General features: G+C 56.9%; 50 protein-coding genes and 2 pseudogenes (2 of these 52 only partly in view). 28 read left to right on the top strand and 24 right to left on the bottom strand.

The features are described from left to right. A pseudogene (locus ACY8FN_RS03510) lies at window positions 1–141 on the top strand (IS5-like element ISAs4 family transposase); its annotated part reaches 591 nt to the left of the window's first position; the annotation flags it as partial. A 30-nt stretch (window positions 142–171) separates the two neighbouring features. Here the strand turns inward: ACY8FN_RS03510 and ACY8FN_RS03505 are convergent. Together ACY8FN_RS03505 and ACY8FN_RS03500 are read right to left on the bottom strand one after the other, a co-directional pair. Then, window positions 172–3204: a Tn3 family transposase gene (locus ACY8FN_RS03505; protein WP_463099240.1), complete on the bottom strand. Its 3033-nt coding sequence runs from the start codon at window positions 3202–3204 to the stop codon at window positions 172–174. A gap of 3 nt (window positions 3205–3207) precedes the next feature. After that, window positions 3208–3768 carry a recombinase family protein gene (locus ACY8FN_RS03500; protein WP_463099239.1) on the bottom strand — a complete coding sequence of 187 codons (561 nt, stop codon included), beginning with the start codon at window positions 3766–3768 and terminating at the stop codon, window positions 3208–3210. A gap of 281 nt (window positions 3769–4049) precedes the next feature. Here ACY8FN_RS03500 and ACY8FN_RS03495 point away from each other — a divergent pair, with 281 nt between their 5' ends. Then, window positions 4050–6707 (top strand): M66 family metalloprotease, encoded by a 2658-nt coding sequence (locus tag ACY8FN_RS03495; protein ID WP_463099238.1) that lies wholly within the window; start codon window positions 4050–4052, stop codon window positions 6705–6707. 364 nt (window positions 6708–7071) lie between these two features. Further along, a pseudogene (locus ACY8FN_RS03490) lies at window positions 7072–7263 on the top strand (IS5/IS1182 family transposase); the annotation flags it as partial. On the opposite strand, the gene ACY8FN_RS03485 reads toward ACY8FN_RS03490, so the two are convergent. The 12 genes from ACY8FN_RS03485 to ACY8FN_RS03430 all read right to left on the bottom strand — a co-directional run bounded on the left by ACY8FN_RS03485 (window position 7179) and on the right by ACY8FN_RS03430 (window position 20096). After that, a complete protein-coding gene (locus ACY8FN_RS03485; protein ID WP_463099237.1) occupies window positions 7179–7418 on the bottom strand; it encodes a hypothetical protein in 240 nt (79 codons plus the stop codon). The pseudogene ACY8FN_RS03490 and the gene ACY8FN_RS03485 sit on opposite strands and share 85 nt — an antisense overlap. Before the next feature lie 85 nt (window positions 7419–7503). Beyond that, window positions 7504–9258 (bottom strand): restriction endonuclease subunit S, encoded by a 1755-nt coding sequence (locus tag ACY8FN_RS03480; RefSeq protein ID WP_463099236.1) that lies wholly within the window; start codon window positions 9256–9258, stop codon window positions 7504–7506. Further along, window positions 9258–10760 (bottom strand): N-6 DNA methylase, encoded by a 1503-nt coding sequence (locus ACY8FN_RS03475; RefSeq protein ID WP_463099235.1) that lies wholly within the window; start codon window positions 10758–10760, stop codon window positions 9258–9260. Before ACY8FN_RS03475 ends, ACY8FN_RS03480 begins: the two co-directional genes overlap by 1 nt. A gap of 120 nt (window positions 10761–10880) precedes the next feature. Further along, entirely contained in the window at window positions 10881–13373 is a 2493-nt protein-coding gene (gene hsdR, locus ACY8FN_RS03470; RefSeq protein ID WP_463099234.1) for an EcoAI/FtnUII family type I restriction enzme subunit R, read from the bottom strand. Window positions 13374–14159: 786 nt separating this feature from the next. Continuing rightward, window positions 14160–14909, bottom strand: a complete 750-nt coding sequence (locus tag ACY8FN_RS03465) for a recombinase family protein (RefSeq protein WP_463101127.1) — start codon at window positions 14907–14909, stop codon at window positions 14160–14162. Window positions 14910–15021: 112 nt separating this feature from the next. Then, a complete protein-coding gene (locus tag ACY8FN_RS03460) occupies window positions 15022–15786 on the bottom strand; it encodes an IS6-like element IS6100 family transposase (RefSeq protein ID WP_001389365.1) in 765 nt (254 codons plus the stop codon). 506 nt (window positions 15787–16292) lie between these two features. Next, window positions 16293–16793 carry a GNAT family N-acetyltransferase gene (locus ACY8FN_RS03455; protein WP_000376623.1) on the bottom strand — a complete coding sequence of 167 codons (501 nt, stop codon included), beginning with the start codon at window positions 16791–16793 and terminating at the stop codon, window positions 16293–16295. A gap of 127 nt (window positions 16794–16920) precedes the next feature. Then, window positions 16921–17760, bottom strand: coding sequence for a sulfonamide-resistant dihydropteroate synthase Sul1 (gene sul1 / locus ACY8FN_RS03450; RefSeq protein WP_000259018.1), 840 nt, complete (start codon window positions 17758–17760; stop codon window positions 16921–16923). Then, the gene (locus tag ACY8FN_RS03445; RefSeq protein ID WP_000679427.1) at window positions 17754–18101 is read right to left on the bottom strand and encodes a quaternary ammonium compound efflux SMR transporter QacE delta 1; all 348 of its coding nucleotides are present in this window, start codon (window positions 18099–18101) and stop codon (window positions 17754–17756) included. Before ACY8FN_RS03445 ends, sul1 begins: the two co-directional genes overlap by 7 nt. A gap of 168 nt (window positions 18102–18269) precedes the next feature. Continuing rightward, window positions 18270–18902 carry a type B-2 chloramphenicol O-acetyltransferase CatB2 gene (locus tag ACY8FN_RS03440; RefSeq protein ID WP_012477387.1) on the bottom strand — a complete coding sequence of 211 codons (633 nt, stop codon included), beginning with the start codon at window positions 18900–18902 and terminating at the stop codon, window positions 18270–18272. A 52-nt stretch (window positions 18903–18954) separates the two neighbouring features. Next, complete coding sequence (gene aadA1, locus ACY8FN_RS03435) at window positions 18955–19746, bottom strand: ANT(3'')-Ia family aminoglycoside nucleotidyltransferase AadA1 (RefSeq protein WP_001206317.1); 792 nt, start codon at window positions 19744–19746, stop codon at window positions 18955–18957. 113 nt (window positions 19747–19859) lie between these two features. Further along, entirely contained in the window at window positions 19860–20096 is a 237-nt protein-coding gene (locus ACY8FN_RS03430; protein WP_000442373.1) for a trimethoprim-resistant dihydrofolate reductase DfrB1, read from the bottom strand. A 206-nt stretch (window positions 20097–20302) separates the two neighbouring features. Here ACY8FN_RS03430 and intI1 point away from each other — a divergent pair, with 206 nt between their 5' ends. The 3 genes from intI1 to ACY8FN_RS03415 all read left to right on the top strand — a co-directional run bounded on the left by intI1 (window position 20303) and on the right by ACY8FN_RS03415 (window position 23971). Next, complete coding sequence (intI1, locus tag ACY8FN_RS03425; protein WP_062939554.1) at window positions 20303–21316, top strand: class 1 integron integrase IntI1; 1014 nt, start codon at window positions 20303–20305, stop codon at window positions 21314–21316. 1081 nt (window positions 21317–22397) lie between these two features. Then, window positions 22398–22652, top strand: coding sequence for a helix-turn-helix domain-containing protein (locus ACY8FN_RS03420; protein ID WP_274453100.1), 255 nt, complete (start codon window positions 22398–22400; stop codon window positions 22650–22652). Beyond that, window positions 22652–23971, top strand: a complete 1320-nt coding sequence (locus tag ACY8FN_RS03415) for a type II toxin-antitoxin system HipA family toxin (RefSeq protein ID WP_274453099.1) — start codon at window positions 22652–22654, stop codon at window positions 23969–23971. Before ACY8FN_RS03420 ends, ACY8FN_RS03415 begins: the two co-directional genes overlap by 1 nt. 419 nt (window positions 23972–24390) lie before the next feature. On the opposite strand, the gene fhuB is transcribed toward ACY8FN_RS03415, so the two are convergent. From fhuB to ACY8FN_RS03390, 5 genes are all read right to left on the bottom strand, one after another. Beyond that, the gene (gene fhuB, locus ACY8FN_RS03410; RefSeq protein WP_463099233.1) at window positions 24391–26373 is read right to left on the bottom strand and encodes a Fe(3+)-hydroxamate ABC transporter permease FhuB; all 1983 of its coding nucleotides are present in this window, start codon (window positions 26371–26373) and stop codon (window positions 24391–24393) included. Beyond that, window positions 26370–27254, bottom strand: a complete 885-nt coding sequence (locus tag ACY8FN_RS03405; protein ID WP_139728440.1) for an ABC transporter substrate-binding protein — start codon at window positions 27252–27254, stop codon at window positions 26370–26372. Before ACY8FN_RS03405 ends, fhuB begins: the two co-directional genes overlap by 4 nt. Window positions 27255–27287: 33 nt before the next feature. Continuing rightward, complete coding sequence (locus ACY8FN_RS03400) at window positions 27288–28052, bottom strand: ATP-binding cassette domain-containing protein (protein ID WP_463099232.1); 765 nt, start codon at window positions 28050–28052, stop codon at window positions 27288–27290. 46 nt (window positions 28053–28098) lie between these two features. After that, on the bottom strand, window positions 28099–29745 hold the full coding sequence (locus tag ACY8FN_RS03395) for a multidrug ABC transporter permease/ATP-binding protein (RefSeq protein WP_463099231.1): 1647 nt from the start codon (window positions 29743–29745) through the stop codon (window positions 28099–28101). 79 nt (window positions 29746–29824) lie between these two features. Beyond that, complete coding sequence (locus tag ACY8FN_RS03390; protein WP_463099230.1) at window positions 29825–31921, bottom strand: TonB-dependent siderophore receptor; 2097 nt, start codon at window positions 31919–31921, stop codon at window positions 29825–29827. 396 nt (window positions 31922–32317) lie between these two features. Here ACY8FN_RS03390 and mioC point away from each other — a divergent pair, with 396 nt between their 5' ends. From mioC to glmU, 15 genes are all read left to right on the top strand, one after another. Further along, complete coding sequence (gene mioC, locus ACY8FN_RS03385; protein WP_463099229.1) at window positions 32318–32767, top strand: FMN-binding protein MioC; 450 nt, start codon at window positions 32318–32320, stop codon at window positions 32765–32767. A gap of 508 nt (window positions 32768–33275) precedes the next feature. Continuing rightward, window positions 33276–35165: a tRNA uridine-5-carboxymethylaminomethyl(34) synthesis enzyme MnmG gene (gene mnmG, locus ACY8FN_RS03380; RefSeq protein ID WP_463099228.1), complete on the top strand. Its 1890-nt coding sequence runs from the start codon at window positions 33276–33278 to the stop codon at window positions 35163–35165. A 21-nt stretch (window positions 35166–35186) separates the two neighbouring features. Beyond that, window positions 35187–35813: a 16S rRNA (guanine(527)-N(7))-methyltransferase RsmG gene (rsmG, locus tag ACY8FN_RS03375; RefSeq protein WP_463099227.1), complete on the top strand. Its 627-nt coding sequence runs from the start codon at window positions 35187–35189 to the stop codon at window positions 35811–35813. Window positions 35814–35839: 26 nt separating this feature from the next. After that, the gene (locus tag ACY8FN_RS03370) at window positions 35840–36643 is read left to right on the top strand and encodes a ParA family protein (protein ID WP_042022953.1); all 804 of its coding nucleotides are present in this window, start codon (window positions 35840–35842) and stop codon (window positions 36641–36643) included. After that, a complete protein-coding gene (locus ACY8FN_RS03365) occupies window positions 36640–37548 on the top strand; it encodes a ParB/RepB/Spo0J family partition protein (protein ID WP_463099226.1) in 909 nt (302 codons plus the stop codon). Before ACY8FN_RS03370 ends, ACY8FN_RS03365 begins: the two co-directional genes overlap by 4 nt. 190 nt (window positions 37549–37738) lie before the next feature. Further along, window positions 37739–38149 (top strand): ATP synthase subunit I, encoded by a 411-nt coding sequence (locus ACY8FN_RS03360; protein WP_162515549.1) that lies wholly within the window; start codon window positions 37739–37741, stop codon window positions 38147–38149. Between the two features lie 8 nt (window positions 38150–38157). Then, window positions 38158–38940, top strand: coding sequence for a F0F1 ATP synthase subunit A (atpB, locus tag ACY8FN_RS03355; RefSeq protein WP_042022950.1), 783 nt, complete (start codon window positions 38158–38160; stop codon window positions 38938–38940). Between the two features lie 58 nt (window positions 38941–38998). Then, the gene (gene atpE, locus ACY8FN_RS03350) at window positions 38999–39241 is read left to right on the top strand and encodes a F0F1 ATP synthase subunit C (protein WP_005307205.1); all 243 of its coding nucleotides are present in this window, start codon (window positions 38999–39001) and stop codon (window positions 39239–39241) included. Window positions 39242–39296: 55 nt separating this feature from the next. After that, window positions 39297–39767, top strand: coding sequence for a F0F1 ATP synthase subunit B (atpF, locus tag ACY8FN_RS03345; protein WP_139691539.1), 471 nt, complete (start codon window positions 39297–39299; stop codon window positions 39765–39767). 13 nt (window positions 39768–39780) lie between these two features. Beyond that, entirely contained in the window at window positions 39781–40314 is a 534-nt protein-coding gene (atpH, locus tag ACY8FN_RS03340; protein ID WP_184157290.1) for a F0F1 ATP synthase subunit delta, read from the top strand. A gap of 15 nt (window positions 40315–40329) precedes the next feature. Then, window positions 40330–41871: a F0F1 ATP synthase subunit alpha gene (gene atpA / locus ACY8FN_RS03335; protein WP_139728429.1), complete on the top strand. Its 1542-nt coding sequence runs from the start codon at window positions 40330–40332 to the stop codon at window positions 41869–41871. Between the two features lie 43 nt (window positions 41872–41914). After that, on the top strand, window positions 41915–42781 hold the full coding sequence (gene atpG / locus ACY8FN_RS03330) for a F0F1 ATP synthase subunit gamma (protein WP_101345813.1): 867 nt from the start codon (window positions 41915–41917) through the stop codon (window positions 42779–42781). A 33-nt stretch (window positions 42782–42814) separates the two neighbouring features. Further along, window positions 42815–44203: a F0F1 ATP synthase subunit beta gene (gene atpD, locus ACY8FN_RS03325; protein ID WP_101323150.1), complete on the top strand. Its 1389-nt coding sequence runs from the start codon at window positions 42815–42817 to the stop codon at window positions 44201–44203. Between the two features lie 18 nt (window positions 44204–44221). After that, complete coding sequence (locus ACY8FN_RS03320) at window positions 44222–44650, top strand: F0F1 ATP synthase subunit epsilon (RefSeq protein ID WP_162515814.1); 429 nt, start codon at window positions 44222–44224, stop codon at window positions 44648–44650. Between the two features lie 95 nt (window positions 44651–44745). Next, on the top strand, window positions 44746–46107 hold the full coding sequence (gene glmU / locus ACY8FN_RS03315; RefSeq protein ID WP_463099225.1) for a bifunctional UDP-N-acetylglucosamine diphosphorylase/glucosamine-1-phosphate N-acetyltransferase GlmU: 1362 nt from the start codon (window positions 44746–44748) through the stop codon (window positions 46105–46107). A 59-nt stretch (window positions 46108–46166) separates the two neighbouring features. Here the strand turns inward: glmU and creD are convergent, their stop codons facing one another. The 4 genes from creD to blrA all read right to left on the bottom strand — a co-directional run bounded on the left by creD (window position 46167) and on the right by blrA (window position 50635). Continuing rightward, entirely contained in the window at window positions 46167–47543 is a 1377-nt protein-coding gene (creD, locus tag ACY8FN_RS03310) for a cell envelope integrity protein CreD (protein WP_463099224.1), read from the bottom strand. Window positions 47544–47664: 121 nt separating this feature from the next. After that, window positions 47665–48459, bottom strand: coding sequence for an OXA-12 family class D beta-lactamase (gene blaOXA, locus ACY8FN_RS03305; protein WP_463099223.1), 795 nt, complete (start codon window positions 48457–48459; stop codon window positions 47665–47667). 83 nt (window positions 48460–48542) lie between these two features. Beyond that, window positions 48543–49964 carry a beta-lactam sensor histidine kinase BlrB gene (blrB, locus tag ACY8FN_RS03300; RefSeq protein WP_463099222.1) on the bottom strand — a complete coding sequence of 474 codons (1422 nt, stop codon included), beginning with the start codon at window positions 49962–49964 and terminating at the stop codon, window positions 48543–48545. Next, window positions 49961–50635 (bottom strand): beta-lactam response regulator transcription factor BlrA, encoded by a 675-nt coding sequence (gene blrA / locus ACY8FN_RS03295; protein WP_463099221.1) that lies wholly within the window; start codon window positions 50633–50635, stop codon window positions 49961–49963. Before blrA ends, blrB begins: the two co-directional genes overlap by 4 nt. A gap of 122 nt (window positions 50636–50757) precedes the next feature. On the opposite strand from blrA, the gene ACY8FN_RS03290 reads away from it, so the two are divergent. Next, window positions 50758–51531 (top strand): DeoR/GlpR family DNA-binding transcription regulator, encoded by a 774-nt coding sequence (locus tag ACY8FN_RS03290; RefSeq protein ID WP_098971462.1) that lies wholly within the window; start codon window positions 50758–50760, stop codon window positions 51529–51531. 54 nt (window positions 51532–51585) lie between these two features. Further along, entirely contained in the window at window positions 51586–53418 is a 1833-nt protein-coding gene (gene glmS / locus ACY8FN_RS03285) for a glutamine--fructose-6-phosphate transaminase (isomerizing) (protein ID WP_463099220.1), read from the top strand. A gap of 59 nt (window positions 53419–53477) precedes the next feature. Here the strand turns inward: glmS and ACY8FN_RS03280 are convergent, their stop codons facing one another. Beyond that, window positions 53478–54254, bottom strand: coding sequence for a helix-turn-helix transcriptional regulator (locus ACY8FN_RS03280; RefSeq protein WP_101317690.1), 777 nt, complete (start codon window positions 54252–54254; stop codon window positions 53478–53480). A 209-nt stretch (window positions 54255–54463) separates the two neighbouring features. On the opposite strand from ACY8FN_RS03280, the gene ACY8FN_RS03275 reads away from it, so the two are divergent. The 5 genes in view from ACY8FN_RS03275 to ACY8FN_RS03255 are tightly spaced (each overlapping or abutting the next) and all read left to right on the top strand, a layout consistent with a single transcriptional unit that may run on beyond the window. Next, window positions 54464–55225: a DUF3450 domain-containing protein gene (locus ACY8FN_RS03275; protein ID WP_463099219.1), complete on the top strand. Its 762-nt coding sequence runs from the start codon at window positions 54464–54466 to the stop codon at window positions 55223–55225. Next, a complete protein-coding gene (locus tag ACY8FN_RS03270) occupies window positions 55222–56526 on the top strand; it encodes a MotA/TolQ/ExbB proton channel family protein (protein ID WP_463099218.1) in 1305 nt (434 codons plus the stop codon). Before ACY8FN_RS03275 ends, ACY8FN_RS03270 begins: the two co-directional genes overlap by 4 nt. Continuing rightward, window positions 56523–57053: a MotA/TolQ/ExbB proton channel family protein gene (locus tag ACY8FN_RS03265; RefSeq protein WP_101317694.1), complete on the top strand. Its 531-nt coding sequence runs from the start codon at window positions 56523–56525 to the stop codon at window positions 57051–57053. The genes ACY8FN_RS03270 and ACY8FN_RS03265 overlap by 4 nt, the downstream gene beginning before the upstream one ends. After that, complete coding sequence (locus tag ACY8FN_RS03260) at window positions 57050–57451, top strand: ExbD/TolR family protein (RefSeq protein ID WP_005339369.1); 402 nt, start codon at window positions 57050–57052, stop codon at window positions 57449–57451. Before ACY8FN_RS03265 ends, ACY8FN_RS03260 begins: the two co-directional genes overlap by 4 nt. Then, on the top strand, window positions 57448–57671 hold the beginning of the coding sequence (locus ACY8FN_RS03255; RefSeq protein ID WP_139691529.1) for a TonB family protein. It continues 439 nt past the right edge of the window; 224 of the gene's 663 nt are visible here — the first part of the coding sequence; it begins with the start codon at window positions 57448–57450; its stop codon lies beyond the right edge, outside the window. Before ACY8FN_RS03260 ends, ACY8FN_RS03255 begins: the two co-directional genes overlap by 4 nt.

Genomic DNA, 57671 nt, shown 5'->3' with positions numbered 1-57671 from the left:
AGCAAAGCCAGCCATCGGTTGATTGCGCGTAAAGGGGCGACGGCGTGTATCCCGCCTCGCAAGAACGCGGGGTTATGGGAAAAGGGACATCCGAGAAATGAGGCGGTGCTGGTGATGCGCAAGGAAGGGCTAGCGTACTGGGGTTCTAAGCCGGAACCGCCGAAATTTCCGTCACTCCAGTTCCACCCCAGCCACAAGCGCATCCAGGTCAATCATCTTACCGTCACTCTGAAAGGTATAATGCCCGTTCAGTAAAATGTGCCGCCAGGCTGCCGGCGATATCTGGGTGAGCACCGAGAGGGCCTTGGCGTTACCTGCCGCTTCGCACTTCGTTAGCAAACGCGACAGGATTGCCGAGTTGTAGTAGATGACTGCGTTGGCGATCAGCCTGGCGCACTGGTTGCTGATCTCGATCTCAATGTCGGTCCGCCCAGTCAATTCTTTCTTGCCCCCCACCTGCGCAATGCTTGAACGTAGCTGATGGTATGACTCAATCCGGTTTTGCGAGCGATGTACGTTACGTTCCAATTGGGGGTCACGCAGGTAACGTAGCGTGTAGATGCTGCGCACCAGTTTATCTAACTCGAAGATGGCCCGCCGCGTCGGGTTTGGCGCGGTGTAGGTGCACAGTTTGCGGATCAACGTTCCCTGCGTCATCTCCTTCAAACCCAGTGTGGCTATGATCCGATCAATGTTCGCTTTTTCGCTGACAATCAATTGCCGATCTATTTGGCCAACTGGCTGGATCAGGCACTTCTCGTATCGCGCCGGGTCGCCCACGCAATACAACGCCTGCACCTGGTCGTTGAGGTCGGTATAGCGTGGCTCGAAACGCCGCCCGAACCAGTGCAAGATAGCGAAGTTGGCTTTGTTAATACTGTGCATGTCGCCAGTAATGACCTCTGGCACAATGTCAGAGGTATTGCGATACCAGATGTCGAACACATGGTGGGCCTCGTAATCATGGGCGCCGATCAGGTAGCCGTTCAACGGGATGTGGTTACACAATAGCGTATAGGCCACCACGCCCTTGCCGCGCCCGAAGTACTTGCGCGAGTAGCGCGCCTTCACGGTTGGTCGTTCGACGCTGAATTTCTGCCCATCAACAGCGCCGTACAGCACACCGAGGTCGAACGAGTAATACGGGAAGATAGGCAGCACGGCAATGGCGTTGCTGATGCAGTCATTGGCCTCGTGTAGCGACGCTTGCCGCAAGTACTGCTGATATGCACTCTCCAGGACGTGGTATGGAATATCGCTGGTACGCGCCATGACCAGGTTACCGTGGTTCATGGCCTGGGCGATGATGACCGCAATCAGACTGTCGGTATCCGCAACCTTCTTGGCGTAACGTGGTTGCAGCGGGGTCAGTGCCGATAGGAACTGACACTGGTTGTTGACGAAGCGGAACACGTCGGCGACATCACAGTACGGTAATTGCTCGTAAAACGTTTGCTCCCGCGCCTTTTGGTTTTCCCTCTTGGGCTTGCACCAGGTCAGTTTCTGCGCGTCTTTGTCGTATTCGAGGTGTGTCAGCTTGCCCTGTTTCAGCTCACGGTTGAATGCCCGCCATTGCTTGTGCAGCTCGGCGGCCAAAGCATCGAGCTGTGTTTCAACCGGTTGGCGCAGGAACGGGATATCCATCTGTGCCAGCTCCTGGGCGTGCTCTTGCATAGACACCAACTCATCGGAGAAATGCCGGTGCTGCAAACTGTCATCGAGATAGAGCTCACCAGATTGGAAACGTTTTTTGAGTTGGTGGTACAACCAGAACTCGTAGCGGTCGGCATGTAGCCCTGCCGGCTCACCATCCGCATCAAAGGTCAGCAGGTAGGGCCGCAAGCGTTTGGGGAGTGTGGCTGCCGGGCATTCAGCGAGTGGTCGTTGTGACAGGCGCTGCTGCTTGGCAAACACGCTTTTGGCCCAGGTCAGTGCCGCCAGCCACTGACTGTCCGGATCGGTGGCGGCAAACTCCAGCGCAACAAACAACGGTCGGAGATGACGACGGATACGTTTGGCTTGGCCATCCACCGCCTGCCAGTGCAATGTCAGTTTATTCAGAGGCTTGACGCTCATGCGCTGCGCCGTGTTTTGCAGCACGTCTTTGGCCATGATCTTGTAGGCTCGTTGGCGCACCTCGCCGAATGGCGTCGGATCCGCGACACTGTCGTCCACGTACAGGGACAGCAAGCGACCAACCTGGGGCGTTTCCTGATGCCGTTTGACCTGTTCCTCGGCAAAAGACGCCCTGGCACCCGCGCGGTTTTCGTGATCCAGTTGATGCATGTGGAACACCATCGCATCGACCAGATTGTCGCTGAGCTGCCGGTAACGCACGAAGGCATAGCACAACAGATAGAGCTGGGTCTGCTCTGCCTTTAAGTTGCGCAAATCATGGACGGTGTAGAAATTAGCCAGACTCGCGTAATACAACAGGTTATGTTGAGAGATCCCCAGTTTGGGCAGTAGTCCCTTGGCAATCTCGTGCAACGTCGCCAGCAAGGCGCGCTTCTCACGCTCTCTGGCCATCTGACGCCACCCAAAATCCTTGGCGTCTTGTTTGAGAGCAGCCAGTTGTGACAACGTATCGTCGCGCACCAGGAGCTGGCTCAGCGCAGTCTTGGCCGGTTCATCCAACACCTGTGCTAGCAGGGCTCCCAGTCGTCGACGTTCGGCAGACAGGACTTCGCTGACCAGCGCTTGCAGGGTGGTATAGCCGGGACGAATGATCTTGTGTTCGTTGAGCCAGACGATCAGCTCAGCGGCTACAAAGCTGGGCGTCACATCGCGCCGCACGATCAGCGAGGCCTGTTGCTCAAGTGATGGCAGGTAGCTGGAGGCCCACGGCTGGTAGCCAAATAGCGCGGCAATTTTACCTCGCTGGCTGTAGTGCTCGTGTTTGGAGATCTGCTTGGCCTCGAATGCCTCACCTTGAAAATATCGGCTGAGCACGAAAGCGCAATCATCCTCAACCTCACGCCAGTGGAAACGGAAGAAATCGTTCTTGGCTTTGAAGTAACCAATCTGCAGGATGCAATAGAGCTGAGCATGGATGCTTGGTCGGCTGCTGGCGAGCGCCAGCTCATTTTCGGTCAAGGCCAGGTATTCCAGCCGCTGCGCATCGTCAAAGTCCGGTAAGCCGTACAGCGCCTCCTGCTCGGCATCCGACAGAACTGTTAGTCGCTCGCTTCTAGCAATCGCCATAAGTTACTCCGGCACCCGCAAGTATTGGTACAGAGTCTCCCTGCTGATGCCAAATTCACGGGCAAGTGTCGCCTTCTTTTCGCCTGCAATGACTCGCCGCCGCACTTCCGCTATCTCTGGGTCAGACAGCGATTTCTTGCGACCCCTATAAGCACCACGCTGTTTTGCCAAGGCAATACCTTCACGTTGACGTTCCCGGATCAACGCTCGCTCGAACTCGGCGAATGCCCCCATGACTGACAGCATAAGGTTTGCCATCGGCGAATCTTCGCCAGTGAAAGTCAGATGCTCCTTGACGAATTCAATGCAGACACTGTGCTGGGTAAGTCCCTGCACAAGTCGACGCAGATCATCCAAGTTGCGAGCAAGGCGATCCATGCTGTGTACCACGACCGTGTCACCTTCGCGAACAAAGGAGAGCAAGGCTTCGAGCTGCGGGCGCTGAGTGTCTTTCCCCGAGGCTTTGTCGGTGAAAACTTTGTCCACCTGAATATGTTCCAGTTGCCGTTCTGGGTTTTGATCGAAGCTGCTGACGCGGATGTAACCGATGCGTTGTCCCTGCAAGAGACCTCCTGAACTTAAAAGTGTCAGGAAGAAATCTAAGATCTTGCCTTGAATGTGTCAATTAATTAAATTCAATACTTTATTCTGACACTTTTAACTGAACGACCTGACATCAGGATAGGGTATACCCTAGTTGGACGATTCAAGGTGACAACAAAGCACATTCTTTATTCTTGACATTTCCTATTTAGCTTCTGGACATGACTTTCCTTCTGAAAATATTTGACTTTTTCACTGTAAAAAACATGATGAATTAACATTTAATCAATGGTAATTAAAAAATGAAGCGCAACTATATTTCCTGTTTGATCGCAGCCTCGATTGCAGCTACAGCATTGTCTGTATCTGCTAAGCAAATCTCTCCTCTCATATTCAACTCGTCTGCCCCACAAAATGACCTGGTCGGCTCACTATCAGCCAGAGTGCAGTTTGCCCAGAGCCAGATTATCCCAGCCTCCCCCAAGGAGGGGGAGCGCCAGCCCACCTTGACCAGCCTGCGCAAGAGTTTGCTGCTGGTGCAACCGCTACAGGCCGATGGGGTGACCCCCATGGTGGTGGAGGCCCGCGACGCCAGCGGCAAGCTGCTTGGCACTCTGACCTTGTCGCCCCCGTCGGCGCTGCCTGAGACTGTCTACCACCTCGCAGGTGTTCCCGAAGGCGGGGTGAGTTTCGTCCCAGAGAGCGGCCCCACCGCGGTGATCAGCAGCAGTGCTGATTTGGCCAAACTGAGCGACAAGAGCGGCGCCTTCCTCAAGGATCGGCTGACGGGTCGTGCACTGGTGGAGATTCAGACCGCTGACGGCCGCTGGGTTCGGGATATCTACCTGCCCGTGAGCCCGGAGCTGGAGGGCAAGATGGTGCGCTTGCGCTCCAGCGCAGGCTACAACTCGACGATCTTCTATGGCGAGCGGCAGGTGACCGTCGCCCGTGGCCAGACCCTGCAGTTCAAGTTTGCCAAGGGGCAGTGGTTCCGTGAGGGGGAGCTGGAGAACAACCGCATCACCTATGCCCCGGATACCTGGAGCGGCGAGCTGCCTGCCGGGTGGATCCAGCCTGGACTGAACCTCTCCGTTCGTCAGGGCAATTTCAGTGGTGAACTGCGTGACATCAAGGTCGGTGCCCCCGGCGAGCTGCTGCTGCACACCATCGACATCGGCATGCTCATCACGCCACGGGATCGCTTCGCCTTTGCCAACGACAAGGAGGCTCACCGAGAATACTTCCAGACCATTCCTGCTAGCCGGATGATCGTCAACCAGTATGCGGCACTCTATCTGCCGGAAGTTATGCTACCCAACGGTACTCTGCTGACCGATTTCGATCCAAGCGAAGGGGGCTGGCATAGCGGCACTATGCGCCAGCGTATCGGCAAGGAACTTATCTCTCACGGTATCGACAATGCCAACTACGGCATCAACAGCAGTGCCGGTGAAGGGGAGGGGAGCCATCCCTTTGTGGTGGCCCAGCTGACGGCGCACAACAGTCGCGGCAAGTATGCCAATGGGGTTCAGGTGCATGGAGGTTCCGGTGGCGGTGGCATCGTCACGCTGGATAACTCCCTTGGCAACGAGTTCAGCCACGAAGTGGGCCATAACTTCGGCCTTGGCCACTATGTGGATGGTTTTAGTGGTTCGGTCCATCGCAGTGCTGAGCAGCTCAACTCCAGCTGGGGCTGGGACAGTGACAAGCGTCGCTTCATCCCCAACTTCTCGCCGACCCGAACCAATGAGGATGCCTGTCTGGATGGCCAGTGCCAGCCCCCGTTCGATGGCCGCAAGTTTGGCTTCGATGCGATGGCGGGCGGCAGCCCTCTATCCGGTGCTAACCGATTCACCCTCTACACTCCCAACTCGGCTGCCATCATTCAGCGTTTCTTCGAGAGCAAGGCCGTGTTCGATGCCAACTCGGCCACCGGCTTTAGCAAGTGGAACAGTGCGACGGCCAGGATGGAGCCCTATCAGCACACGGTAGAGGGGATCGAGAAGGTCGATGCCCCCATGGATGCCCTGAGCGAGGCTGGGCTGAGTGCCCTGCTGGCGGATTATGGCTTGGTCAGGGTCGCCATGTGGGACGGTCGCTGGACCCGTGATATCCGGGTGCCGGTTGCCTCTGCGGACAACCGTGGACGCAGTCTGACCATCGATCACGGGGCCGGTTACAACAGTCGCCTCTTTATCAACGGTAAGGAGATCCTGGTGAGCAGAGGCTTTAAGAAGAGCTTCACCTCGGATGGCCTAAGCTGGGTGGAGGTCTCCCCCATCGATACCAAGGTTGCGCGCAAGCCCGAGCAGTTCGGGGTGCCGGTGACCACCCTGGTGGGGTATTACGACCCGCAGGGTAGTCTGCCCAGCTATATCTATCCGGCTCTGCACGGCGCCTACGGCTTCACCTATCCGGATGACAGTAACACCTTGTCCGGTAATAATTGCCAGTTGCAGGTGGAGACCCGCGATGGTCTGCAGCGCTTCACATTGGCCAACCACAGGGCAGCCAGTACAGTGATGAACAAATTCCACATCAACGTGCCGACAGACCTGAACCCCAGCCAAGCAGCAGTGGTATGCAATAATAGGACGATTGCTGAAAAAACATTATCATCAGCACCAACAGATATTTCCTTCTCTGTGTATGGTAAGGCTCTTCCTGCAAAAGCAAATGAAGGGTGTATCGTATCTAACACTACAGAGGCACAGTATTGCCTCCCGGTTGGTTCTCGGTCTGGATATTCTTTGCCTAATTGGATTATTAGCCAAGAGGTTCATGTCGATGCAGGCCTTAACGCAAAAGTACTTTTGTCTGATTGGAATAACCTTTCATATAACAGGATTGGTGAGTTTGTCGGCAGTGTAGGGACTAACGAGATGAAAAAAGTAAAAGCATGGAATGGCCAGTACCTCGATTTTAGCCGACCTCGATCGATGAGAGTTGTGAGTAATTAATCACTATAAACATCAGGAAGGTGCGATAAATATATTGCACCTTCTTTTCTATCAAATTTGAGGCAGTTACTTGCCTACATTTTGTTCTGAGATACCAGGAGTTTTGTCCCTTGAAGAAGTCCCCCTGTACGTGGCGTATTCTTATCGGCCCATTCTGACATATAACATAGCTCGTTGAAATATTAGGTTTTTTATCAACGATGCACATCGAGCATAATGCTTAGCGATTCTTTCCGTTTCGTGAGCTGCTCCCATCTACGTTCTGCGGCTATGGCATACCCGAGAAAATCGTTGAACGGACACCGTTGCCCGTCAGCCAATTGCACCCAGACGGAAATTTCGGCGGTTCCGGCTTAGAACCCCGTACTGGAAGAGGATATCGGGGTATCACCGTCGTTCGCTGGCAGAGACAGCGATGTTCCGGTTCAAACAGTTAATGGCAGGCCAAATCACCCTGCGAAAATACAATGGTCAAGTGGGAGAAGTGATGGCGTATGTGAGCGCGATAAACAAACTGAACACCCTTGGTCTGCCTGTCAGAAAGCCCCGAGTGTAACGGTCACTTGGGGCTGGGGAAATCATGATTTGCTGGCTGATTTGGGCAACAACGCCCGCCTCCTGCAGATCCTGGCGCTCTTGTAGCCCTTCGGCAGCAAAAGTGGTTTGGGTTAACGGGGTCAGCTGTTGATTGGCGATATGAAAGAGACTCATGGTAAATCGACCTGTTACAGGGTATAGGGAAAATAGATGGTGTTAAGCAGGATGCAGGGCGCCACTGCGGACGCCCTGCCAACATTCAGGTGAGAGCGCCTTCCACCAGCGACTCGGCCAGGGCAAGCTGGGTTTGCTGGCTGGTTTGCAGGCGGGCTTTAAGTTGATCGCAGATGGCAAATAAAACATTGACCCTACTGACAATACGAATGAACTCTTGAGTCGGAGGGCATGGGACTAAAATATTACTTAAAATTTCCAGATTAATATTTTTCTGTGCTGTAGACGGAGCAAATTTCTCTAAATTTTCCTTTGCTGTACGGATGAAGAAATCAAAATAAACCACTGGCAAACTTGATTCATAAGGGGTGTATCCCACAACACTATCAGGAAAACATGCATCAAATCCTAATATTCCAGTATCAGCAATATTTGCTGCAATTGTGATGCACAGAGTTCCTTTTGGCCATAGCTGACTTTGAGCCAAACCTATCTCATTATACATAGCAGTGTAAGACTCAATTACGCCATCAGCCCGGGCTACATCTCCAGTTTGAACAAGAGGAATAGTCCCATTAACGTATAGCTTGGGGTCATTTCTTGGACGATGCTTAGATTTTCCTCGTGCTAATTCACCTAAATCAGGCAAGCGGCACCATTCCCACCCTTGTGGCAGTTCAAACGGCTTTTCTTCTTCGCTGATCGCAGGTAGCGGTTTCTCTTTTTTGATTTTCTTCTCTTTGACCAGCTGGGCTTTTTCGGCGGCGATACGCGCCAGCAGGGCGGCGGCGGGTTCATCGCTCGGGTCTTGCGGTACCAGCTTACCCATCACCGCCAGTTGCAGGATAGTCTGTTTCAGGGCGTCAATACTGGCCTCGGTGGTAAAGAGGGTATCGAAGCGAGTGCTTAGCCGCGCCCAGTTTTGCGCCAACTCGTCGGCATCGGCACCGTCTGTGAGCGTAGCGAGCAGGGTCTCCACCAGCGTCTGATGGGCCGCCAGCTGTGATTCGCTACGCAGCTCCAACTGGTCGCAGAGGGCCATTAGCTCATCCACTTTGGCTACGATACGTTGTTGTTCCTCAGCTGGAGGAATTACTACAGGTATTTCTTTTAGCCGTGAAGCTTTTACCCCTGTAGCTGTCATCCCTGAAGAATTATCAATCAGCTGATTTTGAAATGGTGATGCTAATATCTGAATAAGCATAAACCTACTAACAGTAGAATAATGCCACTGAAAACAAATTGCCCTTTGGGCAAGCGCAAAACGTTCATTTATATCAATTACAGCTGCATTACCTAGCGGAGCTTCGGTTGTAAATAGTGTATCCCCAACCCTTGGAAATCCCCTTGTCATCCATTGATCATAATCTGCTTCTGAAATGAACTCCTCTGGGACAAGGTCAATGTAGCCATACCGAATATTTTTGGCAGTAATCAACCTAACACCAGCATCTATCTTATTTGGGGTTTTTCCTCTGTAATCAATAAACTTTGCTATGTTGCCGAGTCGAGCCCATTTCCAGTGACTTGGACATTCAATATATTCATCAGCAATATCGACAACCTCATTGGCGGATGTCCTTAGTCCTTCCTCTTTCACCAACCGCGCCTTTTCGGCGGCAATGCATTCCAACAGCACGGAGGCCGGTTCATCGCTGGGGTCTTGCGGCACCAGTTTGCCGCGCACGGCCAGCTCCAGGATCAGCTCTCGCAGCTTTTTGATGCCGGTGAGTTCCAGCTTGCTGTTGCTACCGCGCCCAGCACTGCGTTTGGGGCGCACCGCCGCAGTCCAGAGATCCAGATGGTCGGTAATCAGATTTTCTATTTTCTGAGCCGCCATTATGCCTGCCCCCCTTGCTTGGCCACACCTTTGCCCAAGGCGTCACCCAGAATGGTTTTTAGCTGGTCACGCAGGCACTGGATTTCAGCCTGTTCTGTGGCATAGCGCGCCAGCAGCTCGTCAGGGTCATGGCTTATCTGCTCACCGACATGGGGATTTTTAATATCGAGGTTGAAGTTACGAGCCACAATCTCGTCAATGCCGACCTTCCACGCTTGCTCGTTCTCGATTCGGGCAGCAAAGCCGTCCGCCTCATCGCCCCACCAATTGATCTCGGCCTCAAACTCCTCGAACTTCATCGGCTTGGTTTTGCTGTAGTTCTTCACTCCAGCCGGATAGGGGTGCTGGTAGAACCAGACATCTTTGGTGGGCTGGCCCTTGGTGAAGAAGAGGATATTGGTCTTGATGCCGGTATAGGGGGCAAACACGCCGTTGGGCAGCCGCACTATGGTGTGCAGGTTGCACTCGCTGGTGAGCAGTTGCTTGATCTTGGTTTTGACCCCTTCGCCAAACAGGGTGCCATCGGGCAGCACCACGGCGGCGCGACCACCCTTGCCATTTGTTGCCGGGGCAAGGACTTCAATGATCAGCTGCAGGAACAGGTCGGCGGTTTCGCGGGTGCGCAGATCGGCCGGGAAGTTCTGCTCGATGCCATCCTCTTCGGTGCCACCAAAGGGCGGGTTGGTGAGGATCACATCGATATCGCTGTCCCAGCTCGACAGCGGCTTGTCGAGGGTATTGCCGTGGCGGATCTGCACCGGTACCTCGATGCCGTGCAGCAGCATATTGGTGGTGCAAAGGAGGTGCGGCAACTGCTTCTTCTCGACCCCCAGGATCTGCTGCTGCAGGGTCTGATGGTCGGCTGAGGTCTCGACATAGTGCTCTTTGACATGGTCGAAAGCGCAGGCGAGAAAGCCGCCGGTGCCGCAGGCAGGGTCCATGATCCGCTCGCCGAGTTTGGGGTCGATACGGTTGACCATAAAGCGGGTAACGGCGCGGGGGGTGTAGAACTCGCCCGCGTTACCGGCGCTCTGCAGGTCGCGCAGGATCTGCTCGTAGATGTCGCCAAACAGGTGGCGCTCGCTGCTGTCGGTAAAGTCGATCTCGTTGAGCTTGTTAATCACCTGCTTGAGCAGGGTGCCGTTTTTCATGTAGTTGAAAGCGTCAGAGAACGCCTCTTTCACCACATAGCCACGGGGGTTGAGACTGATATTGGCAGGCTGGTTTTTCAGGCTGTCGAACAGATCGTTGTTGACGAAATCGAGCAGGGCATCGCCAGTCAGCCCTTCGCTATCAGCCGCCCAGTTGCGCCACAGGAAGCGCTCGGGAATAGGGCAGCGGTAGTTATCCTGCTCAAACTCCAGCTCCTCTTCCTGAGCGTCGAACACTTTCAAAAACAGCAGCCAGGAGAGCTGGCCGAGGCGCTGGGCATCGCCGTCGATACCGGCGTCCTTGCGCATGATGTCCTGAATGGATTTGATGACTGAGCTGATGGATGACATGGGGTTCTCTGCTTTTTACAAAAATGGTGACGAATACTGGGGCGAATGCGTCAGGAATATCGATAAAACAAGCGGCCATGATTGCCATGGCCGCACTGTGGTTCTGTATCAGCCTTGGCGTCAGGCGCTCTGCTGCTCGCGATCGGTGTGGCGATAGATTTCTTGCTCCAGTTCGGTGATGGCCTGCTCGAACTGTTTGGCGCCACCAAAACCCTTCTTGGCCAACTCCAACGGACGACCCAACTCGGTAAAGGGGGCGACTTTTAGCGCATCCTTGGTCTCAATCTCGGTCACCCCCTGATCGGCATACTTGTCGAGCAGGCTGGTGAGCACCTGCTGGGCGGTGTCGTTGTACTTGGTGAAGTAGTTGCGCTTTTTGACGTTGTTCGCCCGCTCGCGGCGGGTCAGTGGCGGCTGATCGTATACCACATGGCAGATAAGGTCGAACGGGTCGAGCTCCTTACCTACCTCTTCTTGCAGCACCTCCCACAGCACGCCCGCCTGCGCCAACTCATCCATGATGGCTTGCTTGCGTTCGGCGGCTTGCCAGCGTTTGGTGAAGGCATCGAGGGTGGCAAACTCTTTGAGCAGGGTCTTCTTGGTGTAGTCTTTGAAGGATTCGGTCACCAGCCTGCCATCGGCATCGTAATACTGCACCCGCTCGGCGATGACGCTGACCGTCACGCCGTTGACATAATACTTGCTGACCCCTGGCTCGGGGCCACCCAGCGGGCCTGTGCCCTGACCCCCAACGCCCTGACTCCCTGCGCCACTGTGGCCACCGTCACTACCGGTTGTGTAAGTGCCGGGTTGTTCATCAACCCCGGGGGCAAACGGATCGTCATTATCGCCGGGTTCATCGGCAGGCAGTGGATCGGCGCCGTCGATGAGATCGCCCAGGCCTTCATCCGGGTTGTTGATGTCTGCCGGTTTGACCACCATGACGCGCTCCGGCTCGCCGTCGAAACGAGGATCGGCAAACAGTTCGGTGGCCTTCTTGAAGTCGAGAATGGTAAACCAGAGCTTGCCGTACTTGTCGTCGATACGGGTGCCACGGCCGATGATCTGCTTGAACTTGGTCATGGACTGGATGTTTTGGTCCAGCACCACCAGCTTGCAGGTCTTGGCATCGACGCCAGTTGTCATCAGCTCGGAAGTGGTGGCGATAACCGGATAGGGCTTTTTCGGGTTGATGAAGTTGTCGAGCTGGGCCTTGCCAAGGTCATCATCGCCAGTGATCTTCATTACATACCGATCATCTTTAAGCATCTGCTCGGGGTTAAGGTTTGCCAAGGCACGGCGCATCCGGTCGGCATGATCGATGTCGTTGCAAAACACTATGGTCTTGGCCATCGGGTCGGTTTTCTTGAGGTAGTTGGTGATGGTCTCGGCCACCAGCTGGGTACGCTCGTCGATCACCAGGGTGCGGTCGAAATCCTTCTGGTTATAGATGCGGTCTTCAATCAGGTTGCCCTGTTTGTCCATCTGCCCTTTGGTGGGACGCCACCCCTGCAGATCCACATCGATATCGACCCGCACCACCTTGTAGGGGGCAAGAAAACCATCTTCGATCCCCTCTTTCAGGGAATAGGTATAAACAGGGTCACCGAAGTAATCGGTGTTGGAGACGGTTTCGGTCTCTTTGGGGGTGGCGGTGAGACCAATCTGGCTGGCCGATGAGAAGTATTCGAGGATCTCGCGCCAGGCGCTGTCTTCGGCGGCGCTGCCCCGATGGCACTCATCCACCACGATCAGGTCGAAGAAGTCGGGAGAGACCTGCTTAAAGGCTTTTTGTGACTCTTCCGGCCCGGTGAGCGCCTGATAGAGGGCAAGGTGGATCTCATAGGCGGGGTCGATCATTCGCCCGGTGATCTTGGTCATGGCCGAGCCAAAGGGCTGAAAGTCATTGATCTTGGTCTGATCGACCAGAATGTTGCGATCGGCCAAAAACAGGATGCGCTTCTTGGCGCCCGCCTTCCACAAACGCCAGATGATCTGGAATGCGGTGTAGGTCTTTCCAGTGCCGGTGGCCATCACCAGCAATACCCGATCCTCACCTTTCGAGATGGCTTCTACGGTCTTGTTGATGGCCTGCAACTGGTAGTAGCGGGGAGATTTGCCGCTGCCATCGGAGTAGTAGTCCTGGCTGATAACGGGCAGTTGGGCCTGGGTGTAGCCCTTCCAGGTGCAGAGTTTGTCCCAAAGCTGACCCGGGCTGGGGAAATCCTCCAGCGCAATTTCGGATTCCAGCTTGGCCGGATTGGTCTTGTCATGAAATACGAAGCCATCGCCGTTGCTGGCGAACACGAACGGCACATCCAGCAGACGGGCATAATCGAGCCCCTGCTGCATTCCCTTGCCAATCTCATGCTTGTTGGCTTTGGCCTCGATCACCGCAAGTGGCAAGCCCATCTTGTGATAGAGCACGATATCGGCCGATTTAACCTTTTTGCGTGCCGCCATCTGGCCGCGCACCACCACTTTGCCATCCCGCAGCTTCACCTCCTGGCGGACCTGGGTCAGGTCATCCCACCCCGCCGCCTTGATAGCAGGCAGCAAGTATTTCGAGATGATATCGGCTTCGGTGAGGGTTGCTTTGTTGATCTCGGCCATGAGCACTCTTCCGGTCGGGGACAATATTGCTCAAGATTCTCTCATAAAATCAGCCGAGTTTTGTTGATTTCAGACTCATAAAGCAACATGGGAGGCTGCTCTTGATAGCGTACCTTCTGGCCAAGGATACGTCAGGCAATGGCATAACTAGGTCGTAGTGAATGCTTGTTGAAGGGCATAGCTTGAGTTAGTCCCATCGCCAGTCAGCCGGTTTGGCTCTCGCTGAATGCAGAGGCCAAGATTCCAGATAGATAGGAATCTGCCCCCATCAATTCCAGCACACCAAGGTCTATCATCCCTTCAAACAAGATGACCAATTTTCCAGAGAGAAAAACGGCACGAAATTTCCAGATAGATAGGAAGTCTTCGATCAGGATTCCACATAACTCGTTCTGAACTGGCATTCCACTATGTGGAAAATTCGCACCACTTTTCCAGATAGATAGTTATGTGGAAAGAAACTGGACGGGAATTGGTTGGGAATGACAGTGTTCATTCCATGGCTCCACATCCTGCGTGATTCCACGCAATCATGTTTGTTGCAAGCGAACAAACTTCAATACTTTCAGTGTTTTGTTGATTTCTTCCTGAGCGGAGTCCATGGTGATATGGAGTTTGGTCACACGATCACCTGATTGCATCCTTTATCCGCTACACCTGAGGCCATCACCATGAACAGCATCGTCATCCTGATCCTCCTGTTTTCATTCCTGATAGGCTTTGGCGCCTTTGCTGCGTGGCTGTATATCGAGAAGCGTCGCATGGGTGCCTCGGATAAATGACCCGCTATTTTACTGAATGGACCTCTTTTGCCACGCACGAAATCAGATGGCGGGAGCAGCCCAACATTTCCTGGATCACCGAGTAGCTGTGTCCGGTGCTCAACAACTGTGCGATGTGCTGACGCTTCTTTTCATCTTTCTGGCGACCGCGATATTTCCCCTCATCCCTAGCCTTGGCAATACCCTGCTGTTGCCTGCGTCGGCGATCTTCGTAGTCTTTGCGAGCGACGGCTGCCAGCATATCCAGCAGCATGCCATTTACAGCCTGCAAGATGGCGCTGGTGAATTCGGAGCGGCTGTCCCCCTGTAACGCCACCCAGGAAGTCGGAAGCTCCGGAGAAACGATGGAGAGCTGTTTCTGAGCTAGCAACTGCTTCAATGTTTGCCAATCCGTCTGATTGAGACGAGCCAGACGATCAATCTGTTCTACCAGCACAATGTCACGATCTGCAGCGTCGCGGATCAGCCGCATAAGCTCAGGCCTGTCCAGCGTCGCCCCAGACTCATTCTCCACATAGAAACTGGCTATCTGATGGCCATGCTCTGCAGCAAAACCAATCAGCAGCTCTCGTGCCCGCTCAGCATCCTGCTCCACTGTCGATGCACGTAAGTACGCCCGTATGAACATTGAAACCTCCATAGGTCTGTTTAAACTGGTTCTGTCATTTTCAGAAGACGACTGCACCAGTTGATTGGGCGTAATGGCTGTTGTGCAGCCAGCTCCTGACAGTTCAATATCAGAAGTGATCTGCACCAATCTCGACTATGCTCAATACTCGTGTGCACCAAAGCGAGGTGAGCATGGCGACGGAGGCTCTGTTGCAAAGATTGGCGGCAGTCAGAGGTAGGCTGTCGCTCTGCGCCGATCAGGCGGCTGCTGCGAAATGGTGGTTGAGCATGCCCATGGCCTCCGTCAGCGCCGAGGGCCCAATGCCAAAAGCTCTCTCCACAAGGCGCACCTCGCCCCTGATGCCGGGCTGCAGGCACCAGGGGCGAGCCTGTCCTTTGCGCAGGGCTCGCATGACTTCGAATCCCTTGATCGTGGCATAGGCCGTGGGGATCGATTTGAAACCGCGCACCGGCTTGATCAGTATCTTGAGCTTTCCGTGATCGGCCTCGATCACGTTATTGAGATACTTCACCTGCCGGTGGGCCGTCTCCCGGTCCAGCTTTCCTTCGCGCTTCAATTCGGTGATCGCTGCACCATAGCTCGGCGCTTTGTCGGTATTGAGCGTGGCAGGCTTTTCCCAGTGCTTCAGGCCTCGCAGGGCCTTGCCCAGGAACCGCTTCGCTGCCTTGGCGCTGCGGGTCGGCGACAGGTAGAAATCGATCGTGTCGCCCCGCTTGTCGACTGCCCGGTACAGGTAGGTCCACTTGCCCCGCACCTTGACGTAGGTTTCATCCAGGCGCCAGCTCGGATCAAAGCCACGCCGCCAGAACCAGCGCAGCCGCTTCTCCATCTCCGGGGCGTAGCACTGGACCCAGCGATAGATCGTCGTATGGTCGACCGAAATGCCGCGTTCCGCCAGCATTTCCTCAAGGTCGCGATAGCTGATCGGATAGCGACAATACCAGCGCACCGCCCACAGGATCACATCACCCTGGAAATGGCGCCACTTGAAATCCGTCATCGTTCCGTCCGTCCAATCTCCGCCAAGCATGCTCAAGCTTCACGATTTTTGCAACAGAGCCCACACGAGTATTGAGCATAGTCGAGATTGGTGCAGATCACTTCTGATATTGAACTGTCAGGAGCTGGCTGCACAACAGCCATTACGCCCAATCAACTGGTGCAGTCGTCTTCTGAAAATGACATTTGGTATCTCTCATAAACGGATGTTTTTGAGAGAACTATCTTCGGCCTTCACACGCACGAAAGGCGGCGAAGCTCCGCCGTTAATCCGTCCGCCGGAGATCTCGCCCAGGCAGGCTGAAGGCCGAGCAAGCCTGACAGGCCCGAAAAGCCCGGCACGGGCGTCGGCGGCGATGACGGCGGCGGCATTATCCAGGGTTGATGATGGAAGTGGAGGATATCGACAACCTCTCGCGCAACCAAGACATCGCGGTCGGACTGCAAGTGATCTTGAAGCCACGGGCCCGTCCCACCCCGACATGGACCTCGATGCCCGAACGGACGTTAGATTTCGAGTTCTAGGCGTTCTGCGATGAAGGTTGGATCCCAGCCGGGATTGAAAGTGTCGACGTGGGTGAATCCGAGCCGCTCGTATAGGCCACGCAGGTTCGGGTGGCAGTCGAGCCGCAGCTTGGCGCACCCCTGCGTTCGCGCGGCATGGCGGCAAGCCTCGATCAGCGCGGAGCTGACACCCCGGCCCGCATGTGTCCGTCGCACCGCGAGCTTGTGCAGATATGCGGCCTCCCCCTTGAGGGCGTCGGGCCAGAACTCGGGATCCTCGGCCGACAAGGTGCAACAGCCGACGATGCCGTCGCTGCAACTCGCGACTAGGAGCTCGGATCTCAGGACGAAGGTCTCCGCGAATGTCCGGTCGATCCGCGCGACGTCCCAGGCGGGCGTTCCCTTGGCGGACATCCACGCCGCAGCGTCGTGCATCAGCCGCACAACCTCGTCGATATCACCCGAGCAGGCGACCCGAACGTTCGGAGGCTCCTCGCTGTCCATTCGCTCCCCTGGCGCGGTATGAACCGCCGCCTCATAGTGCAGTTTGATCCTGACGAGCCCAGCATGTCTGCGCCCACCTTCGCGGAACCTGACCAGGGTCCGCTAGCGGGCGGCCGGAAGGTGAATGCTAGGCATGATCTAACCCTCGGTCTCTGGCGTCGCGACTGCGAAATTTCGCGAGGGTTTCCGAGAAGGTGATTGCGCTTCGCAGATCTCCAGGCGCGTGGGTGCGGACGTAGTCAGCGCCATTGCCGATCGCGTGAAGTTCCGCCGCAAGGCTCGCTGGACCCAGATCCTTTACAGGAAGGCCAACGGTGGCGCCCAAGAAGGATTTCCGCGACACCGAGACCAATAGCGGAAGCCCCAACGCCGACTTCAGCTTTTGAAGGTTCGACAGCACGTGCAGCGATGTTTCCGGTGCGGGGCTCAAGAAAAATCCCATCCCCGGATCGAGGATGAGCCGGTCGGCAGCGACCCCGCTCCGTCGCAAGGCGGAAACCCGCGCCTCGAAGAACCGCACAATCTCGTCGAGCGCGTCTTCGGGTCGAAGGTGACCGGTGCGGGTGGCGATGCCATCCCGCTGCGCTGAGTGCATAACCACCAGCCTGCAGTCCGCCTCAGCAATATCGGGATAGAGCGCAGGGTCAGGAAATCCTTGGATATCGTTCAGGTAGCCCACGCCGCGCTTGAGCGCATAGCGCTGGGTTTCCGGTTGGAAGCTGTCGATTGAAACACGGTGCATCTGATCGGACAGGGCGTCTAAGAGCGGCGCAATACGTCTGATCTCATCGGCCGGCGATACAGGCCTCGCGTCCGGATGGCTGGCGGCCGGTCCGACATCCACGACGTCTGCTCCGACTCGCAGCATTTCGATCGCCGCGGTGACAGCGCCGGCGGGGTCTAGCCGCCGGCTCTCATCGAAGAAGGAGTCCTCGGTGAGATTCAGAATGCCGAACACCGTCACCATGGCGTCGGCCTCCGCAGCGACTTCCACGATGGGGATCGGGCGAGCAAAAAGGCAGCAATTATGAGCCCCATACCTACAAAGCCCCACGCATCAAGCTTTTGCCCATGAAGCAACCAGGCAATGGCTGTAATTATGACGACGCCGAGTCCCGACCAGACTGCATAAGCAACACCGACAGGGATGGATTTCAGAACCAGAGAAAGAAAATAAAATGCGATGCCATAACCGATTATGACAACGGCGGAAGGGGCAAGCTTAGTAAAGCCCTCGCTAGATTTTAATGCGGATGTTGCGATTACTTCGCCAACTATTGCGATAACAAGAAAAAGCCAGCCTTTCATGATATATCTCCCAATTTGTGTAGGGCTTATTATGCACGCTTAAAAATAATAAAAGCAGACTTGACCTGATAGTTTGGCTGTGAGCAATTATGTGCTTAGTGCATCTAACGCCACGCTCACCGGCAAATTAGGAGCGCAGCGAGTAATTTGTCCGTGTGTAGCGTATTGTTAGGCGCTTGTGCCTTGCCAGCGACGATACAGGCTGGCAATGCCAGACGAACAAAGAAAAGGCATTGCTTCCTTGATTTGTTCCAGCGGCCAATCCCACCAAGCCATATCTAAAAGCATAGAAATTTCTTCTTCAGAAAAGCGCTTCCTAATCGACTTTGCAGGGTTTCCCCCCACTATGGTGTAGGGTTCCACGTCTTTGGCAACCAAAGCGCGGCTACCTATCACCGCTCCATGCCCGATCTTGATCCCGGGCATGATCATGGCCTCCGAACCGATCCACACATCACTTCCTATAACTGTGTCGCCAGCCCGCTGGAATGCATCGACTGATTTTGCAAACGCGGGCTCCTCGTTCATGTAGAAGAAAGGGAAAGAAGAGACCCAATCATATCGGTGGCCTTGATTCCCAGCCATAATAAAAGCTGCGCCTGATCCGATGGAGCAGAAGCTGCCGATAATCAGCTGATCAACGTCATCACGGTCTGGTAGAAGGTAGCGAGCACAATCATCAAACGAGTGCCCATGGTAATAGCCGGAATAGTAGCTATACCGCCCTACCTTGATGTTCGGATTCTTCACCTGCTCAGTCAGAAGCTTCCCTTTGAAGGGACTCTCAAAATAATTCGTCATAAAATTTGTACCCGAAAATTCTAGAGCGACTCCACGCGTCGCCTAACATGTATTATTTGCCGACTACCTTGGTGATCTCGCCTTTCACGTAGTGAACAAATTCTTCCAACTGATCTGCGCGCGAGGCCAAGCGATCTTCTTCTTGTCCAAGATAAGCCTGTCTAGCTTCAAGTATGACGGGCTGATACTGGGCCGGCAGGCGCTCCATTGCCCAGTCGGCAGCGACATCCTTCGGCGCGATTCTGCCGGTTACTGCGCTGTACCAAATGCGGGACAACGTAAGCACTACATTTCGCTCATCGCCAGCCCAGTCGGGCGGCGAGTTCCATAGCGTTAAGGTTTCATTTAGCGCCTCAAATAGATCCTGTTCAGGAACCGGATCAAAGAGTTCCTCCGCCGCTGGACCTACCAAGGCAACGCTATGTTCTCTTGCTTTTGTCAGCAAGATAGCCAGATCAATGTCGATCGTGGCTGGCTCGAAGATACCTGCAAGAATGTCATTGCGCTGCCATTCTCCAAATTGCAGTTCGCGCTTAGCTGGATAACGCCACGGAATGATGTCGTCGTGCACAACAATGGTGACTTCTACAGCGCGGAGAATCTCGCTCTCTCCAGGGGAAGCCGAAGTTTCCAAAAGGTCGTTGATCAAAGCTCGCCGCGTTGTTTCATCAAGCCTTACGGTCACCGTAACCAGCAAATCAATATCACTGTGTGGCTTCAGGCCGCCATCCACTGCGGAGCCGTACAAATGTACGGCCAGCAACGTCGGTTCGAGATGGCGCTCGATGACGCCAACTACCTCTGATAGTTGAGTCGATACTTCGGCGATCACCGCTTCCCTCATGATGTTTAACGAATTAGCTCAGCGGGCGGCGAAGCCGTCCGCTGGAGCGACAAGTTGGGCTGTAGTCGGTGATGCCCGGTTTGACCGTTGAGCGGCGCACTTCAACCTTGAACTCAGTTGATGCGTTCAAGCGCCGCAACAGGATAAATCTGTACTGAGCCTGGGTGAGCCTCAGACTCGACGGCGTAGCCTTCGGGGGTCAAATTTGTGCAGTACCACCCGACAATCTGACCTTGCCAGGCGGCGCCGGATTTCTTGCGCACGCGATCTCCCATACCAAACGTGGCGTTCGATGGGAATACAAAATTGCCAGCAACTGGATTACTGACTTCATTGCTACTTCGTTCCATTTCCGACCTTTCTTGTGAACTTCTAGGTGTTCTATGTGGCCCGACGACACGCTGCATTGGTCACGCCCAACTTTGTTTTAGGGCGACTGCCCTGCTGCGTAACATCGTTGCTGCTCCATAACATCAAACATCGACCCACGGCGTAACGCGCTTGCTGCTTGGATGCCCGAGGCATAGACTGTACAAAAAAACAGTCATAACAAGCCATGAAAACCGCCACTGCGCCGTTACCACCGCTGCGTTCGGTCAAGGTTCTGGACCAGTTGCGTGAGCGCATACGCTACTTGCATTACAGTTTACAAACCGAACAGGCTTATGTCCACTGGGTTCGTGCCTTCATCCGTTTCCACGGTGTGCGTCACCCGGCAACCTTGGGCAGCAGCGAAGTCGAGGCATTTCTGTCCTGGCTGGCGAACGAGCGCAAGGTTTCGGTCTCCACGCATCGTCAGGCATTGGCGGCCTTGCTGTTCTTCTACGGCAAGGTGCTGTGCACGGATCTGCCCTGGCTTCAGGAGATCGGAAGACCTCGGCCGTCGCGGCGCTTGCCGGTGGTGCTGACCCCGGATGAAGTGGTTCGCATCCTCGGTTTTCTGGAAGGCGAGCATCGTTTGTTCGCCCAGCTTCTGTATGGAACGGGCATGCGGATCAGTGAGGGTTTGCAACTGCGGGTCAAGGATCTGGATTTCGATCACGGCACGATCATCGTGCGGGAGGGCAAGGGCTCCAAGGATCGGGCCTTGATGTTACCCGAGAGCTTGGCACCCAGCCTGCGCGAGCAGCTGTCGCGTGCACGGGCATGGTGGCTGAAGGACCAGGCCGAGGGCCGCAGCGGCGTTGCGCTTCCCGACGCCCTTGAGCGGAAGTATCCGCGCGCCGGGCATTCCTGGCCGTGGTTCTGGGTTTTTGCGCAGCACACGCATTCGACCGATCCACGGAGCGGTGTCGTGCGTCGCCATCACATGTATGACCAGACCTTTCAGCGCGCCTTCAAACGTGCCGTAGAACAAGCAGGCATCACGAAGCCCGCCACACCGCACACCCTCCGCCACTCGTTCGCGACGGCCTTGCTCCGCAGCGGTTACGACATTCGAACCGTGCAGGATCTGCTCGGCCATTCCGACGTCTCTACGACGATGATTTACACGCATGTGCTGAAAGTTGGCGGTGCCGGAGTGCGCTCACCGCTTGATGCGCTGCCGCCCCTCACTAGTGAGAGGTAGGGCAGCGCAAGTCAATCCTGGCGGATTCACTACCCCTGCGCGAAGGCCATCGGTGCCGCATCGAACGGCCGGTTGCGGAAAGTCCTCCCTGCGTCCGCTGATGGCCGGCAGCAGCCCGTCGTTGCCTGATGGATCCAACCCCTCCGCTGCTATAGTGCAGTCGGCTTCTGACGTTCAGTGCAGCCGTCTTCTGAAAACGACAGGTTCTGAATTGTTGGTTCAATATAAGTGGTTTCAATATTGTTTTCGAGAGGATATTGAGTGGTTTTTATGGGGTATACCTTTTTAGAACCACTACATGACGCTCGAAACACAACCTTTCGATAGCCTTTGATCTGACAGCACAAACTTTAAATGTGATCCGTCATCACAAAGTCGATTTTGAGTTGTATTTGAGTATTTAAGCGACGTTGCTCACCATTCCTGATCTGCTGAATGGGATGCCAAAGGAGGAAATCTACAGAAGCTGGGCTTTGAGGTGAGTCATCTTTTCGACTCGCCGAACAAGCCAGCAGCCAAGCGTAGCGCGGCAGTTCTTTACCCCATGGTTTGAGTGAGTAAGATGTATGATTTTTCAGCCCAAAATTAGTACATATGCTCGGATATGTACCTTTTCAGTTCTGACTTGAACTGCAATAATCAACGCGTAGCCCTAGTTTATGTCCTCTCCCAGCCACCTTACTGGTGATGACGCTAGGTTCTTTTGGCCCCACGCTCCAAGGCCGATTCAATTTCTTAATAGGTCCACCTTCTCGGGCCGCATGGCTATCCCCTCTGACACTCTGCGCAAGCTCATTGGCCTGCGCAACGCGTTAGTGCACGATGACCTTATTATCGAACTCAAGATAATCTGCGGCCTGATCGCTCAGAGCTAAAGTAACCAACTATTGACGTTTGCAGAGCAAGGTCTCAACTGGTTGGGTAATCTCCCCGTCTGCTGTTCTCTTACCCGCTATAGGGGATAAATGTTAAATACCGCCTATGGCGTGTAAATGATACTTACCCTCTATAACAGGTAAATATTGATATACCTGCCATAGCGTGTAAATTGGAAGAAGGCACGCTACCAGGTTGTTGAATCATGAAAGTAACCAGCGCCAAGCAACTGAGCGCCTGTATCAAGGATGCCAGACTTTCTCAAAAGCTCTCTCAAGGCAAAGTGGCCGAGAAAGTGGGGATTAGGCAAGACACTGTCTCCAGCTTCGAGCTCAACCCTGAGTCCACCAAGCTGGAAACCCTGTTCAAGATCCTCGCAGCACTCGAATTGTCAGTGGATATCAAACCCCGCAATGAGTCATCCGATAGTCCGGCATCGAGCTGGAAGGAGGAGTGGTAATGGCCAATCTGGCTGTCTACATGAACGGCTATCGGGTGGGCACATTCACCAAAACTACCAGCGGCGCCCATCAGTTTCAGTACCATGGGTCATGGCTAGCACAACCGGGCAGCCGTCCCATCTCACTCTCCATGCCATTGCGTCATCAGGCCTACCGGGGCGATGAAGCCTATAACTTCTTCGACAACCTGCTGCCAGATAATACGGAGGTGAGGAACAGGGTTGTAGCACGCTATCAAGCGGTATCAACCCAGCCCTTCGATCTGCTCAGTTGCATTGGCCAGGATAGCGTAGGGGCATTACAGCTGGTTACCGAAGGGCACGATGTTCCAGATGTCAGGCGAATCGACTACAAGGCACTTTCCGATGACGAGCTCGAGCAGATCCTGACCAGCTACAAATCAGGAATCCCTTTGGGGATGGTCAGGGAGCAAGAGGAGTTCCGGATCTCTATCGCCGGGGCGCAAGAAAAGACTGCGCTGCTCTATCTCGATGGCCGCTGGTACTTGCCACTCAACGCAACGCCGACAACCCACATTATTAAACTCCCTATCGGCAAGATTGAAAGCCACTCCTACTCGATAGACCTCTCCCAGAGCGTAGAAAACGAATACATCTGCACTCTGATTGCCAAGGAGTTTAGTCTACCCGTACCTCACTGCTTCATGATGCAGGTTGGCCAGGTCAAAGCACTTGCGGTGGAACGCTTCGACAGACGTTACGCTACAGATCGCAGTTGGATCATGCGCCTTCCCCAAGAAGATTTCTGTCAGGTATTGAATGTTCCGTCAGCACGGAAATACGAGAGCCATGGAGGACCGGGGATCACTGACATCATGAAAACCTTGCTGGGCTCTGCGACACCAGAACAGGATCGCTACCTGTTCATGAAATCTCAGGTCCTGTTCTGGCTGCTGGCGGCCACCGATGGCCATGCAAAGAACTTCTCGGTCTTTATTGAACCGGAAGGGCGTTTTCGCCTGACCCCTTTTTACGACATCCTATCTGTCTATCCAGTGTTTGGCGGCCGAGGCCTCAACCGAAGGGACGCCAAGCTCGCTATGGGCCTAGCAAGCAGCAAGGGAAAGAAGTACGCCATTGAGCAGATATTCCCGCGCCATTTCTTCCAAACGGCGAAAGCTGTGGGATTTGAGCGTTCTGCTATGGAAGAGATCCTGACAGAACTGGCCAACTCCGTTGATGATGTTATTGAACGCGTTACCCAGCAATTGCCAGCAGGCTTCCCCGATGCCATCAGCAGCTCCATTCTAGAGGGCCTAAAAGCCCGCTCTGCTAGGCTGATAAAAGGCTGGGATTAAATTGGCGGTATGTGGGGTGATTGCACGGTTAGCCAAACCACCGATGGGAAGCTTGCACAGTTCGAAGAGTAAAAGCGGCTTTCCAGGCACCAAGCGATGCTATAGTCGGTTCAAAATATGTTCAAAACTCACCTAAAAAGAGGTTTTGACTGCGTGTGGTGGCCTCGTATTGATTCATATGGGAAGGCTGCACGATCGAGAATGGACTATGTGGGAACGCAGCACGATAGCAGAAACCTGTGAGCGGCCTCTCAATATGCTGTTTTAGTTACTTTTACCCCAAGTGGCCCCCGAAAAGTCACTAACATGTTGAAGATAATAGATTATTTACATTCTGCATCGGCAAATAAGTCAGTACAGCAGACAGTCAAAACCCGGGTTCGTCCCGGGTTTTTTTTGTGCGATTTTCATCCATAAACCTAGAGGCGGCGCAGACACCTCATGAAGTAAGCGCCCCCTAACAAGGTGGAGACCAGACCGATCGGTACCTCCTGCGGGAAGAGGATCTGCTGGCCAACCCAGTCCGCCGATACCATCAACAGGGCGCCGGAAGCTGCGGCCCCGAGCAGGTGCCAGCGTGCCCGCACCAGCCCCATCAGTTTGGCCATGTGTGGTGCCAACAGACCGACGAACGAGAGCGGCCCCACCACCAGGGTGGCACTGGCAGTAAGCACGGCCACCAGCAGCAGGATGGCGAGCTGGGCATGGTTGAGGCGAATACCCAGCGCAGTCGCCATTGCACTCCCCATCGGCAGCAGATCGAGCCAGCGGCTGATAAGCTGGCAGGCAGCCAGCATCAACAGCGCCAGCCCCACCAGCCCATAGGCCACCGGCAAGGTGACGTAGTAGGTGGAACCGGACATCCAGGAGAGCAGTTGCTGCACCCGCATGTCGCCGTTGGCCAGCGCGATGGCCTGCAGCGGCTCAAACAGTGCCGTGATTGCGATGCCGGAGAGCAAGATCCGCTCCGGCTGGAAGCCGTGCTTGCGATTGACCACCACCAGCAGCAACAGGCAACCAAAAGCACCGAGCAGGCCACCGGCCAGCATCAGCGACAGGGGCAATGCAGGCAGTAGCAGCGCCGTGGCTATCACCCCCATAAAGGTGCCGCCGCTCACCCCCAGCAACTCCGGGCTCGCCATAGGGTTGTTGCTGACCCGCTGCAACAGGGTGCCCGCCAGCGCCAGCAGCACGCCAGCCGCCCCCGCAGCCAGAGTGCGCGGCAGCCGCCACTCCAGTTGGGCCTGCCAGCGGTGCCAGCTCGGCCAGCTCCAGCCCGTCATTCCCTGCCCAACCAGCAGGGATGCGACCACGGCCAGCAGCAGCCCGACCAGCAACAGGCCGATAAGGCGAGTCGGTGCCGGATGGCGGGCCACCAGCAGGCCGGCGTTTGCCTTCGGCGTACCCGACTTGATGCCAAGGCGCGGGATCAACCAGAGCAGCAGCGGCGCCCCCAGCAGGGCGGTCATGGCACCGGTGGGGATCAATACCGACCAGAAGCGGCTCAGGCTCTGCAGCAACAGATCGGTCGCCGCCAGCAGCAGGGCGCCGAGGATCGGTGCCCACAGCAGCCGCAGGCCAAGCTGGCGGATCCCGAGCAGCCGCACCATGGCGGGCGCTGCCAGCCCGATAAAGCCGATCAGCCCAACCACGCTCACCACGCAAGCGGTGACAAACACCGCCAGCCCCAGTCCGGCAAAACGCAGATGCTGCAGGGAGACTCCCAGACTGCGGGCGCTGGCATCATCCAGCTCCAGCACCGCCAGCGGGCGCACCAGCACAACGGCCAGCACACCTGCTGCCAGCAGGCGGGGTAACAGGTAACTCACCCCGCTCCAGCTGTTCTGCACTAGCGAGCCACTGCCCCACACCAGCAAGCCTTTCAGCTCCTCCTGAAAGAACAGCAAGAGCCCCATGCTGATGGCCGCCAGATAGAGGTTGATCACCAGCCCGGCAAAGACGATGACCACCGGATTGAGCTGGCGACGCCAGGCCAGGGCAAACACCAGTGCCATCGCGAGGCTGCCACCGGCCATGGCGATCCACTCCCGCCCCAACAGCAACCAGGAGGGGGCAAACAGGGTCACCATCATCAACGCCAGTTGGGCACCGGAGGCCACCCCCAAGGTGGTCGGTGACGCGAGCGGGTTGCGCAGCACCTGCTGCATCAGGGTGCCCGCCAGCCCGAGTGCAGCGCCGGCCAGCAGGGTGACAGCCAAGCGGGGCAGCCAGCTGAAATGCACCACTGCTTGGCTGACGTCATCCAGATTGGGGGCGAACAGGCTCTGCCACCAGAGCGCAACGGGCAGCTGGCGAGCCAGCTCCCAATACGCGAGCAAGAGGGTCAATCCCAGCAGGATCGAGACCGGCCGCAGCAGCGGCGATGTGAGCAGTCGCTTCATCGGCTAGCCTCCATACGCTCGGCATCTTGCAGCAATGCATCGCTGAGCAGACCGGCGAAACGGCGGGCGGCAAGTATGCCGCCAAAACTCCAGACCGCAGGCAGATGCAGCACGGGCGCCTGCCGTACCAGCGGCAGATGCTGCCACAGCCCAGGCTCCTGCAGCCGTTCGCTCACCCCGACCGGAATGGGATCGACCACCACCAGCCGCGCGGTTGGCAAGGTCATGAACTGCTCGATGCTGACCACCGAGAAACCCCAGTCATTGGTTTGCTCCTGCCAGCCATTACGCAGCCCGAGCCGCGTCATCACCGCATCGAACAGGCTGTGGCGACCAAACACTCGCACATGGCGCTCATCGATAAACTGCACCACCAGCAGGGGCGGCAGATCCGCAGGCAATCCGGCCTTCATACTGGCCAGTTCCTGATCCAGCTCGGCCAGCAGCCGTTCGCCCTCAGCGGTTTTGCCCACCATACGGGCGAGGGTCAGGGTCACCTCGTGCAGCCGCTGCCACAGATCGGTTTGCCCATCATAGAGGGCGATGGTGCTCACCGGCGCGATGCGGGAAAGGGTTGGCACCAGCGGGGCCGCCAGCGGCGAGATGAGAATGAGATCGGGTTTGAGCTCCGCCAGCAGCTCGCGGTTGGGCTGGGTGCGCAGGCCGATATCTACCACCCCGGCGGGTAGCAGTGGCTCGCCGACCCATGCCTGATAGGGGCCTGCATCCCCCACTGCCAGCGGTGTCACCCCGAGCGCCAGCAGGGTTTCGGCTATGGTCCAGTCGACGGTGGCGATACGGGGTGGCGGCGCAGAAGCGATCGGGGATGTGTCGGCCTGCGCCACAAGTGGCAGCAGCAGGCTGATAAGGCAGGGCGCCATCTTCTTCAATAAAAGGTTCAAGGATGCCCCCGGTCAGACGATGGCGATGGCGTGGTCATAGGCCGGGTGGCGAATGACCTCCATCGGGATGCCATAGATGGCATGCAGGGTCTCGCTGGTCATGATCCCCTCCGGTTCGCCGTGGGTGAGCAGGCGGCCTGAGTGAAGCGCCACCAGCCGATCGCAGAAGCGGGAGGCCATATTGATGTCGTGAATTACGATGATGACTCCGAGGTTGAGCTGACGGCTGAGCTGCCTGACCAGGGTCAGCACCTCCACCTGATGGGCCACATCCAGCGCGGCCAGCGGCTCGTCCAGCAGGATGAAGCGGCTCTCCTGCGCCAGCAGCATCGCCAGCCAGACCCGGCCACGCTCGCCGCCGGAAAGGGTATCCACCAGCCGATCGGCAAAGCGTTCGGTATGGGTAAGGGCGATGGCCCGAGCGACCTGACGGTGATCCTCCGCACTCATCCGGCCCAGCAGGCCGCGCCAGGGATAGCGGCCCATCTCCACCAGCTCCCGCCCAAGCAGATTCTCGGCGCTCGGCAGATGCTGGGGCAGATAGGCCACCTGACGTGCAAACTCCCGGTTGCCCCAGTCGAGCAGCTGCTTGCCATCGAACAGGATCTCGCCGTCGCTGAGTGGTTGCTGGCGGGCCAGCAACTTGAGCAGGGTCGATTTGCCCGAACCATTGTGGCCGATGAGGCCATAGACCTGTCCCTGCTCAAAACGCAGGTCAGTGGGGTGCAGCAGCATGCGATCATTGACCGTGAAGCTGGCTGATTTCATCTCGAACATAAGCAATTCCTGTGCTGGCTTGCCGCCAGTCTCATCAGTGCCAGCATCAAGCCGGCACCTCGCAATCCAGATGGGCGATCGCATCACGGCTCACTGCGGCACGGCGCGCACCGGTCAGTTCGCTGAGCTGGCCCTGACGCATCTCCAGCAAGCGATCGGCCAGCGGGAAGTAGTGATCGTCGTGGCTAATGGCGATCACCGTCTTGCCCATCTCCTTGAGGCGCGGCAACAGCACCTGATAGAAGATGCGGCGGAACTGGGGATCCTGATCCGCGGCCCACTCGTCAAACAGCATCACCTCGCGCTGCTCGGCCAGCGCCAGCAGCAGAGTGACCCGCTTGCGCTGCCCTTGAGAGAGCTCGATATCGGCGATAAAGCCATCCTCGATGGTGAGCTTGCTGCCCATCTGCAACCGCTCCAGCCACTCGGCCACCAGCTCATCCTTGGGTTCCGGCCCCAGCAGGTGCTGGAACAGGTGATAGTCGGTAAAGATGGCGGAGAAGAGCGCCAGATAGCCATTGCGATCGGTGATCGGCTCACCATCCAGCAGGATCCGGCCCAATACCGGCTGGTAAAGGCCGGTCAGCAGCATGGCCAGCGTCGACTTGCCGGATCCATTGCCACCGATGATGAAGATCTGCTCCCCCTTTTCGATGACCAGATCGATGGGGCCAACGGCAAAGCCACCCTCCCCCTGATAGTGAAAACTCACCTGCTCCAGCTCGATACGCTGCCAGTGGCGGATGGCGGGCGGCAGCGGGAAGTCCGCATCCGGCTCGGCCAGATTGAGGGCGGCGATCTTGTCGAACGCCACCTGAGCGGCAAGCAGGGTCGGCAGGGCGCCAATCCCCTGCAACAGCGGGGTGCGCAGGAACAGCAGGGTCAGGGCGAAGGTGGCGGCCACATTGGTGTTGGCCCAGCCAAGGCCGTTGGCCAGAAAGAAGACCAGACCGATAGCCCCCAGCATCATGATATTCGACCAGTTCACCGCGCTCAGGTGATAGGTGTCGGCGCGGATGATCTGCTGGCGGTAGTCACAGGCATTCTGCTCATAGAGCTGGTGGTAAACGAAGTGAGCCCGCTCGCGGTTGAGCGCCAGCTCCTTGCTGCCGGCGATGATGGCCTGATAGTTCTGATAGAGCCGATCTTCGGCCTGACGCATATGAGAGAGGTGACGGTAGACCCGATTGACCAGCAACCAGCCCACCACCATGGTGACAGTGACCCAGAGCGCGGTCACCCCAAGCAGGGCCAGAGAGAGCCAGCCGAGGTAGAGGGAAGAGCCCAGTGTGAGCACCAGCCCCTGCACCAACTCCGGCAGGCGCACGAAAGCGATGGTGATCTGGCCGATATCGCTGGAGAGGGAGGCCAGCAGCGGCCCCTGACCAATCTGGCGGATGCGGGCGACATCGGTATCCAGCAGCTGCTTGAGCAGACGGCCACGCAACCGATAGACAAAATGGTGACCGAGGGTGGTCAGGGCCAACTGAGATCCGAGAGTGATCATCAGTAGCAGCACAATCAGGCCAGCCAGCTGGCCGAGGATCGGCAGCGGATCGCTGATGGATTCGATAAGAGATTGATTGATAAAGGCAATGACGCCAATCCCGCTGACGGCACTGAGCAGACTGAGCAGGGTAATGGCGATAAAGGGCCAACGATATTGGCGATAAACCAGAGACAAAAGTTCCATAACAGACCGGTATTTCAGAGAGATCAGAACAACTGCAGGTGAAAAGAAGGGCGGGAACCAGGTTCCCGCCCTTCTTCAATTACCAGCGGTAGTTGATGCTGCCCACTACGCTGCGCGGCTCGCCGTAGTAGCAGTAGTAGTCACAACTGGCCACGTAGGTTTCACCCAGCAGGTTGTTGACGTTAAGCTGGGCACGCCAGTTCTTGGCAAAGTCATACCCGATCATCGTATCCCAGACCATATGGGCCGGCACCTCGGCAGAGCCGTAGATGGGGGTGTAGTCTGCATTTATGGCGCCGATACCCACGCTGGAGCCGACATAACGCACGCCGGTACCCAGCTCCAGACCCGAGGCCACCCCTTGCTGCACCTTGTAGTTGCCCCAGAAGGAGGCGATATGGCGCGGGATCAGACTGGCACGGCGATCGCCACTGCCGGTGTCGTTGGTTTTGGCATCAGTGTAGGTATAAGCAGCGGTCAGACGCAGCGCATCGGTAACCTGCACGCTCCCCTCCAGCTCGATCCCCTGAGAGGTCACTTCACCCGCCTGGGTCTGCTGGCCGGAACCGGTAGAGACCAGCGAGTTGGTCTGGGCCAGATCGAATAGCGCCAGATTGATGTAACCGTCGAGGAAGGCTGGCACATACTTCACGCCGGTCTCGTAGAGCTTGCCCTTGAGCGGCTTGTAGGAACTCTTGGTATTGGGATCGATCCCCGGCAGCACCTCGAACGACTCGGCATAGGCAAAGTAGGGAGAGAGGCCGTTGTCGGCCAGATACATCAGGCTGCCCGAGAGGGAGAGCTCGTGATCGTACTGGCGCTCGTCCTTGCTGGTATTGGTGTTGTGGGTCTCAACATAGTCGAAACGGCCACCGGCAGTCAGCAACCAGCGATCGTCCCAGCGGATCTGGTGCTGGGCATAGAGACCGCTCTGACCCTTGGTGCTCTTCTGGTGGGTAGCCGTGGACTCGTCAAAACCGGGGAAGCCGCTGTAATCCGGGTTCATGGTATTGATGGAGCCCATGCCGTAGTTGTCGGCCTCGACCCCTTCATTGACGTGACGCTGCAGATCCACCCCCAGCAACAAGGTCTGCTCGGTGCTGTCGGTGTTCCAGTAGCCCACCATCTGGTTATCCATGGTGGCACTCTTGGTATTGCCATCGCGGTAAACCAGGCCACGACTGGCGGTTGTGCCTTCATAGGTCGGGAAGATATAGGTCTGGCGCAGCAGCAGATCGTTATAGTTGAAGCGGACGTTCTGCTTGAACTCCCAGGTCTGGTTGAGCTGGTGGGCCAGCTCATAACCGGTGGAGAACTGGGTGTTGCGGTTGCGATCGTAATCCGGTTGGCTCAGGTTGGTGGAGGGATCAATCTGGCCACCCGAAGTATTCAGGGTGCCATAGACCGGGAAGAAGCCGTTGGTCGGTATCCCTTCGTCGTGCAACAAGCTGGCCAGCAGGGTCAGGCTGGTACGATCCGAAAGATCGAAGGTGACGCTGGGCGCCAGATAAACCCGATCGTTGTAGGTGCCGGTGAGCACCCCATCACGTTCTTTATAAAGAGCCACCATGCGGTAGCGGCTGCTGTCGGAGAGCGCGTCAGAGACATCCACCCCGACCTGACGGTGATCCCGGCTGCCAAGCTGGAGATCTACCAGCCCTTGCGGTGTGGCGGTCGGTCGCTTGCTGATGGCATTGATCACCCCGCCCGGAGGCGCCTCACCGTAAAGGATCGAGGCTGGCCCCTTCAGCACTTCCACACTCTCCAGACCGAACGGTTCCGGCGTCCAGACGTAATAGCCGGTGCCAAACAGCCGGTTGCCATCCAGATAAGAGGCGGCATCAAAGCCACGCACCTTGAACCAATCGGTGTTGTTGTCGGAACCATAGAGGCTGGTCAATACGCCGGAACGGTAGCGAATCGCTTCATCCAGCTGCAACACGGCGTGCTGATCCAGCTCCTCCCGGTTAACCACGGAGACGGCGCGAGGCGTCTCGGCCATCGGCACTTCCACCTTCATGGCGGTACCGGTCACCACCATAGTTTCGCTGGCTTTGGGCAGCTCTGCGGCGGCCTGTTCGGCCATCAACGGCAGGGATACGAGCAAACCGGAGAGTGAAAGCACGCCGAAGGCGCCCTTCTTGCCGGGTCCTGTAGTGTATTTTTGCGCAATCATATTAAAGTCTCGTTTATCAATGAGTTATGTTTTTTTAATTGTTATTTTTGGTCGTTTTTAACGACATATCCCTGTTCCATGGGCGAATAAAGCAGCGCAATCCTACTACAGGAGCCGTGATCGAATCGATTCAATAATTGCTAATCATTTGCATCTGCATTGTTATCTAACTGCATCGTTGGCAGAATTTTACGGGGGATGGGTGTCATCAGGAGAGCCATTCGCGGAGAAGAAAATGAAGAGAAACATAAAGAAGCAGAAAAAAGATCGTCACCCAGGCGCCAGCGCGATGATCTAGGTGGATCCATTATCCCCAAGCTTTATCCATATTTATCCACACCCTTTGGCGGTAGAATCCGGCTTTGCGTTTCTTTGTCTGAAATCAGGATCCATTCCATGGCCAAACTCAATATCGTCGTCGGCTCCATGCTGGGCGCCGCCGAATATGTCGCAGACCACGTCGCCAACCTGCTGGAACAGGCTGGCCACCAGACCCGGATCCACAACCCGGCCAAGCTTGCCGAGGTACTGGATGATGCGGGATCCATCCTGCTGGTGGTCACCTCTACCCACGGTGCCGGCGATGTTCCCGACAATCTGCAACCCTTCGCCAAGGATCTTGCCGAGCAGCATCCGGATCTTAACTCACTGAAATATGGCGTGATCGCTCTGGGAGACAGCAGTTATGACACCTTTTGCCAGGGTGGCAAAACGCTGGATCAGCTACTGGCCGAGTGTGGTGCCAGCCGGATCGGCGAGCGGCTCGATATCGATGTGACCCAGCACGAGATCCCGGAAGATGCCGCCGAAGAGTGGATCAGCGACTGGATGGCGATGATCGCCTGATCAAGGGGTGGAAGATCCTGAAAAAATACTTGATCTTCCCACTTATCCCCAGATCAACTATCCACTGGGTTATTAACAGATTGATCCGAATGAGTTGTTCTACATGGTTACCCACAACGCCCAGGGTGATTGTGCATAACTACAGTGTAAACCTCTGCAAAACCTATAGTTATCCATGTATGAGATCCAACGGCCAACTGCCCTGTGTATAAAAGTGCTGGTTATCCCCCTGTTCACCGAGCCAGGATCCAAGCTTTTCCACAAGCTAGGATCGCTCTTAAATTAATGATCTTTATGATCAAAAAGCGCTTATCAACAGAAAGGGTGGATCCTAATAGTAGATCCAATAAAAGATCGATCTAAAGATCCTTAAGATCTAATTACCGGATCCTCCCTTCTTACTGAACGTTAAGTAGACGTTCCCCTCAGGGCGCGAAACAGATAGAATGTTTCGCCCTTTAGCCCAGGCAAATAATGATCTTCAGGCGTGCAGATCAAGGTGATCCCAATGCAATACCATGAACAATTTGATGTGATCGTCGTCGGTGGCGGTCATGCAGGAACCGAAGCAGCAACAGCGGCAGCCCGAATGGGCATGAATACCCTGCTGCTGACCCACAATATCGATACGCTGGGGCATATGTCCTGTAATCCGGCGATCGGCGGGATCGGCAAGGGACACCTGGTCAGGGAAGTTGACGCACTCGGCGGGATCATGGCGCGTGCCACCGATCTTGCCGGGATCCAGTTCCGTACTCTCAACTCCTCCAAGGGGCCAGCAGTACGAGCTACCCGCGCTCAAGCGGATCGTCTGCTCTACAAGGCGGTTGTCCGGGATATGCTGGAGAACTATCCGAACCTGAAGATCTTCCAGCAAGCCTGCGATGATCTGATCATGGACGGGGATCGTGTGGCTGGTGTGGTGACCCAAAGCGGGATCCGCATCAGCGGCAAGACAGTCGTACTGACGGTAGGCACCTTCCTGAACGGTTTGATCCACATCGGGATGCAAAATTACAAGGGTGGTCGTGCCGGGGATCCTCCCTCGATCGCGCTGGCTCAACGCTTGCGTGAACTGCCGCTGCGCATCGATCGCCTTAAAACCGGTACACCACCGCGGATCGATGCCCGCAGCGTTGATTTCTCGCTGATGCAGGCCCAGCATGGCGATGATCCTCGTCCGGTCTTCTCGTTTATCGGTAATGCCAACCAGCACCCACGTCAGGTGCCCTGCTACGTTACCCACACCAACGAGCGTACCCACGAGGTGATCCGCAACAACCTGGATCGCAGCCCGATGTACGCCGGGGTGATCGAGGGGATCGGCCCACGCTACTGCCCGTCGATCGAGGACAAGATCACCCGTTTTGCCGACAAGACGGCACACCAGATTTTCGTTGAGCCAGAAGGGCTGACCACTCACGAACTCTATCCGAACGGGGTCTCCACTAGCCTGCCGTTTGATGTGCAGGTGCAGATCATTCGCTCCGTTCGTGGTTTTGAAAATGCTCACATCACTCGTCCTGGCTACGCGATCGAATATGATTTCTTCGATCCGCGGGATCTCAAGGCCAACATGGAGAGCAAGTGCATTCCAAACCTGTTCTTCGCGGGCCAGATCAACGGCACCACCGGTTACGAAGAGGCTGCTGCGCAAGGTCTGATGGCTGGCTTGAATGCCGCATTGCGTGCCCAGGACAAGGATCCTTGGCATCCCCGCCGGGATCAGGCCTACATGGGGGTGATGATGGACGATCTCTCCACCCTGGGTACCCGCGAGCCTTACCGCATGTTCACCAGCCGCGCCGAATATCGCCTGCTGCTGCGGGAAGATAACGCGGATGTCCGTTTGACTACCGTCGGTCGCGAACTGGGTCTGGTGGATGATGAGCGCTGGAGCAAATTCAACACCAAGATGGAACAGGTTGAGCTGGAACGTCAGCGTCTGCGATCGACCTGGATCCACCCGCAACACCCGTCACTGGCGGCGGTGAATGCACTGGTTACTACCCCGCTAAGCCGTGAACAGAGTCTGGAAGAGCTGCTGCGTCGCCCCGAGGTGACCTATGATGCGCTGATGGCCATCGAAGGGGTTGGCCCCTCGGTGACCGATCATGCCGCCGCAGAACAAGTTGAAATCCAGATAAAATATGCAGGTTACATCGAGCGTCAGCATGATGAAGTAGCCAAGCAGCTACGTAACGAGAACACCCTGCTGCCGCAGGATATGGACTATCACCAGGTGAACGGCCTCTCCAACGAGGTGAAAGCCAAGCTCAGCGATACCAAGCCACAGACCATTGGTCAGGCCTCGCGGATCTCCGGCATTACCCCGGCGGCCATCTCCATTCTGCTGGTTCACCTGAAAAAACACGGCCTGCTGCGCAAAACCGCCTGAGGATTCTTACCGTTGGAAAACATGCTGGAAAGATTGAACGGCCTGCTCAAGCAGGCCGAAATTGTTATCACTGATACTCAAAAGAACCAACTGGTGCAGCTAGTCGAGTTGCTGCACAAGTGGAACAAGGCTTACAATCTCACCTCGGTGCGTGAACCGGACGCCATGCTGGTCAAGCACATCCTCGACAGCCTGGTGGTGAGTCCCCACTTGCACGGTGAGCGCTTCATCGACGTGGGGACCGGCCCTGGCTTGCCAGGCTTGCCGTTGGCGATCATCAATCCGGACAAGCAGTTCGTGTTGCTCGACAGCCTGGGTAAGCGGATCAACTTTATCCGTCAGGTGATCCAGGAGCTGGGTCTGACCAATGTCACGCCAGTCAAATCCCGGGTTGAAGAGTATCAACCTGACGTGGGATTTGATGGTGTACTGAGTCGGGCCTTTGCCTCGCTGGAGGACATGTTGAGCTGGTGTCATCATCTGCCATCCGAGCAGGGTTGCTTCCTGGCGCTCAAGGGGCAATATCCCGAGCAGGAGCTTGCTCAGTTGCCTGCCAATATCCGTCTGGTCGCCTGTCATGAGTTGCGGGTGCCGGAGCTGGAAGGCGAACGTCATCTGCTGGAATTCAAACATATCCAGCCCGAATAGGGTCGCAGTTTTATTTAGGGGATCGCGTGGGAAAAGTCATCGCCATAGCCAACCAGAAGGGTGGTGTGGGTAAAACCACCACCTGTGTGAATCTGGCCGCCTCCATGGCTGCCACCCGGCGCAAGGTGCTGGTGATTGATCTGGATCCGCAGGGCAATGCCACCATGGGTAGTGGTGTCGATAAATACGATGTCGAGCGCACTGCCTATGAACTGCTGATCGAAGATGCCCCCGTAGCTGAGGTGATCATCCGTGAAACCTCGGGTGGTTATCACCTGATTGCCGCCAACGCCGACGTGACCGCGGCAGAAATCCGTTTGATGGAGTTCTTTGCTCGCGAGATCCGCCTGCGCAATGCGTTGGCCTCGGTGCGGGACAAATACGATTACATCTTCATCGACTGCCCCCCCTCTCTCAACATGCTGACCGTGAACGCCATGGCCGCCGCTGATTCTGTGCTGGTTCCGATGCAGTGCGAATATTATGCGCTGGAAGGGCTCACCGCCCTGGTCGACACCATCAGCAAGTTGGCTGCGGTGGTCAATCCGCAGCTCAAGATCGAAGGGGTGCTGCGTACCATGTTCGATCATCGCAACCGGTTGGCCAATGATGTGTCCGATCAGCTTAAACAGCACTTCGGCGACAAGGTCTACCGCACCATCATTCCCCGCAACGTTAGACTGGCGGAGGCCCCGAGTTTTGGCGCCCCGGCCATGCACTACGACAAATCATCGGTGGGCGCCAAGGCCTATCTGGCACTGGCTGGCGAGATCCTCCGTCGCCAGGAGCAAGAGTGTCAGCTGCCCATCGCAGACCGAGAGAGCATATGACGCCAAAGAAACGCGGACTGGGCAAAGGGCTGGATGCCCTGCTCAGTACCAGTACGGCTGCCCGCCAAAAACAGGTGATGAGTGATCATCGCACCGAGCAGGCCATGGCCCCTACCAATCAGGGTGAACTGCGCAAACTGCCGGTGGAGTGGTTGCAGTCAGGCAAGTACCAGCCCCGCAAGGACATGTCCCAGGAGGCACTGGAAGAGCTTGCCAACTCGATCCGTACCCAGGGGGTTATTCAGCCCATCGTAGTACGCCCGCTCGGCGAACAGTCCTTCGAAATTATCGCTGGTGAACGGCGCTGGCGTGCTTCTCAGCTGGCCCGTCTCGACCTAGTGCCGTGCATCGTCAAGGATGTCCCTGATGAGGCCGCGGTGGTCATTGCGTTGATTGAAAATATTCAGCGGGAAGATCTCAATGCCATCGAAGAGGCGGTCGCTTTACAACGATTGCTGACCGAATTTGAACTGACCCACCAGCAGGTGGCCGAGGCGGTGGGCAAGTCGCGTACGACCGTGACCAACCTGCTGCGTCTCAATCAGCTCAACGATGACGTGAAGCGCTTGGTTGAGCACGGTGACCTCGATATGGGTCATGCCCGTGCTCTCCTGACGCTCAGTGGTCAGGCTCAGTCAGATCTGGCCAAGTTGGTTGCCCAGAAGGGACTGACTGTACGGGATACCGAAAAACTGGTGAAAAAGGCGCTCGAACCGGCCAAGGCCAAGCTGGAACCGGTCACGGATCCCCAAATTGGTTATCTGGAACGCCAGTTGGCAGAAAAAATTGGCTATCAGGTACAACTTCAGCCTGGCAAGCGGGATAGCGGCAAGTTAGTAATAAGTTACGAGAACTTGTCTGATTTGGACTGCATATTGGGCTATTTTGGCATGTCGGAATCGTGATTTTTACGCTTTTTGTAGTAATAAAACATCCATTACTTTTGATATGAACGTAACCTTAATTCTCTGCGGAAGGCCGCAAAAAATAAGGATTTTTGTCATATTGCAATAGCTGCCCTCAAGGGTATAATTTGAGCGGCTTTAAGAGCTGCCAACTTGGGATCATCGGATCCCAATTTTTTACAGTTCTGTAATGTTCAGGGGTCGGTTGGTGAAGCAGAAATTAGCCTTGGAAGGTTTGACACTGGCCTTGGTTATGCTCGTTTGTCAGCTCATCCTGATCCTGGCGATGAGTGCCATCTGGTATTACCAGTCTGGTGCCCGCGCCGGTTATTCCGCCCTCTACGGAGGGGGGATGTACTGGGTTCCTCAAGCCTTGTTTACTGTCTGGGTGCTGCGCCGCAAGGTGACCGCCGAGAGTGTAGGTCTGGTTTTGCGGGACTTTTATGGTGGGGCTGGGATTAAGCTCATTTCGACGGCGGGCCTGTTTGCCCTGCTGTTCGGTGCGGGAGTCGAGGTCGTTACCGTCTCGTTTTTTGCCACTTATATCCTCGCCCTCGTTGTACAGTGGATGGTCTCATTCACGCTTAACAACCACTATTAGGAAAACTCATGTCTGCAACCGGAGAAGTCCTGACTCCTCAGGGATATATCTCCCACCACCTGACCCACCTTCAAGTCGGGTCTGGGTTCTGGACGGTAAATATCGACTCAATGATATTTTCTGTCGTGCTAGGCGCCCTGTTTATCCTGTTGTTCCGCCGTGTAGCCGTCAATGCTACCAGTGGTGTACCAGGTAAGCTGCAGTGCTTTGTGGAGATGCTGGTCGAGTTTGTGAATGGTAACGTCAAAGACATCTTTCACGGTCGCAACAAGGTCATCGCACCTTTGGGACTGACGGTGTTTGTGTGGATCTTCCTGATGAACTTCATGGATCTGATCCCCGTTGACTTTATCCCTCACGCTGCACAATTGATGGGTGTCCCCTATCTGCGTGTGGTTCCCTCCGCTGACGTTAACATCACCATGTCCATGGCTTTGGGCGTGTTCTTCTTGATCCTGTACTACAGCATCAAGGTCAAGGGTATCAGTGGGTTTGTGAAGGAGCTGACGCTTCAGCCTTTCAACCACCCGGCTGCCATCCCGGTTAACTTCATCCTGGAAACTGTTACGCTGATTTCCAAACCTGTTTCTCTGGGTCTTCGACTGTTCGGCAACATGTATGCTGGCGAACTGATCTTTATCCTGATTGCGGGTTTGTTACCCTGGTGGTCACAGTGGATCCTGTCCGTGCCTTGGGCAATTTTCCACATTCTGATCATCACTTTGCAGGCATTCATTTTCATGGTTCTGACCATCGTCTATCTGTCGATGGCGCAGGAAGACCATAATTGATGCAACTCAAATAATCCTTTTTATACAATCAATTACATCTAAATAACTGGAGATCCTCATGGAAAACTTGAACATGGACCTGCTGTACATCGCTGCGGCAATGATGATGGGTCTGGCTGCTATCGGTGCTTCCATCGGTATCGGTATCCTGGGTGGCAAGTTCCTGGAAGGTGCTGCTCGTCAACCGGATCTGATCCCGGTTCTGCGTACCCAGTTCTTCATCGTAATGGGTCTGGTGGATGCGATCCCGATGATCGCCGTTGGTCTGGGTCTGTACGTGATGTTTGCGGTTGCTGGCTAAGTCGTTGCGACTCATCCAGGCATAACCCATTAACTAACTTAAGAGGACATCGGCTGTGAATATCAACGCCACCCTCCTCGGCCAAGCAATTGCTTTTTTCTTCTTCGTTGTGTTTTGCATGAAGTACGTATGGCCGCCGTTGATTGCTGCCATCGAAACCCGTCAGAAAGCCATTGCTGACGGTCTCTCTTCTGCCGAACGTGCCAAGAAAGATCTGGATTTGGCCAAGGCCAACGCCACCGATCAGCTGAAAGAAGCCAAGCTCCAGGCTGCTGAAATCATTGAACAGGCTAACAAACGTAAAGCCCAGATCATTGATGAAGCTGCCGTAGGTGCCCAGACTGAGCGGGAAAAAATCCTGGCTCAGGGCCGTGCCGAGATCGAAGCTGAACGTCATCGTGCCAAAGAAGAACTGCGTAAGCAGGTTGCTGCTCTTGCCATTGCTGGTGCAGAGAAGATCCTGGCGCGTCACATCGACCAGGCTGCCAACAGCGACATCGTCGACAAACTGGTAGCAGAACTGTAACGGGAACGGGGCTATGTCTGAACTGACTACAATCGCTCGCCCCTACGCCAAGGCTGCTTTCGAGTTTGCCGTTGAGCACAAGGCGGTTGACCAGTGGCTGGGGATGCTCGGTTTCGCTGCGCAAGTAGCGGAAAACGAGACCATGCACAACCTGGTAAACGGCTCTGTGGCTGCCGAAGAACTGGCAACGCTGTTTGTCGGTATCTGCGGTGAGCAACTCGACGAGCATGGCCAGAACCTGATCAGGGTGATGGCCGAGAATGGTCGCTTGGGTGTGCTGCCGGCGGTCGTTGCTGAATTTGTAGCGTTCAAGGCTGAACTGGATAAAGAAGTTCAGGCTGACGTGATTTCGGCGATCGAACTGACCGACCAGCAGAAAGCCAATATTCAGGCTTCTCTGGAACAACGTCTCGCGCGCAAAGTGAAGCTGAATTGCAGCATGGATGCGTCCTTGATGGCCGGGGTGCTCATCAAGGCCGGTGATCTGGTAATCGACGGCACAGTCCGCGGTAAGCTGGATCGCATGGCTGACGCGCTGCAATCTTGATTGGGGTATTAGAGCATGCAACTGAATTCCACTGAAATCGCCGAGCTTATCAAGCAGCGCATTGCGCAGTTTGATGTCAAAAGCGAAGCGCGTAACGAAGGTACTATCGTCTCTGTGAGCGACGGTATCATTCGTATTCACGGCCTGGCCGATGCCATGCAGGGTGAGATGATCGAGCTGCCGGGCAACCGCTTCGCTCTGGCATTGAACCTGGAGCGTGACTCCGTCGGTGCGGTGATCATGGGTTCCTATGACGGTCTGTCAGAAGGAATGAAAGTAAAAGGTACTGGCCGTATTCTGGAAGTGCCGGTAGGTCGTGGTCTGTTGGGCCGGGTGTTGAACACCCTGGGTCAGCCGATCGACGGTAAAGGTCCGATCGACAACGACGGCTTCTCGCCGATCGAGGTGATCGCACCGGGCGTTATCGAGCGTAAGTCTGTTGACCAGCCGGTCCAGACCGGCCTGAAAGCCATCGATGCCATGATCCCGATTGGTCGTGGCCAGCGTGAGCTGATCATCGGTGACCGTCAGGTTGGTAAGACCGCCATCGCGATCGACACCATCATCAACCAGAAAGATTCCGGCATTAAGTGTGTCTACGTTGCGATTGGCCAGAAGGCCTCCACCATCGCCAACGTGGTACGCAAGCTGGAAGAGCACGGCGCCTTGGCCAACACCATAGTGGTGGTTGCCTCTGCCTCCGAAGCCGCTGCCCTGCAGTACCTGGCTCCGTATGCCGGTTGCTCCATGGGTGAGTACTTCCGTGACCGCGGTGAAGACGCGCTGATCATCTATGATGACCTGTCCAAACAGGCCGTAGCTTATCGCCAGATCTCCCTGCTGCTGCGCCGTCCGCCAGGACGTGAAGCTTACCCGGGTGACGTTTTCTATCTGCACTCCCGTCTGTTGGAGCGTGCTGCTCGTGTTAACGCCGAGTATGTAGAGAAGTTCACCAATGGTGCCGTGAAAGGCCAGACCGGTTCTCTGACCGCTCTGCCGATCATCGAAACCCAGGCGGGTGACGTATCTGCGTTCGTTCCGACCAACGTGATCTCCATCACCGATGGTCAGATCTTCCTGACTTCACAGCTGTTCAACTCCGGTATTCGTCCGGCGGTTGACCCAGGTATCTCCGTATCCCGTGTAGGTGGTGCTGCTCAGACCAAGATCGTCAAGAAGCTGTCTGGTGGTATTCGTACCGCATTGGCCCAGTATCGCGAACTGGCGGCATTCGCCCAGTTCTCTTCCGATCTGGACGAGGCAACTCGCAAGCAGCTGGATCACGGTGTGAAAGTGACCGAGCTGATGAAGCAGAAGCAATACTCTCCGCTGAGTGTGGCTCACCAGTCTCTGGTGCTGTTCGCCGCTGAGAAAGGCTATCTCTCCGATGTCGAGCTGAACAAGATCGTCGACTTCGAAGCCGCTCTGCTCTCTTACGCCAATACCCAGCATGCTGAGCTGATGGCTGAAATCAATGCCAAGGCCGATTACAACGACGCGATCGTTGGCAAGCTGACTGCGTTGCTGGATGACTTCAAGGCAACCCAGACCTGGTAAGCGTGTGTGGCAGCGCAAGCTGCCACCTGATGGAGAGTAAGAGATGGCCGGCGCAAAAGAGATACGTAACAAGATCGGGAGTGTGAAAAACACTCAGAAGATCACCGGCGCTATGGAAATGGTGGCAGCAAGCAAAATGCGCCGTGCGCAGGAACGCATGTCTGCCAGCCGTCCGTACGCTGAAACCATGCGCAAGGTGATCGGCCATATCGCTCAGGGGAACTTGGAATACAAGCACCCCTACCTCATGGAACGTGAGGTCAAGCGAGTGGGTTACATCGTCGTCTCCACCGACCGTGGCCTGTGTGGTGGTCTGAACATCAACCTGTTCAAGGCTGCCCTCAATGATATGAAGCAATGGAGCGCGAAAGGTGCCAAGGTTGACCTGGCACTGATCGGTAACAAGGCCTCCAACTTCTTTGAACGGCACGGCGCCAAGGTGAAAGCTCATGTCGCAGGACTGGGCGATAACCCGAGCGTCAATGACCTGATTGGTTCAGTCAAGGTCATGCTGAAGGCTTACGACAACGGTGAGATTGACAAGCTGTATCTGGTGTACAACAAGTTCGTCAACACCATGGTGCAGCAACCACGGGTCGATCAACTGCTGCCTTTGCCCGTAACTGAAGACAGCAAGCTCGCCAAGAAACACCACTGGGATTACCTCTATGAGCCGGATCCCAAGCAACTGCTGGATACCCTGCTGATTCGCTACGTCGAGTCCCAGGTGTACCAGGGTGTTGTGGAAAACTTGGCAAGTGAACAGGCAGCCCGAATGGTTGCCATGCAAGCCGCGACTGACAACGCCGGCAACCTGATTAACGACCTGCAACTGGTGTACAACAAGGCCCGTCAGGCCAGTATTACCCAGGAACTGACAGAGATCGTATCCGGTGCTGCTGCGGTGTAAGGCAAGGGTTATCAAAGGTTTAGAGGATTTGACATGAGTAACGGTTTCATCGTCCAAATCATCGGCGCTGTGGTGGACATCGAGTTCCCGCAGAATGCCGTGCCCCAGGTGTACGATGCAGTGACAGTCGTCAGCGAAGGTCAAGGTCAGGGTCTGGTGCTGGAAGTTCAGCAGCAGATCGGTGGCGGCGTCGTTCGTTGCATCACTATGGGCTCCTCCGACGGTCTGCGTCGTGGGTTGGAAGTAAGTAATAGCGGTAAATCCATCCAGGTGCCGGTCGGTGTATCGACTCTGGGTCGGATCATGAACGTACTGGGTGAGCCAATCGACGAGAAAGGTCCGATCGGTGAAGAAGAGCGTTGGTCTATCCACCGCGCTGCCCCCAGCTACGAAGATCAGTCCAACAGCAACGACTTGCTGGAGACCGGCATCAAGGTTATCGACCTGGTATGTCCGTTCGCCAAGGGTGGTAAAGTAGGTCTGTTCGGTGGTGCCGGTGTCGGCAAAACCGTAAACATGATGGAGCTGATCCGTAACATCGCGATCGAACACAGCGGTTACTCTGTGTTCGCCGGTGTAGGTGAGCGTACCCGTGAGGGTAACGACTTCTACCACGAGATGATGGAGTCCAACGTACTGGACAAAGTATCTCTGGTTTACGGTCAGATGAACGAGCCGCCCGGAAACCGTCTGCGCGTGGCGCTGACCGGTCTGACCATGGCCGAGAAGTTCCGTGACGAAGGTCGTGACGTGCTGTTCTTCGTGGACAACATCTACCGTTACACCCTGGCCGGTACTGAAGTATCCGCACTGCTGGGCCGTATGCCTTCCGCAGTAGGTTACCAGCCGACCCTGGCCGAGGAGATGGGTGTTCTGCAAGAACGTATCACCTCCACCAAGACTGGTTCCATCACCTCCGTTCAGGCCGTTTACGTCCCTGCGGATGACTTGACTGACCCGTCTCCGGCGACCACCTTCGCCCACCTGGATGCGACCGTTGTACTGTCCCGTCAGATCGCGGCACTGGGTATCTACCCGGCCGTTGACCCGCTGGACTCTACCTCTCGTCAGCTGGATCCGCTGGTAGTTGGTAAAGAGCACTACGAGACCGCTCGTGGGGTTCAGACCGTACTGCAGCGCTACAAAGAGCTGAAGGACATCATCGCCATTCTGGGTATGGATGAACTGTCAGAAGAAGACAAACTGACCGTAGCCCGTGCCCGTAAGATTGAGCGTTTCCTGTCCCAGCCGTTCTTCGTAGCAGAAGTGTTTACTGGTTCTCCTGGTAAATACGTGCCGCTGAAAGAGACCATCCGTGGTTTCCAGGGCATCCTGAAAGGCGAGTATGACGATCTGCCAGAGCAGGCGTTCTACATGGTTGGTGGTATCGACGAAGTCGTCGAGAAATCCAAGAAACTGTAAGCCTCGACAGGAGGGCCCATGGCAGAGATGATCTCCTTTCACCTGGATGTGGTGAGCGCCGAAGGAAAACTGTTTTCCGGTCGCGTGCAATCCGCTCAGGTATCAGGCTCCGAAGGTGAGTTGGGTCTCCGCCACGGTCATGCTCCGTTGCTGACTGCCATCAAGCCGGGCTTGGTCCGTTTGGTGAAGCAGAACGGAACTGAAGAGGTGTTGTACATCTCCGGCGGTGTGCTGGAAGTACAAGCTGAATCCGTGACCGTGCTGGCGGACACCGCGATTCGTGCTGATGACTTGGATGAGGCGAAAGCCCAGGAAGCCAAGCGCGCAGCCGAAGAGCGGATCCACAGCTCCCATGGTGATATCGACTACGCCCAGGCCGCCACCGAGCTGGCCAAGGCGATGGCTCAATTGCGAGTCATCGATATCGTCAAAAAGAATTACCGCTAATAACGGTGATGTAAAAAGCGACCTTCGGGTCGCTTTTTTTTTGCCCGTTCGATAGACTCCGCCGAGTATTTCCACACAAGTTCAAGGTCGAATTCATGTCTCTCAACGTCGTGATCCTGGCAGCGGGTAAGGGTACCCGCATGCGTTCCGTTCTGCCCAAGGTACTGCACCCGGTAGCCAACAAACCCATGGTTTCCCATGTGATCGACACTGCCCGTCAGGTCGGTGCCGAGCAGCTGCATCTGGTCTATGGCCACGGTGCCGAGCTGTTGCAAGAGCGGATCATGGCCGCCGATGTGAACTGGGTGCTGCAGGCACAGCAGCTGGGGACTGGTCACGCCGTCGCCCAAGCCATCCCGTTCTGGAAGGATGAAGACGACGTGCTGGTGCTCTATGGCGATACCCCGCTGATCCAGCCAGAGACCCTGCAACGACTGCTGGCTGCCAAGGCAAGCGATGGCATGGCACTGCTGACCGTGGTGCTGGACAACCCCACCGGCTATGGCCGTATCGTCCGTGAAAACAGTCAGGTGGTCGGTATCGTCGAACAGAAAGATGCCAACGCCGAGCAGCTGACCATTCGTGAAGTGAACACCGGCGTGCTGGTGGCCAACGGCGGTCAGCTGCGCAGCTGGCTCTCTCGTCTGGACAACAAGAATGCTCAGGGCGAGTTCTATCTGACCGACGTGATCGCCATGGCGCACGGCGATGGCTGCCCAATCGCAGCGGTACATCCGGATCATGCTGCCGAGGTGGAAGGGGCCAACAACCGGGTCCAGCTGGCTGCCCTTGAGCGCAGCTATCAGCAGATGCAGGCCGAGAAGCTGATGATTGCCGGTGCTACCTTGATCGACCCGGCTCGCTTCGATCTGCGCGGATCCCTCGAGATCGGTGAAGAGGTGGTGATCGATGTCAACGTCATCATCGAAGGCAAGGTCGTCTTGGGTAATCATGTGCGCATCGGAGCCGGTGCTGTGTTGAAGGATTGCGTCATTGGCGATCACACCGAGGTGAAGCCCTACTCCGTCATCGAAGGTGCCCAGATTGCCGATCAGTGCTCGGTCGGTCCGTTTGCCCGTCTGCGCCCGGGTGCCGTGCTGGAGCAGGATGCCCACGTCGGTAACTTCGTCGAGATGAAAAAATCCCGGTTGGGGGTTGGTTCCAAGTGTGGTCACCTCACCTATCTGGGCGACGCAGAGATCGGGGCCAAGGTGAATATCGGTGCCGGTACCATCACCTGCAACTACGACGGCGTGAACAAGTTCCAGACCATCATCGAGGATGATGTGTTCGTTGGTTCCGATACCCAGCTGGTGGCGCCGGTGCGTATCGGCAAGGGTGCGACCTTGGGGGCGGGTTCCACCATTACCAAGGATGTGGCCGAGAACGAGCTGGTGATCACCCGGGTGCCCCAGCGTCACATCAAAAACTGGGCTCGCCCGGTCAAGAAGAAGTGATGCCCGATCAATAAAATAGAACCGGCGCCTGATGGCGCCGGTTTTTTTTGGCTTATGGATTATGGCTGATGGTGGGTGTCACTGGCCGATGGTTGGGGGGCTGCCCATGTGGTGGTGGGGGCGCTGTAGTCCATCACCTGATACCAGTCGAGCTTGCGGGTCAGCATCATGATCAGAGCTAGGGTGGCAAACAGCAGCAGGGCGCCAAGCAGCAAGGCGATCTCTTCGGCCTGCAGCAGGCTGTAGAGGATGGCATAGACCAGCCCGAGCAGCGCCGCGAAGCCGATCCCCTGTTTCGGGCCGCCCAGCACATGACTGAGATAGCAGCCGTTGAGCAGCACGCTGGCCAGCGCAGCCACCAGATAGGCCCAGCCAAAGCCGAGGTGTTCGGTCAGTGCCAGTAGCACCAGATAGAAGATGGCCAGCCCCATGCCCACCAGCGCGTACTGGGTCGGGTGGACCCGCAGCCCCTTGAGCAGCTCGAACATGAAGAAACTGATAAAGGTGAGGCCGATAAACAGCAGGGCATATTTGGCCGCCCGCTCGTTGAGCTGATAGTGATCCACCGGCTGCACCAGACTGACGCTGAAGGTGGAGAGATTACTATCGCCCCCGTTCATCATTCGGTTGAAGCGTGTCTCCATGTCGCTGGCGAACCAGCTGGTCTGCCAGTTGGCCTCAAACCCTTGCGAGCTCAGGGTGCGACTACCCGGCAGAAAGTCGCCGATAAAGTTGGGATGGGGCCAGTTGCCTGCCAGCAGCAGGGTGCTCTCCTTGCCCAGCGGCACTATATCGAGGGCGTTCATTCCCTGCAGATTGAGCTCCAGATGAAAAGTGCCATCCTGCTGCGGCAGGCTGTCGAGCGGGGCGTGGATCCCTGCCAGTGCGTCACCGAGGCGGGCGCCGGGGGCAAACGGGATCCGCTCTGTGCCGAGCTGCAGCTCGGGGACGCTGTTGATACCGCGGGCATCGGAGAGCACCAGGCTGAGGTAGGGTTTGCCCGCCACCAGCTCGGCCGCTTCATCAAGCGGTGAGGTCGCGTCATCCAGCAGACTCTGTCGGGTAGGCAGGCGGCCGGAGAGGGTGAGCCGGGTCTGATAGACCTGCGCCTGATAGATGCCCAGCTTGCGCGGGGTGACCTCCATGTTGGCCTTGATATCCAGCTGCTCCGGCAGCAGGTAGCGGTAGATCTGCTCCTGACGGACGAAGCGCTTGCCCTCCTGCTCGACCGTTACCGAGCGGGTATAGGGCTGCACTATGATCGGCCCCATCAGCCGTTGCGGGCCGCTGCTGCTGGCCATGATGCTGTTAATGGCCTGACTGCGGTAAGCCTGACGCTCCCGGTTCAGCTCCATGATGGATTGCACCGGCACCATTAACAGCAGGCTGAGCAACAGCAGCAGAAAGATCTTGTGGGTGAATATCTGTTTGACCATGACACGTCTCCTTGTTGGATGGAGCGAGTCTGTCAGCCCGGCGTGAAGTGGTGATGGGCTTGTGTGAAGTGGCGGTGAAGGGGGATAAAAAAAACCGGCATTGCGCCGGTTTCCGGAGGAATTACAGGGTCTTCAATTTTCCGGGCAGGGCTGCCAGCACCTCTTCTTTCGCCTTGATGGAGGCGAACTGCTTGCCGGGCTTCTGTACCACGGTATGAACGAAGATCAGCTGCTTGCCCGGTTTGCTGGCCCAGCCGACGAACCAGCCGATCTGCTGATCGCGGTTGAGGCTGCCATCCAGCTTCTTCGGGTAGCCCATGCCGGTCTTGCCGTGGATCTGCCAGCCGTCGATCTCGCTCACCTTGAGGATATTGGCGGTGTACTGCAGGGTCTGCGCCGAGACCGGCAGCTTGCCGCTCAGCATCTTGCCAAGGAAGCGGGCCTGCTCCTCCGGGCTGATGGCGAGGCTGGAGCTGAGCCAAGCCTGGGTCAGGCCGTCATGCTTGCCCGGATTGCCTTCGATATCCCGGTTGCCGTAGTCGAAGCGGTCGACGTATTGCTGGAAACGCTCCATCCCCAGCCATTCGGTGATCTGCTGGGAGAACCAGACCACCGAGTAGGTTTCCCAGCGGCGCGGGGTAGTGGTTTCGCGCCAGGCGGGCAGCCAGCCGTCATAGCTCGGTTTGTAAGGCAGTGCCGGATGCTCTTCATCCACCAAAAAACCGCTGTCGTAACCCATCAGCGCTAGCGGGATCTTGAAGGTGGACGCGGGCGGCAGCTGGGTGGAGCAGTCCCCTTCGCTGGAGAGGGTCTGGCCGTTGCCGTCAGCATAGAGAAAACAGCCGCTGGCGGCGGAGGCAGGCAGGGCTGCGAGCAGACCGGTGGCCAGCAGGCTGGAGAGAAGCAGACGGGACATAAGCATTCCTTGAGCAATTGAATAAGAGAAAGCGGCAGTCTAGTGCCGCTTTGTGTGGGGAATGTGAAGTAGCGGGGAGGCGACTAGGCGAACGGCAGCCAGAGTTCGCCTAGCGCGCCCCCTTGCGGCCGGTTGCTCAGGGTCAGGCGACCGCCATGCTGGTGGGCCACTTCATGGGCGAAGCTGAGCCCCAGACCACTGCTCTTGCCCTTGTCCGGGCGCGGCAGCGAGTAGAAGCGCTCGAAGATCCGTGGCAAGGCGTAGCCTGGAATGCCGGGGCCGCTGTCGGTGACCCGAAAACAGTAGCCCTCTTCTTGCAGGCTGCCGCTCAGGGTGACTTGCCCGTTGGCGGGAGAGAAGTCGATGGCGTTATCCAGCAGGTTACCGATGGCTTGCTCCACCAGCAGTGGATCCCACTTCTGTTTCGGCGCGCTGGCCAGTTCGGCTGTCAGCAGGATCTGACGGCGCTGGGCGATGATCTGGCGGGCATCGAGGGTGCGCTTGCCCAGTTTCGCCGGTTCCACCGACTGGCGATCCAGCCCCTGCCCCGACTCCAGCCGTGCCAGTTGCAGCATTCGCTCGATCAGCCGCTGCATGCGGGCGGTTTCCAGATTGATGTTGCCGATAAAGCGTTTGGCCACCTCGGGGGGCGGTGTTTCGGCCAGGAGTTCTCCTGCCCCGCGAATGGCGGCCAGCGGGCTCTTCAGCTCGTGGGTAAGGCTGTGGACGTAGTCCTCGATGTAGCTCTTGCCATCGAGCTGATGGCGCATAGTCTCCAGCGAGTGGCCGAGCCGATCCAGTTCGACGGTGTGCAGCCGTGGCAGGGTTGCCGGCTCCCCCTTGCTGACCGAGTCGGCGTAGTGCACCAGCTTGCCGATGGCGCGGTTGAGCCACCACACCAGCAGGCTGCCGATCAGCAGCGAGATGAGCAGCATCTGGCCACCGGCTCGCAGCAGCTGCTGTTCCCCCCGCTCGATGGCGGGCATCAGGGTGCGATTGGGTTTGGCGACGGTGAGGGAGCCGATGATTTGGGCCCCTTCCCGCAGCTGGGCCGCCACATACATGGTCGAGCTGGTGGCATCATCGGGATCGGTGCGGGTGCTGCGGGCGCCATATTGACCGCGCAGGGTGCGGTAGACATCGTTCCAGCGCGAATAGTCCTTGCCCAGATCCGTACCGTCCGAGTCGTAAATCACTACGCCTTGCCGGTCAGTCACATAGATGCGGTACTCCGCCTGCTGCTTGAGGTGGCCGTCGATCATCGCATTGATGGGATTCTGGTTGAGGCGGGCGAAGGCGCTGGCCAGTCGCCCGTTCATCATATTGCCCTCTTGCAGATCGTCGAGGGCCAGCGGCGCCAGCAGTTGGGTCATGTCCACCAATGTATCCTCGGTGGCGCTGCGGATCCCCGGTTTGATCTCCTCGACGAAGATCTCCAGCACGAACCAGGCGGCCAGCGCGAAGATCAGCAGCAGGCCGCACAGCAGTTGCAGCCCGAGTCTCATGCCAGCTCCAGGCTGTAGCCCAACCCGCGATGGGTGAGGATCAGGTTGGCCTCGGGATCCTGCTCGCGCAGCTTGGCGCGGATGGTCTTGATATGGGTATCGACGGTGCGATCCAGACTCTCCTCCGCATCCTGCCACACCAGATCCATCAGCTGCTGACGGGAGTAGACCCGGCCAGGCGCCTGCATCAGGGTCTTGAGCAGCAGATATTCGTAGCGGGTGAGGGCCAGCAACTGGCCGCGAAAATGGATGCGGGCCCGCTCTTCATCCAGCACCAGCAGGGCGCTGGGTTGGGGGGCTACCGGTTGGCTGCGGCGCAGGATGACTCGCACGCGGGCGCACACTTCCCGTGGCGAGAAGGGTTTGGCCACATAGTCGTCGGCACCGATCTCCAACCCGATCAGCCGGTCTATCTCCTCGCTGCGGGCAGTGAGGAACATCAGGGGAATATCGGTCAACGTCCTCACCTGCTTGCAGAGTTCGAAGCCGCTGATGTCGGGCAGCCCCACATCGAGGATCAGGAAGTCGGGTCGGGTCTGTTCCAGTCGTGTCAGCAGTTGTTGGCCCAGCATGAACCACTCCACCTCAAACCCGTCGGTTTGCAGGGCGTAAATCAGGGTGTCGGCGATGCTGGCCTCATCCTCCACCAGCCAGATGACTCTCTTTTGCATGGCATCCTCGTCGCAAATTGGCCCCCCATTCTGGCATCGAACCAAATCGGATCCTATTTGCTGTTTTATTTTTCCGAAAAAGGGGCTAATATTTCGATGTTCTTTCGAATCGAAACTTAAAAATGACCAAACGTAATACTCAACAACGCCGCCACACCATAGTGACCCTGGTACAAGAGCAGGGTGAAGTGAGTGTCGATGCTCTCGCCAAACACTTTGCTACCTCTGAAGTGACCATCCGTAAAGATCTGGCGGTACTGGAGACCGGCGGTCTGTTGCTGCGCCGTTACGGTGGCGCCGTCCCCTTGCCCAGCGAGATGGTGGTCGAGGCCAATCCCGAACAAGTTTCGAACCGAAAGTTAGCCATTGCCCGAGCCGCTGCCGAGCGGATCCGCGATCACAATCGCATCATCATCGATAGCGGCAGCACCACCAGTGCCATGATCCCCATGCTGGGCAACAAGCGCGGCCTCATCGTGATGACCAACTCTCTCAATGTGGCTGGTGCCCTGCGCGAGCTGGAAAATGAGCCTACCCTGTTAATGACCGGTGGCACTTGGGACCCTCACTCCGAATCCTTTCAGGGTCAGGTGGCGGAACAGGTGCTGCGCTCCTACGACTTCGACCAGCTCTTTATCGGTGCCGATGGCATCGACCCGGAGCGGGGTACCACCACGTTCAACGAGCTGGTGGGCCTGTCGCGGGTGATGGCCGAGGTGTCGCGGGAGGTGATTGTGATGGTCGAGTCGGAAAAGATCGGCCGCAAGATCCCCAATCTCGAACTGCCCTGGTCCAGCATTCAGACCGTCATCACCGATGATGGTTTGGCCAGCGAAGCCAGAGAACATATTCAGGCTCAGGGCATCCAGCTTATCTGTGCCCCGCTCGCCTGCTGATACAGAGCACGGAACATAACCGAATCAACGTTTTTGCATCTCAAGGAGAAGTGTATGTGTGGCATCGTCGGGGCTGTAGCCCAACGTGATGTGGCTGAAATTCTGGTAGAGGGCCTGCGCCGTCTGGAGTACCGCGGTTATGACTCCGCCGGTGTGGCGGTGTTCAGCGCCAACCAGCCGCTGCAGCGGGTACGCCGTCTGGGCAAGGTGGCCGAGCTGGCCAAGGCGCTCGACGAGCAGTCCGTCCATGGTGGTACCGGCATCGCCCATACCCGCTGGGCTACCCACGGCGAGCCCTCCGAGCGCAACGCCCACCCCCACATCTCCGAGCATATCGTGGTGGTGCACAACGGCATCATCGAGAACCACGAAGAGCTGCGGGCCGAGCTGCAAGAGATGGGTTATCTGTTCAGCTCCGACACTGATACCGAGGTGATTGCCCATCTGGTGCACCACGAGCTGAAATCCGCCCCCAATCTGCTGGTGGCCATGCAGGTTGCAGTGAAGCAGCTGCGCGGTGCCTACGGTACCGTGGTGATGGATAGCCGCGACGACAGCCGCGTGGTGGTTGCCCGTTCCGGCTCACCGCTGGTGATCGGTCGCGGCATCGGCGAAAACTTCATCGCCTCCGACCAGATGGCGCTGCTGCCGGTGACCCGCCGTTTCATCTTCCTGGAAGAGGGTGATGTGGCCGAGGTGACCCGCCGCGACGTGCACATCTTCGATACCAACGGCAACGCCGTGGTGCGTGAAGAGAAAGAGTCCGAACTCTCCCACGATGCCGGTGACAAGGGCGAATACCGCCACTACATGCTCAAAGAGATCCACGAGCAACCCAAAGCCATTACCAACACCCTGGAAGGGCGTCTGGGCAGCGATCACGTGGTGGTCGAATCGTTCGGCAACGGTGCCCGTGCCATCTTCGATAAGGTCGATCACATCCAGATCGTCGCCTGTGGTACCTCCTATCACTCCGGCATGGTGGCCCGCTACTGGTTCGAAGAGATCGCTGGCGTCTCCTGCGATGTGGAGATCGCCTCCGAGTTCCGCTATCGCAAATCGGTAGTGCGCCCCAACAGCCTGCTGGTGACCCTCTCCCAGAGTGGCGAGACCGCCGATACCCTGGCGGCGCTGCGTCTGGCCAAGGAGTCCGGCTATATGAGCTCACTGGCCATCTGCAACGTGCCGGGCTCCTCGCTGGTGCGTGAATCGGATCTGGCCTTCATGACCCGTGCCGGTGCCGAAATCGGCGTGGCCTCCACCAAGGCGTTCACCACCCAGCTGGCTGGCCTGCTGATGCTGGTGGCCTCGGTCGGTCACTGCCGTGGTCACCTGAGTGCGGCTGCCGAAGCCGAACTGGTCAAGGCGCTGCAAGCTCTGCCGCTGCGTATTAAAGAGAGCCTGGCGCTGGCCAAGGATATTGAAACCCTGGCCGAAGAGTTTGCCGACAAGCAGCACAGCCTGTTTCTCGGCCGTGGCAGCCAGTACCCCATCGCCATGGAGGGGGCGCTCAAGCTCAAAGAGATCTCCTACATCCATGCCGAAGCCTACGCCGCTGGCGAGCTGAAGCATGGCCCGCTGGCGCTGATCGATGCCGAGATGCCCATCATTGTGGTGGCGCCGAACAACGATCTGCTGGAGAAGCTTAAGTCCAACGTGGAAGAGGTGCGCGCCCGTGGCGGTATCCTCTATGTGTTCGCCGATGCCGATACCGGCTTCAAGAGCGACGAGACCATGCGGGTCATGAACCTCAACCATGTGGAAGAGGTGATCGCTCCCATCGTCTATACCGTGCCGCTGCAGCTGCTCTCCTACCACGTCGCTCTGATCAAGGGCACCGACGTGGATCAGCCGCGCAACCTGGCAAAATCGGTGACTGTTGAATAAGTCACTCCCTGAGATGAAAAAAGAGCCGCAATTGCGGCTCTTTTTGTTTCGGCTGAGGGTTACGACAGCCGCAGGTTGGTGATGGTTACCTCGTCGAGGGAGGGCACTATGATGCCGCTGGTGATCCCTTTGGCGATGGCCTGACTGCGGTTCTTCGAGTCGGTCTTGTTGGTCACCTGGGTCAGGTGAAAGTTGACCGTCCGCTCACTGATACCGAGGATGGTGGCGATCTCCCAGGAGGTCTTGCCCTCGCTGGCCCAGAACAGGCACTCCTTCTCCCGATCCGACAGTTCGGTCAGGTATTTCATCATATCTGGTCTGCTTTTGATCAGTTGCAGCGCCGAGTTGAAGATGTAGCTGGCGCAGAACGACAGCAGCGGGACATTTTCAAACATCAGGTCGGAGTTGGATTTGTCCTTGGTGATGAATGACAAGATGCCGTGTTCCCCCTGCGGGGTGTGCAGCGGGAAGGAGACACCATTGCGCACGCCGAAGTCGGCTGCCAGGTTCATTACCTCCCGGCTGGCGCTGGGCAGCCAGGGTGAGTCGCAGTCGAGTTTGTTCCAGAAGATCGGCTGGGTCTGTTTCAGCCCCAGATAGACCACCGGATCCTGAGTCAGATACTGATTCTCGCTGTAGGCGTCAAACCAAGCCACAGGGCAGTTATTGAACAGCGCTACATGGGATTTCTGCATGCTGATGGGAAAAATAATCAGCAGACGAAAGTAATCAAAGCCCATTTGATGACTGAAGCCTTCCAGCAGCTGTTGAATATCGCTGGTTTTAGTTGCCTTGGTGAACTTGTCGATATGTTCCCAGATCGCATCGTTGAGCATTACTTTCTCCTTTTTCGATCTCTATCACACTGATCGAAAAGATTTTTCTCGTTATTTATATTTGTGTGGTGGCGGTTGGCGCCACTTATTCCGTGCCTGCTTAAAAATTATCCTGTTTTTGTGCATAAAGGCCAAGGAAATCCTCTCGTTGCCAGCCTGCGCTGCATTTGAGATAATGATAATAGTTATCATTAATAAGATGCGTTTCAATGAACAATTTATGGGGTGTGGCCCTGCTGCCACTGTCAGTCCACTTTGCTGTCATCGGGGATGAGCTGGTTGCTCCCGCCCTCAATAACAGCATAGCTGCCGGGAAAGTCTCCCAGCAGCGGGTGGAAAAAGCCGCCGATGCCGCCGTTGCTGCACGACTGGAGCTGCAAAATGCCCAGCTGCAACTGCGCGACCTCGAAGCCTACAACCGCTACATGCAATCTCTGGTGGCCGATCAGCAAAATGAGCTGGGCAAACTTAGCCAGCAGCTGGAAGCGGTGCAAGAGACCCGTCAGGGCTTGATCCCGCTGATGCTGCAGATGCAGGCTGAACTGGAACAACTGGTGCAAAATGACATCCCGCTGCGCCGGGAAGATCGCTTGGCGCGGGTCGAACAGTTGAAAGCGACGCTGGCCCGCGCGGACGTGAGCGAGGCGGAGAAATTCCGTCAGCTGCTGCAGGCCTATCAGATCGAAGCCGAATACGGCAGCCGGATGGACAGCTATTCCGCCGAGCTGGAGCTGGACGGTGCCCCGCGTCGGGTCGATGTGCTGGCGCTGGGTCGGATCTCCCTGCTGGCGATGACCGCCGATCGCAGTCAGGCATGGCGTTGGTCCGCCGAGGCAAAGCAGTGGCAAGCCCTCGACAGCCAGTGGCTCTCCCCCGTCGCTGAGGCGATGGATGTGGCCGCCGACAAGAAAGTTCCCCAGTTGCTCAATGTCCCCCTCTCTGTCAGCCGCAGTCAGGAGGCCCAATCATGAGAGTCACCATGAAGTGGTTCCCCCTCCTTATTGCCCTCTCCTGCGGTGCCAACACCGCTGTCGCCGATGAGTGGCAGCAGCAGGAGCAAGCCCGCGAACAGCAGGCTCAGCAAGATCTGGCGACCGTTGCCAAGCAGCTCGGCACTGCCCGCGCCAGACTGACCGAGGCCCAGCGCCTGAGCAAGGAGCTGGCTGGCAAGTTCGCCAGCAACGAAAAGCAGCTGGTCGAGCTCAACGCCCAGTGGGAGCAAGCCTCCGGCGATATGAACGAGATCTTCGCGGTCACCCGCCAGGGCGCCAGCGATGCGGTCAAGTTGCTGAGCGAATCAGCGGTCGAGGGTCAGCACCCTGATCGCCTCGCCCCGCTGAAAACCATGGCGCAGGATAAACAGGTACCGGATCGCGCCGCCCTCGCCCTGCTGCCCGCCACGCTGCTGCAAGAGATCCGCGAATCGGGCCAGATTGCCCAGTTCAACGGCAAGGTGCTCGATGCCCAGGGGGCTGCCAGCGAGCAGTCGCTGACCCGGGTTGGCAGCTTTGCCCTGCTGGGCAGCGAAGGCTTCCTGCAGCCGACCGCCGAAGGCTTGAGCCCGGTGCTGGGTCTGCCCGGTAGCGTGCTTTCTGCCGTTGCGGCTTATCAGGGTCAGGAAGGGGAAGCGCTGCCGCTGGATCCTTCTCATGGCACTCTGCTGGCGATGCTGGCGCAGGCGCCCACCTTCTGGCAGCAGGTACAGCAAGGTGGTCAGGTCGGCGCCATTATCGTGCTGCTGGCTGCCATTGGTTTGGGGATCGCGGCGGTGCGGTTGTGGAGCCTCTCCCGCGAACTCACGTTGGTGCGTCGCCAGCTCAAGAGCGGCGAATATCATGCCGACAACGCCCTCGGTCGGGTGCTGACGGTGGCGGACAAACACCCCGAGCTGAGCATGGAGACCCTCGAACTGCGTCTTGATGAGGCGATCCTGCAGGAGACTCCTCGCATGGAGCGGGGCATCGGCATGGTCAAGGTGATCGCGGCCATCGCCCCCATGCTGGGTCTGCTCGGTACCGTGACCGGGATGATCGGCACCTTCCAGGCCATCACCCAGTTTGGTACCGGCGATCCCAAGATCATGGCTGGTGGCATCTCCATGGCGCTGGTCACCACGGTACAGGGTCTGGTAGCGGCCATTCCGCTGATCCTGGCCCACAGCCTGCTGCAATCCCGTTTCACCGAGCTCTCCAATGTGCTGGAGCAGCAGGTGGCCGGCATTCTGGCCGAGCGCGCCGAGAGCAATAACAGCGGGATGGAGCGAGCAGCATGATGCTCGACATCTGGCAACAGCTGCAGAGCTTCATGGGCCGTGGCGGCCCGGTGCTCTGGGTCATTCTGGTGCTGCTGGTGCTGATGTGGATTTTGATGATCGAGCGGCTGCTCTACCTCAATCTGGGTTTTGGCCCGTTGCAGCAACAGCTGCTCGGCCGCTGGCAGGCGCGCCGCGAGCGCCATAGCTGGCACGCTCGGGCGATCCGCAGTCGCTGGTTGGCGCAGAGTGAGCTTGCGCTAAACCGTCATCTGATCTTCATCCGCACCCTGGTGGTGCTCTGCCCCATGCTGGGGTTGCTGGGCACAGTGACCGGCATGATCGGCGTATTCGATGCGTTGGCCGCTGCCAACCGCTTTAACCCGGAGAGCATGGCGGGCGGGATCTCCCGCGCCACCATCCCCACCATGGCAGGCATGGTGGTGGCGCTCTCCGGCGTGTTGTTACTCAGTCGGCTCGAGAGTCAGGCCAAGCGTGCGCTGGCCAAGACCCGGGACGGCCTGCGAGAAGAGAAGGTAATGCAATGAGACGGCAATCCAAACGCCAGCGTGACGAAGTACAGATCGACATGACTCCCATGCTGGATATCGTGTTCATCATGCTGATCTTCTTTATTGTCACCACCTCCTTCGTGCGTGAAGCCGGGCTTGAGGTGCACCGACCCCAGGCCAGTCAGGCCAAGGCGCAGAAATCCTCCAGCATCATGCTGGCGATCGGGGCTCAGGGTCAGATCTTCCTCGACCGCAAGCAGATCGATGTGGAGCGGGTACAGGCCACCATCGCCCGCCTGCTAGCGGAGCAACCCGATGCCAGCCTGGTGATCCAGGCTGACGAACGGGTGCCCCACGGCAAGGTAGTGCGAGTGATGGATGAGGCCAAGGCGGCGGGTATCGCCAATATCGCCGTGGCGGTGGCGCCGAAATGAAATACAAGCTGATGAGCCTGGGGCTGGGGATCGCCCTCAGTCTGGGCATCCTGCTGTTTATGGCAACCCTGGTTGAACCGCCCCGAGGCGAGAAGGTGGCGAGTGAGCAAAAATCCATCGTCATCAATATGCAGAACGAGGTGACCGAGGTGCAGGTGCGCGAGCGCCCGGTGCCGCAGGAACCCGATCCCTTGCCCGAGCCCCCTGCCGCGCTGGCGGC

The sequence above is a fragment of the Aeromonas sp. 160P genome (genome assembly GCF_055193095.1).
Note: the sequence above shows the minus strand (reverse complement) of the source record. Positions and strands in the feature narration are given on the sequence as shown.

What these genes read in the sequence shown, in the direction of transcription:
- ACY8FN_RS03505 (WP_463099240.1), bottom strand. Translation starts at nt 3,204, where the DNA reads ATGGCGATTGCTAGAAGCGAGCGACTAACAGTTCTGTCGGATGCCGAG.
- ACY8FN_RS03495 (WP_463099238.1), top strand. Translation starts at nt 4,050, where the DNA reads ATGAAGCGCAACTATATTTCCTGTTTGATCGCAGCCTCGATTGCAGCT.
- ACY8FN_RS03485 (WP_463099237.1), bottom strand. Translation starts at nt 7,418, where the DNA reads ATGAGTCTCTTTCATATCGCCAATCAACAGCTGACCCCGTTAACCCAA.
- ACY8FN_RS03480 (WP_463099236.1), bottom strand. Translation starts at nt 9,258, where the DNA reads ATGGCGGCTCAGAAAATAGAAAATCTGATTACCGACCATCTGGATCTC.
- ACY8FN_RS03475 (WP_463099235.1), bottom strand. Translation starts at nt 10,760, where the DNA reads ATGTCATCCATCAGCTCAGTCATCAAATCCATTCAGGACATCATGCGC.
- hsdR (WP_463099234.1), bottom strand. Translation starts at nt 13,373, where the DNA reads ATGGCCGAGATCAACAAAGCAACCCTCACCGAAGCCGATATCATCTCG.
- ACY8FN_RS03460 (WP_001389365.1), bottom strand. Translation starts at nt 15,786, where the DNA reads ATGACGGATTTCAAGTGGCGCCATTTCCAGGGTGATGTGATCCTGTGG.
- ACY8FN_RS03455 (WP_000376623.1), bottom strand. Translation starts at nt 16,793, where the DNA reads ATGGACAGCGAGGAGCCTCCGAACGTTCGGGTCGCCTGCTCGGGTGAT.
- sul1 (WP_000259018.1), bottom strand. Translation starts at nt 17,760, where the DNA reads ATGGTGACGGTGTTCGGCATTCTGAATCTCACCGAGGACTCCTTCTTC.
- ACY8FN_RS03445 (WP_000679427.1), bottom strand. Translation starts at nt 18,101, where the DNA reads ATGAAAGGCTGGCTTTTTCTTGTTATCGCAATAGTTGGCGAAGTAATC.
- ACY8FN_RS03440 (WP_012477387.1), bottom strand. Translation starts at nt 18,902, where the DNA reads ATGACGAATTATTTTGAGAGTCCCTTCAAAGGGAAGCTTCTGACTGAG.
- aadA1 (WP_001206317.1), bottom strand. Translation starts at nt 19,746, where the DNA reads ATGAGGGAAGCGGTGATCGCCGAAGTATCGACTCAACTATCAGAGGTA.
- ACY8FN_RS03430 (WP_000442373.1), bottom strand. Translation starts at nt 20,096, where the DNA reads ATGGAACGAAGTAGCAATGAAGTCAGTAATCCAGTTGCTGGCAATTTT.
- intI1 (WP_062939554.1), top strand. Translation starts at nt 20,303, where the DNA reads ATGAAAACCGCCACTGCGCCGTTACCACCGCTGCGTTCGGTCAAGGTT.
- ACY8FN_RS03420 (WP_274453100.1), top strand. Translation starts at nt 22,398, where the DNA reads ATGAAAGTAACCAGCGCCAAGCAACTGAGCGCCTGTATCAAGGATGCC.
- ACY8FN_RS03415 (WP_274453099.1), top strand. Translation starts at nt 22,652, where the DNA reads ATGGCCAATCTGGCTGTCTACATGAACGGCTATCGGGTGGGCACATTC.
- fhuB (WP_463099233.1), bottom strand. Translation starts at nt 26,373, where the DNA reads ATGAAGCGACTGCTCACATCGCCGCTGCTGCGGCCGGTCTCGATCCTG.
- ACY8FN_RS03405 (WP_139728440.1), bottom strand. Translation starts at nt 27,254, where the DNA reads ATGGCGCCCTGCCTTATCAGCCTGCTGCTGCCACTTGTGGCGCAGGCC.
- ACY8FN_RS03400 (WP_463099232.1), bottom strand. Translation starts at nt 28,052, where the DNA reads ATGTTCGAGATGAAATCAGCCAGCTTCACGGTCAATGATCGCATGCTG.
- ACY8FN_RS03395 (WP_463099231.1), bottom strand. Translation starts at nt 29,745, where the DNA reads ATGGAACTTTTGTCTCTGGTTTATCGCCAATATCGTTGGCCCTTTATC.
- ACY8FN_RS03390 (WP_463099230.1), bottom strand. Translation starts at nt 31,921, where the DNA reads ATGATTGCGCAAAAATACACTACAGGACCCGGCAAGAAGGGCGCCTTC.
- mioC (WP_463099229.1), top strand. Translation starts at nt 32,318, where the DNA reads ATGGCCAAACTCAATATCGTCGTCGGCTCCATGCTGGGCGCCGCCGAA.
- mnmG (WP_463099228.1), top strand. Translation starts at nt 33,276, where the DNA reads ATGCAATACCATGAACAATTTGATGTGATCGTCGTCGGTGGCGGTCAT.
- rsmG (WP_463099227.1), top strand. Translation starts at nt 35,187, where the DNA reads ATGCTGGAAAGATTGAACGGCCTGCTCAAGCAGGCCGAAATTGTTATC.
- ACY8FN_RS03365 (WP_463099226.1), top strand. Translation starts at nt 36,640, where the DNA reads ATGACGCCAAAGAAACGCGGACTGGGCAAAGGGCTGGATGCCCTGCTC.
- ACY8FN_RS03360 (WP_162515549.1), top strand. Translation starts at nt 37,739, where the DNA reads ATGTTCAGGGGTCGGTTGGTGAAGCAGAAATTAGCCTTGGAAGGTTTG.
- atpB (WP_042022950.1), top strand. Translation starts at nt 38,158, where the DNA reads ATGTCTGCAACCGGAGAAGTCCTGACTCCTCAGGGATATATCTCCCAC.
- atpE (WP_005307205.1), top strand. Translation starts at nt 38,999, where the DNA reads ATGGAAAACTTGAACATGGACCTGCTGTACATCGCTGCGGCAATGATG.
- atpH (WP_184157290.1), top strand. Translation starts at nt 39,781, where the DNA reads ATGTCTGAACTGACTACAATCGCTCGCCCCTACGCCAAGGCTGCTTTC.
- atpA (WP_139728429.1), top strand. Translation starts at nt 40,330, where the DNA reads ATGCAACTGAATTCCACTGAAATCGCCGAGCTTATCAAGCAGCGCATT.
- atpG (WP_101345813.1), top strand. Translation starts at nt 41,915, where the DNA reads ATGGCCGGCGCAAAAGAGATACGTAACAAGATCGGGAGTGTGAAAAAC.
- atpD (WP_101323150.1), top strand. Translation starts at nt 42,815, where the DNA reads ATGAGTAACGGTTTCATCGTCCAAATCATCGGCGCTGTGGTGGACATC.
- ACY8FN_RS03320 (WP_162515814.1), top strand. Translation starts at nt 44,222, where the DNA reads ATGGCAGAGATGATCTCCTTTCACCTGGATGTGGTGAGCGCCGAAGGA.
- glmU (WP_463099225.1), top strand. Translation starts at nt 44,746, where the DNA reads ATGTCTCTCAACGTCGTGATCCTGGCAGCGGGTAAGGGTACCCGCATG.
- creD (WP_463099224.1), bottom strand. Translation starts at nt 47,543, where the DNA reads ATGGTCAAACAGATATTCACCCACAAGATCTTTCTGCTGCTGTTGCTC.
- blaOXA (WP_463099223.1), bottom strand. Translation starts at nt 48,459, where the DNA reads ATGTCCCGTCTGCTTCTCTCCAGCCTGCTGGCCACCGGTCTGCTCGCA.
- blrB (WP_463099222.1), bottom strand. Translation starts at nt 49,964, where the DNA reads ATGAGACTCGGGCTGCAACTGCTGTGCGGCCTGCTGCTGATCTTCGCG.
- blrA (WP_463099221.1), bottom strand. Translation starts at nt 50,635, where the DNA reads ATGCAAAAGAGAGTCATCTGGCTGGTGGAGGATGAGGCCAGCATCGCC.
- ACY8FN_RS03290 (WP_098971462.1), top strand. Translation starts at nt 50,758, where the DNA reads ATGACCAAACGTAATACTCAACAACGCCGCCACACCATAGTGACCCTG.
- glmS (WP_463099220.1), top strand. Translation starts at nt 51,586, where the DNA reads ATGTGTGGCATCGTCGGGGCTGTAGCCCAACGTGATGTGGCTGAAATT.
- ACY8FN_RS03280 (WP_101317690.1), bottom strand. Translation starts at nt 54,254, where the DNA reads ATGCTCAACGATGCGATCTGGGAACATATCGACAAGTTCACCAAGGCA.
- ACY8FN_RS03275 (WP_463099219.1), top strand. Translation starts at nt 54,464, where the DNA reads ATGAACAATTTATGGGGTGTGGCCCTGCTGCCACTGTCAGTCCACTTT.
- ACY8FN_RS03270 (WP_463099218.1), top strand. Translation starts at nt 55,222, where the DNA reads ATGAGAGTCACCATGAAGTGGTTCCCCCTCCTTATTGCCCTCTCCTGC.
- ACY8FN_RS03265 (WP_101317694.1), top strand. Translation starts at nt 56,523, where the DNA reads ATGATGCTCGACATCTGGCAACAGCTGCAGAGCTTCATGGGCCGTGGC.
- ACY8FN_RS03260 (WP_005339369.1), top strand. Translation starts at nt 57,050, where the DNA reads ATGAGACGGCAATCCAAACGCCAGCGTGACGAAGTACAGATCGACATG.